Annotated in this window: 48 protein-coding genes, 1 tRNA gene and 2 pseudogenes; 23 read left to right on the plus strand and 28 right to left on the minus strand. The window is 67.1% G+C overall.

The window, feature by feature from the left end; genetic code table 11:
- Positions 1 to 458: 458 nt before the first annotated feature.
- Positions 459 to 1,430: a hypothetical protein gene (locus LDL49_RS51630; protein WP_225302316.1), complete on the plus strand. Its 972-nt coding sequence runs from the start codon at positions 459 to 461 to the stop codon at positions 1,428 to 1,430.
- A gap of 118 nt (positions 1,431 to 1,548) precedes the next feature.
- Here the strand turns inward: LDL49_RS51630 and LDL49_RS51635 are convergent, their stop codons facing one another.
- Positions 1,549 to 2,142 (minus strand): TetR/AcrR family transcriptional regulator, encoded by a 594-nt coding sequence (locus LDL49_RS51635; RefSeq protein WP_225302317.1) that lies wholly within the window; start codon positions 2,140 to 2,142, stop codon positions 1,549 to 1,551.
- 87 nt (positions 2,143 to 2,229) lie between these two features.
- Here LDL49_RS51635 and LDL49_RS51640 point away from each other — a divergent pair, with 87 nt between their 5' ends.
- A complete protein-coding gene (locus LDL49_RS51640; RefSeq protein ID WP_225302318.1) occupies positions 2,230 to 3,183 on the plus strand; it encodes a quinone oxidoreductase family protein in 954 nt (317 codons plus the stop codon).
- A 742-nt stretch (positions 3,184 to 3,925) separates the two neighbouring features.
- On the opposite strand, the gene LDL49_RS51645 is transcribed toward LDL49_RS51640, so the two are convergent.
- Positions 3,926 to 5,125 carry a serine/threonine-protein kinase gene (locus tag LDL49_RS51645; protein WP_225302319.1) on the minus strand — a complete coding sequence of 400 codons (1,200 nt, stop codon included), beginning with the start codon at positions 5,123 to 5,125 and terminating at the stop codon, positions 3,926 to 3,928.
- A gap of 208 nt (positions 5,126 to 5,333) precedes the next feature.
- Between LDL49_RS51645 and LDL49_RS51650 the strand changes: the two genes are divergently transcribed.
- The 7 genes and pseudogenes from LDL49_RS51650 to htpX all read left to right on the plus strand — a co-directional run bounded on the left by LDL49_RS51650 (position 5,334) and on the right by htpX (position 13,715).
- On the plus strand, positions 5,334 to 6,200 hold the full coding sequence (locus LDL49_RS51650; protein ID WP_225302320.1) for a NuoI/complex I 23 kDa subunit family protein: 867 nt from the start codon (positions 5,334 to 5,336) through the stop codon (positions 6,198 to 6,200).
- Positions 6,197 to 6,760 carry an NADH-quinone oxidoreductase subunit J family protein gene (locus tag LDL49_RS51655; protein WP_225302321.1) on the plus strand — a complete coding sequence of 188 codons (564 nt, stop codon included), beginning with the start codon at positions 6,197 to 6,199 and terminating at the stop codon, positions 6,758 to 6,760. Before LDL49_RS51650 ends, LDL49_RS51655 begins: the two co-directional genes overlap by 4 nt.
- Positions 6,760 to 7,041 (plus strand): annotated as a pseudogene (gene nuoK / locus LDL49_RS59560) (NADH-quinone oxidoreductase subunit NuoK); the annotation flags it as partial. The gene LDL49_RS51655 and the pseudogene nuoK, both read left to right, overlap by 1 nt.
- Before the next feature lie 248 nt (positions 7,042 to 7,289).
- The gene (locus LDL49_RS51665; protein ID WP_225302322.1) at positions 7,290 to 9,197 is read left to right on the plus strand and encodes an NADH-quinone oxidoreductase subunit 5 family protein; all 1,908 of its coding nucleotides are present in this window, start codon (positions 7,290 to 7,292) and stop codon (positions 9,195 to 9,197) included.
- A gap of 73 nt (positions 9,198 to 9,270) precedes the next feature.
- On the plus strand, positions 9,271 to 11,013 hold the full coding sequence (locus tag LDL49_RS51670) for a complex I subunit 4 family protein (protein ID WP_225302358.1): 1,743 nt from the start codon (positions 9,271 to 9,273) through the stop codon (positions 11,011 to 11,013).
- A complete protein-coding gene (locus LDL49_RS51675; protein ID WP_225302323.1) occupies positions 11,010 to 12,638 on the plus strand; it encodes an NADH-quinone oxidoreductase subunit N in 1,629 nt (542 codons plus the stop codon). Before LDL49_RS51670 ends, LDL49_RS51675 begins: the two co-directional genes overlap by 4 nt.
- Positions 12,639 to 12,863: 225 nt before the next feature.
- Positions 12,864 to 13,715 (plus strand): zinc metalloprotease HtpX, encoded by an 852-nt coding sequence (gene htpX, locus LDL49_RS51680; protein ID WP_225302324.1) that lies wholly within the window; start codon positions 12,864 to 12,866, stop codon positions 13,713 to 13,715.
- Between the two features lie 42 nt (positions 13,716 to 13,757).
- On the opposite strand, the gene LDL49_RS51685 is transcribed toward htpX, so the two are convergent.
- Both LDL49_RS51685 and LDL49_RS51690 read right to left on the minus strand, forming a co-directional pair.
- A complete protein-coding gene (locus LDL49_RS51685) occupies positions 13,758 to 14,222 on the minus strand; it encodes an NUDIX hydrolase (RefSeq protein ID WP_225302325.1) in 465 nt (154 codons plus the stop codon).
- A gap of 100 nt (positions 14,223 to 14,322) precedes the next feature.
- Positions 14,323 to 15,486 (minus strand): serine hydrolase domain-containing protein, encoded by a 1,164-nt coding sequence (locus tag LDL49_RS51690; protein ID WP_225302326.1) that lies wholly within the window; start codon positions 15,484 to 15,486, stop codon positions 14,323 to 14,325.
- 369 nt (positions 15,487 to 15,855) lie between these two features.
- On the opposite strand from LDL49_RS51690, the gene LDL49_RS51700 reads away from it, so the two are divergent.
- Together LDL49_RS51700 and LDL49_RS51705 are read left to right on the plus strand one after the other, a co-directional pair.
- Positions 15,856 to 16,350 (plus strand): MarR family winged helix-turn-helix transcriptional regulator, encoded by a 495-nt coding sequence (locus tag LDL49_RS51700; protein ID WP_225302327.1) that lies wholly within the window; start codon positions 15,856 to 15,858, stop codon positions 16,348 to 16,350.
- Between the two features lie 39 nt (positions 16,351 to 16,389).
- Entirely contained in the window at positions 16,390 to 17,169 is a 780-nt protein-coding gene (locus LDL49_RS51705; RefSeq protein ID WP_225302328.1) for an ankyrin repeat domain-containing protein, read from the plus strand.
- Positions 17,170 to 17,697: 528 nt separating this feature from the next.
- Here the strand turns inward: LDL49_RS51705 and LDL49_RS51710 are convergent.
- Positions 17,698 to 18,195, minus strand: a complete 498-nt coding sequence (locus tag LDL49_RS51710) for a YajQ family cyclic di-GMP-binding protein (protein WP_225302329.1) — start codon at positions 18,193 to 18,195, stop codon at positions 17,698 to 17,700.
- 684 nt (positions 18,196 to 18,879) lie between these two features.
- Between LDL49_RS51710 and LDL49_RS51715 the strand changes: the two genes are divergently transcribed.
- Positions 18,880 to 18,964: transfer RNA gene (locus LDL49_RS51715), tRNA-Tyr, on the plus strand.
- A gap of 218 nt (positions 18,965 to 19,182) precedes the next feature.
- On the opposite strand, the gene LDL49_RS51720 is transcribed toward LDL49_RS51715, so the two are convergent.
- From LDL49_RS51720 to LDL49_RS51765, 10 genes are all read right to left on the minus strand, one after another.
- A complete protein-coding gene (locus LDL49_RS51720) occupies positions 19,183 to 20,547 on the minus strand; it encodes a tyrosine-type recombinase/integrase (RefSeq protein WP_225302330.1) in 1,365 nt (454 codons plus the stop codon).
- Entirely contained in the window at positions 20,544 to 20,732 is a 189-nt protein-coding gene (locus LDL49_RS51725) for a helix-turn-helix transcriptional regulator (protein ID WP_225302331.1), read from the minus strand. The genes LDL49_RS51720 and LDL49_RS51725 overlap by 4 nt, the downstream gene beginning before the upstream one ends.
- Positions 20,729 to 22,330 carry a replication initiator gene (locus LDL49_RS51730; RefSeq protein WP_225302332.1) on the minus strand — a complete coding sequence of 534 codons (1,602 nt, stop codon included), beginning with the start codon at positions 22,328 to 22,330 and terminating at the stop codon, positions 20,729 to 20,731. Before LDL49_RS51730 ends, LDL49_RS51725 begins: the two co-directional genes overlap by 4 nt.
- A complete protein-coding gene (locus tag LDL49_RS51735; protein WP_225302333.1) occupies positions 22,323 to 22,523 on the minus strand; it encodes a hypothetical protein in 201 nt (66 codons plus the stop codon). The genes LDL49_RS51730 and LDL49_RS51735 overlap by 8 nt, the downstream gene beginning before the upstream one ends.
- Positions 22,523 to 23,953, minus strand: a complete 1,431-nt coding sequence (locus LDL49_RS51740) for an FtsK/SpoIIIE domain-containing protein (RefSeq protein ID WP_225302334.1) — start codon at positions 23,951 to 23,953, stop codon at positions 22,523 to 22,525. Before LDL49_RS51740 ends, LDL49_RS51735 begins: the two co-directional genes overlap by 1 nt.
- An 86-nt stretch (positions 23,954 to 24,039) precedes the next feature.
- Positions 24,040 to 24,354: a hypothetical protein gene (locus LDL49_RS51745; RefSeq protein WP_225302335.1), complete on the minus strand. Its 315-nt coding sequence runs from the start codon at positions 24,352 to 24,354 to the stop codon at positions 24,040 to 24,042.
- Positions 24,351 to 24,761, minus strand: a complete 411-nt coding sequence (locus LDL49_RS51750; RefSeq protein ID WP_225302336.1) for a plasmid replication, integration and excision activator — start codon at positions 24,759 to 24,761, stop codon at positions 24,351 to 24,353. The genes LDL49_RS51745 and LDL49_RS51750 overlap by 4 nt, the downstream gene beginning before the upstream one ends.
- Before the next feature lie 122 nt (positions 24,762 to 24,883).
- The gene (locus tag LDL49_RS51755; protein ID WP_225302337.1) at positions 24,884 to 25,600 is read right to left on the minus strand and encodes a GntR family transcriptional regulator; all 717 of its coding nucleotides are present in this window, start codon (positions 25,598 to 25,600) and stop codon (positions 24,884 to 24,886) included.
- A 302-nt stretch (positions 25,601 to 25,902) separates the two neighbouring features.
- Positions 25,903 to 26,244: a hypothetical protein gene (locus tag LDL49_RS51760; protein WP_225302338.1), complete on the minus strand. Its 342-nt coding sequence runs from the start codon at positions 26,242 to 26,244 to the stop codon at positions 25,903 to 25,905.
- On the minus strand, positions 26,241 to 26,663 hold the full coding sequence (locus tag LDL49_RS51765) for a hypothetical protein (protein WP_225302339.1): 423 nt from the start codon (positions 26,661 to 26,663) through the stop codon (positions 26,241 to 26,243). The genes LDL49_RS51760 and LDL49_RS51765 overlap by 4 nt, the downstream gene beginning before the upstream one ends.
- A 118-nt stretch (positions 26,664 to 26,781) precedes the next feature.
- On the opposite strand from LDL49_RS51765, the gene LDL49_RS51770 reads away from it, so the two are divergent.
- Positions 26,782 to 28,005 (plus strand): NsdA family TPR-like regulatory protein, encoded by a 1,224-nt coding sequence (locus tag LDL49_RS51770; RefSeq protein WP_225302340.1) that lies wholly within the window; start codon positions 26,782 to 26,784, stop codon positions 28,003 to 28,005.
- On the opposite strand, the gene LDL49_RS51775 is transcribed toward LDL49_RS51770, so the two are convergent.
- On the minus strand, positions 27,983 to 28,465 hold the full coding sequence (locus LDL49_RS51775; RefSeq protein WP_225302359.1) for an NUDIX hydrolase: 483 nt from the start codon (positions 28,463 to 28,465) through the stop codon (positions 27,983 to 27,985). The two genes, LDL49_RS51770 and LDL49_RS51775, sit on opposite strands and share 23 nt — an antisense overlap.
- A gap of 298 nt (positions 28,466 to 28,763) precedes the next feature.
- Positions 28,764 to 29,609 carry a hypothetical protein gene (locus tag LDL49_RS51780; protein WP_225302341.1) on the minus strand — a complete coding sequence of 282 codons (846 nt, stop codon included), beginning with the start codon at positions 29,607 to 29,609 and terminating at the stop codon, positions 28,764 to 28,766.
- Positions 29,610 to 30,133: 524 nt separating this feature from the next.
- Between LDL49_RS51780 and LDL49_RS51785 the strand changes: the two genes are divergently transcribed.
- Positions 30,134 to 30,790, plus strand: coding sequence for a hypothetical protein (locus tag LDL49_RS51785; RefSeq protein ID WP_225302342.1), 657 nt, complete (start codon positions 30,134 to 30,136; stop codon positions 30,788 to 30,790).
- Between the two features lie 625 nt (positions 30,791 to 31,415).
- On the opposite strand, the gene LDL49_RS51790 is transcribed toward LDL49_RS51785, so the two are convergent.
- Positions 31,416 to 31,973 (minus strand): site-specific integrase, encoded by a 558-nt coding sequence (locus LDL49_RS51790; protein WP_308016298.1) that lies wholly within the window; start codon positions 31,971 to 31,973, stop codon positions 31,416 to 31,418.
- Between the two features lie 296 nt (positions 31,974 to 32,269).
- Here LDL49_RS51790 and LDL49_RS51795 point away from each other — a divergent pair, with 296 nt between their 5' ends.
- The 3 genes from LDL49_RS51795 to LDL49_RS51805 all read left to right on the plus strand — a co-directional run bounded on the left by LDL49_RS51795 (position 32,270) and on the right by LDL49_RS51805 (position 34,480).
- The gene (locus LDL49_RS51795) at positions 32,270 to 32,533 is read left to right on the plus strand and encodes a PadR family transcriptional regulator (protein ID WP_225302360.1); all 264 of its coding nucleotides are present in this window, start codon (positions 32,270 to 32,272) and stop codon (positions 32,531 to 32,533) included.
- Positions 32,530 to 33,420 carry a hypothetical protein gene (locus LDL49_RS51800; protein ID WP_225302343.1) on the plus strand — a complete coding sequence of 297 codons (891 nt, stop codon included), beginning with the start codon at positions 32,530 to 32,532 and terminating at the stop codon, positions 33,418 to 33,420. Before LDL49_RS51795 ends, LDL49_RS51800 begins: the two co-directional genes overlap by 4 nt.
- 496 nt (positions 33,421 to 33,916) lie before the next feature.
- On the plus strand, positions 33,917 to 34,480 hold the full coding sequence (locus LDL49_RS51805; RefSeq protein WP_225302344.1) for a dihydrofolate reductase family protein: 564 nt from the start codon (positions 33,917 to 33,919) through the stop codon (positions 34,478 to 34,480).
- Positions 34,481 to 34,741: 261 nt separating this feature from the next.
- Here LDL49_RS51805 and LDL49_RS51810 read toward each other — a convergent pair whose 3' ends face one another.
- The 3 genes from LDL49_RS51810 to LDL49_RS51820 form a co-directional block, all read right to left on the minus strand.
- Positions 34,742 to 34,990: a hypothetical protein gene (locus LDL49_RS51810; RefSeq protein ID WP_225302345.1), complete on the minus strand. Its 249-nt coding sequence runs from the start codon at positions 34,988 to 34,990 to the stop codon at positions 34,742 to 34,744.
- 78 nt (positions 34,991 to 35,068) lie between these two features.
- On the minus strand, positions 35,069 to 35,737 hold the full coding sequence (locus LDL49_RS51815; RefSeq protein WP_225302346.1) for a Type 1 glutamine amidotransferase-like domain-containing protein: 669 nt from the start codon (positions 35,735 to 35,737) through the stop codon (positions 35,069 to 35,071).
- Between the two features lie 963 nt (positions 35,738 to 36,700).
- Positions 36,701 to 37,123 carry a spore-associated protein A gene (locus LDL49_RS51820; protein ID WP_225302347.1) on the minus strand — a complete coding sequence of 141 codons (423 nt, stop codon included), beginning with the start codon at positions 37,121 to 37,123 and terminating at the stop codon, positions 36,701 to 36,703.
- 233 nt (positions 37,124 to 37,356) lie between these two features.
- Between LDL49_RS51820 and LDL49_RS51825 the strand changes: the two genes are divergently transcribed.
- Both LDL49_RS51825 and LDL49_RS51830 read left to right on the plus strand, forming a co-directional pair.
- Positions 37,357 to 37,755, plus strand: coding sequence for a cupin domain-containing protein (locus tag LDL49_RS51825; protein ID WP_225302348.1), 399 nt, complete (start codon positions 37,357 to 37,359; stop codon positions 37,753 to 37,755).
- A gap of 133 nt (positions 37,756 to 37,888) precedes the next feature.
- Complete coding sequence (locus LDL49_RS51830) at positions 37,889 to 38,356, plus strand: NUDIX hydrolase (RefSeq protein ID WP_225302349.1); 468 nt, start codon at positions 37,889 to 37,891, stop codon at positions 38,354 to 38,356.
- A gap of 46 nt (positions 38,357 to 38,402) precedes the next feature.
- Here LDL49_RS51830 and LDL49_RS51835 read toward each other — a convergent pair whose 3' ends face one another.
- Together LDL49_RS51835 and LDL49_RS51840 are read right to left on the minus strand one after the other, a co-directional pair.
- Complete coding sequence (locus tag LDL49_RS51835; RefSeq protein ID WP_225302350.1) at positions 38,403 to 38,771, minus strand: UTRA domain-containing protein; 369 nt, start codon at positions 38,769 to 38,771, stop codon at positions 38,403 to 38,405.
- Positions 38,750 to 38,878, minus strand: a complete 129-nt coding sequence (locus LDL49_RS51840) for a GntR family transcriptional regulator (RefSeq protein WP_263656604.1) — start codon at positions 38,876 to 38,878, stop codon at positions 38,750 to 38,752. Before LDL49_RS51840 ends, LDL49_RS51835 begins: the two co-directional genes overlap by 22 nt.
- Before the next feature lie 221 nt (positions 38,879 to 39,099).
- Here LDL49_RS51840 and LDL49_RS51845 point away from each other — a divergent pair, with 221 nt between their 5' ends.
- Complete coding sequence (locus LDL49_RS51845) at positions 39,100 to 39,531, plus strand: hypothetical protein (RefSeq protein ID WP_225302351.1); 432 nt, start codon at positions 39,100 to 39,102, stop codon at positions 39,529 to 39,531.
- Positions 39,532 to 42,085: 2,554 nt separating this feature from the next.
- A complete protein-coding gene (locus LDL49_RS51850) occupies positions 42,086 to 42,739 on the plus strand; it encodes a hypothetical protein (protein WP_225302352.1) in 654 nt (217 codons plus the stop codon).
- 677 nt (positions 42,740 to 43,416) lie between these two features.
- On the opposite strand, the pseudogene LDL49_RS59570 reads toward LDL49_RS51850, so the two are convergent.
- From LDL49_RS59570 to LDL49_RS51875, 5 genes and pseudogenes are all read right to left on the minus strand, one after another.
- Positions 43,417 to 43,761: pseudogene (locus LDL49_RS59570) on the minus strand (hypothetical protein); the annotation flags it as partial.
- Complete coding sequence (locus LDL49_RS51860) at positions 43,758 to 44,156, minus strand: DUF6444 domain-containing protein (protein WP_225302353.1); 399 nt, start codon at positions 44,154 to 44,156, stop codon at positions 43,758 to 43,760. The gene LDL49_RS51860 and the pseudogene LDL49_RS59570, both read right to left, overlap by 4 nt.
- Positions 44,157 to 45,277: 1,121 nt before the next feature.
- Positions 45,278 to 45,631 carry a hypothetical protein gene (locus LDL49_RS51865; RefSeq protein ID WP_225302362.1) on the minus strand — a complete coding sequence of 118 codons (354 nt, stop codon included), beginning with the start codon at positions 45,629 to 45,631 and terminating at the stop codon, positions 45,278 to 45,280.
- 993 nt (positions 45,632 to 46,624) lie between these two features.
- Positions 46,625 to 48,307 (minus strand): SulP family inorganic anion transporter, encoded by a 1,683-nt coding sequence (locus LDL49_RS51870; protein ID WP_225302354.1) that lies wholly within the window; start codon positions 48,305 to 48,307, stop codon positions 46,625 to 46,627.
- 28 nt (positions 48,308 to 48,335) lie between these two features.
- Positions 48,336 to 48,890, minus strand: coding sequence for an ATP-binding cassette domain-containing protein (locus LDL49_RS51875; protein ID WP_225302355.1), 555 nt, complete (start codon positions 48,888 to 48,890; stop codon positions 48,336 to 48,338).
- Between the two features lie 27 nt (positions 48,891 to 48,917).
- Between LDL49_RS51875 and LDL49_RS51880 the strand changes: the two genes are divergently transcribed.
- Positions 48,918 to 49,205, plus strand: coding sequence for a hypothetical protein (locus LDL49_RS51880; RefSeq protein WP_225302356.1), 288 nt, complete (start codon positions 48,918 to 48,920; stop codon positions 49,203 to 49,205).
- A 20-nt stretch (positions 49,206 to 49,225) separates the two neighbouring features.
- Positions 49,226 to 49,498 (plus strand): hypothetical protein, encoded by a 273-nt coding sequence (locus LDL49_RS51885; RefSeq protein WP_225302357.1) that lies wholly within the window; start codon positions 49,226 to 49,228, stop codon positions 49,496 to 49,498.
- The last annotated feature ends 32 nt before the right edge of the window (positions 49,499 to 49,530 follow it).

Genomic DNA, 49,530 nt, shown 5'->3' on the forward strand with positions numbered 1-49,530 from the left:
ACCCTCACGGCCTTGTAGTGATCAGCAGCGACTCAGCACCGCACATGATCACTCAAGGCCGTCTCGTTGTCCGCGAAACGATCAAAGCTCCGCTCAGCGCAACAATCCGGACGATAAAGAACAAGCTTAGCGACTGTTCTCTTGCTCTCCCAGGGGTGTCCTTCCGTGGGGTCCTCTGCCACGGTGGACGATCTTCTTCCGCTCCCCCGGAGGGGGTGTCTTTCCGTGGGGTCCTCTGTCGCGACGGGCGGTCTTCTTCCGCTCCCCCCGGGGTGTCCTTCCGTAGGAACCCCGAGCCTCACGGACGGTGTCGCTCCAAGGGACCCCAGCCACCACGGACCGTCACAGGGGTTGAGACGGTCGCGGGACGAGCGATCCATGGTCATTTCCCGGCCCGAAACTTTACCTCCGACGTATCCGTCTTATGTGGATAGGGGGCTATGGGGAGGACGATCGTCATGGACGTTCAGCTTCGGCCGGTAGCGGGGGCGCATCCCGGAGCACGCTGCCCCAAGACCGCCATCTCGTGGGACGGCAACGCGCTGGCGGTCACCGACACCGCATCCGGCCAGTCCTTACGGCTGAGACCCGCGACGCTCTACTGCTACAGCTACGACCAGGCGTTCCTCGTGTCGTCGTCCAAAAAGCCCAAGACCCACGCGGTCCAGGGCTTGGCCGCGCTCGACGAAGACGGCCTGGCGCTCCTCGACCTGCCGGGCGAATGGCACTTCCCGCACTTGACCGACTTCGTGGAGAGGACCGGCCTCCCGCTGGTCGACGCCCGCCACCATGACTCGAAGCGGGTACGCACCGTGCTCGCCGCCCGGGCCCCCGGCTGGCGTCGCCTCCACGGCCGGCCTCCACCGGTGCTGCTCAGGTACCGCAAACCGCTGAGTGTCGGCGTCGGCGTCGCCGGGCTGGCCGCGATGGTGTACCTCGCGTCGACCGGCATGTGGATGGCCTGGCGCGGCATCTCGGCGGTCGGCCGGATGCTCTTGGACGTCGTGGAGGCCAAGTGGCTGGCGGTGGGCTTCAGTCCCGTACTGCTCGTCGTGCGTCCGGTGTCGGCTCGTATTCAGCGGTGGCGTGCAGATCGCGGCCTGATCCTCGGCTCCGCCACGGGCGCGCACATCAGCGTCACGCCAAGCGACGAACTGCAGATCACCCGGGGTAAGGAGCGGCTCCCGAGGATACGGATCGGTGAGGGGCGGGCGGACGCGGTGAGCCTGCTCCTCTACCACTACGACGATTTATCCGGACTTGTCATCCTTAATATGCGGGACGATGCTGTGCACCATCTCCCAGGGCCATGGCTGCCCGACGCGGCCAACCGTTTCGCGCGCCGGCAGGGGCTGAGGCTGGCCGTGCATGCGGTGTCGCGGGACGAGTACATCGCCCTGACCCTCAACTCCCGGGACGCGACACCCTGATCGTGTCGGCTAACCACGCTCGCATGCCCCCGGAGGCCGTCCACCGCGGCGTCCTCGGCCGCACCACCGGCTGCGTCGCTGCCGTCGGATCCCGGGGCTCGGGCTGCCTGGTGGGCTATCAGGGCGTGATCGAGGCGATGCCGAGCTGGTCGAACGCGGTGGCCACGCTCGGTCTGAGCCCGGCTGGGTCGTCGGCGGCCATCTCGCGTCCGGCGTTGTAACAGGCCAGCGCGATCTGCGGCGCCAGCGCGGCCGTTTCGGGCGACGCGCCCTGTTCGCGCAGGACCTCACCCAGCGTCTCGGCCAGGCGCCGCTGCTTGCGGGCCGCGCGGTCGCTGAGCTCGGGGTTGCCGGCGATCAGCCGTTCACGCCGGACATAGTGCTCAGCGTCCCGCGTCACCTCGGTGCAGATGGCCAGAGTGGTCTCACGCAGCAGAGCGAGCGCCTCGGGCAACGAGGGCGCCCCGTCGACGCGTAGCTCACGGTGCCGGCGGGCGACCTTGTCGATCCACTCCTGCTCGCTGGCGAAAACGACCTCCTGCTTGTCGCCGAAGTAGCGAAAGAACGTCGTACGCCCAGCTTCAGCCCGTTCCGCGATGTCCGCGACGGTCACGTCGGCGTAGCCGCGTTCGGCGAACAACTCGTAGGCGGCCGCGACGATCTCGTCACGAGCTCGCTGCCGCTTGCGTACGCGGAGGGGTGGTCGGGACACCAGCGCAGTCTATCGCTTTCCGAACGCGATCCATTATGGTACTCAGTACCAGTTGGTACGAAATTCCTCAAGAATGGGACGTACGAGATGCGAGCAGTGCGGATCACCGAGTTCGGCGGCCCGGAAGTAGTGGCCGTACACGAGGTGCCCGACCCCCAGCCCGCCCCCGGACAGACCCTCCTCCACGTGTCGCGATGTGGGGTGAACTTCGCCGACACCCTCCTGCGCGAGAACGCCTACCTCACCGCGGCCACGCTGCCGCTGGTGCCAGGGAGCGAAGTCGTCGGCCGGACCGAGGACGGCCGCCGGCTGGCCGCCATGATCGAGAGCGGTGGATACGCCGAGAAAGTCGTCCTACGGGAGGACGCCACCTTCCCCGTGCCCGACGGGGTCGACGACGTCGCCGCGGTCGCCCTGCTCATCCAGGGGCTGACCGCTTGGTGGCTGATCAACCACACGAGCCGTCTGCGATCCGGCGAGAGCGTGGTCGTGCACGCGGCGGCGGGCGGTGTCGGTTCGCTGGCCGTACAACTGGCCAAGCTGAGCGGCGCGGGCCGGGTCATCGCCACGGCCGGCACGCCGGAGAAGCGTGAACTGGCGCTGTCTCTCGGCGCGGACGCCGTCGTCGACCCCGCGGCCGAGGACCTCACCGCGGCCCTTTGCGCGGCGAATCACGGTGAGCAAGTCGACGTGGTCCTGGAGATGACCGGCGGCCCTGTCACCGGCCAGAGCATCGCCGCGCTGGCCCCCTTCGGCCGACTCGCCTACTACGGAATGGCCAGCCAGGTGGAACCCGAGAAGGTGGCGCCACGCGATCTCCAGCGCCGCTCCCTCACCGTCAGCGGCTTCTGGCTCATGAACGCCTTCGCCCAGCCGGTGACTCTCGCCAAGGCGTACGCGGAGTTGGCGGCACAGGTCGTCGCGGGCGAACTCCGCGTCATCAACGGTGGTGACCACCCGATGTCGGAGATCCGGCGCGTACACGAGGAACTCCGCAGCCGCCGTACGACCGGCAAACTGGTCATCGACCCCAGCCGGTAGCCCCGCGCCGGCCTGCCAAGCCGCATATGAGAGTCAGCACAGCAAGCGCTCCTCCATCCTCGGCCTCTGCCCCGGGGCGGTGGTGCATTCCGGAGGAGATCATGTTCGACACCCGGATCACTTCCCCCTGCCCGGGGAGCGGTGGGCCTGTTCAGGCCAGGAGCCCGGCGCAGACGAGGTCGTGCCGCGTCGGCAGGGCCCCTACGAACGCACGTCTGCCGGGGCGTTGGGAATGCCCAGTCTGGCCTGCGCGAACCATGCCGTTCGCACTTCGCGGTCACGATCCCCGCCTGCCGCTCCGCCGGTCGGATGACCACCCGGCCGACGACATGGGCGGCGAGCATGAGGACCGATGAGAGCTCTACCGTCCAGCCGACATCTGGGCGGCGGAAGTCACCCCCCAAGTGGCGATCAGTCGGTTAAGTGACGACCAGTCGGTTGGTGAACGGCGGGATAAGTCGGACCAGGCAGGGGCGATTCGGGTCGGTCGGCGGGGGAGCGTCAACGTCTCCGACGTAAATACGGCCCGCGCGACGAGGACAACCTGACCCGGCTGGCGTTATCCACAGCCGGGGGCGCTCGCCGCCAGCCACAAGGCGGAGGTCGTCCACCGCGACTTCAAGCCTCGACTTCAGCCGAGCAACGTGCTGATCGGACCGGTGGACGCTGAAACGTCGGGGGCCGGGTCGGGGCCGGATCGGGTCAGCGGTTGCGGGACCGTTGGCGGGCTGGGGCGATTGGGTCAGTGGACGATGGCCAGCATCACGTCGGACGCGGACGGTCGGTCGTCGGGGCTCTTGTGGAGGCAGGAGCCCGCGATGCCGCGGAGGGCGGGCGGTAACGGCGACAGGTCCGGATGGAAGGTGAGCACCCGGTTGAACACCGCGGGCACCGTGTCCTCCCCGAACGCCGGCCGCCCCGTCGCCGCGAACATCATCGTCACCGCCCAGCTGAACACGTCGGACGGCGGCCCCACCGGCGCCCCGGACAGCTGCTCAGGCGACATGTACGGCGGAGTGCCGACCATCTTGCCCGAGGTCACCGTCATCTGGTCGAGCGCCCGCGCGATCCCGAAGTCGATCACTCGCGGCCCGTCCGGTCCGATCAGCACGTTGCTCGGCTTGAAGTCGCGGTGGACGACCCCCGCCTTGTGGATGGCGGCGAGTGCCCCGGCTGTGGATAACGCCAGCCGCGTCAGGCTGTCCTCGTCGCGCGGGCCGTACTTGCGTACGAGATGCTCGAGCGACGGACCCTCGACGTATTCGCTGACGATGTAGGCGTGCTGACCCGTGATGCTGACGTCGAGCACCCGGGCCGTGGAGAACGTCGCCACCCGCCGCGCCGCGTCCACCTCCCTGGCGAACCTGGCCCGCGCCACGTCGTCCACAAGGTCGTGCAGAACCTTGACCGCGACCCGTACGCCGTTGGGCGCCATCGCCAGATAGACCGCGCCCTGCCCGCCCCGCCCGAGCGGCTGGAGCACCCGGTAGTGCCCGATCCACTCGGGCTCGTGCGGCCGGCGCTGCTGACTCGGAGCGGTGGTGCGCTGGCGCAGATCGAAGGGCGGGGGAGTGCTCCGGTGCTGGTGGGGAGGCTGGTAGGCAGGTCTGTTGAGGCGGGCCCGGACCATCCTGGGGACGAGGATGCCCGAGTGGATGACCCCGCCCAGCCAGCTGATCGCCAGCGCGACCGTGACCAACCCCGACAGTGGGTCCGGGAAATCGTCGTACTCCGCGTAGGTCACGGCCGCCAGCAAGAACGAGCCGATGCAGATGGCATAGAAACCAGCCGCGACGACCTGCCACGTGCTCCGCAACCAGTAGGCCGCGAACCCGATCGTGAACGGCGTCGCCAGCCCACACGTCAGCAGCGGCAGCACCGCCCACACGATGGCCGCCGCCCATGCTCCGCCGCTGGGACGGGGCGGCTGGCTGTACGACATGGCGGGAAGACTATCGCGCAGGACTTTCACATATCGGGTGTGGACACATCTTGTGGATAACCTCCGGTCAGCCTGTGGATAGCTGTGGAAAACTTGGGGACAATGGGCCTGGAGCGTTCACCTGCGCGGTCAAGTGCGACATGATGTTGATATGGCGCGGATACCGGGAGTCGGCCTCGCGAAGGGCCTATCGGTCACTCTTCGTCACATGCTGCGCAAATCCGTGACACAGCAGTATCCCGAGGTCAAGCCCGCCCTCCCATCGCGCAGCCGCGGCGTCATCGCCCTGGTCGAGGAGAACTGCACCTCCTGCATGCTCTGCGCGCGCGAGTGCCCCGACTGGTGCATCTACATCGACTCGCACAAGGAGACCCTCCCTGCCCCTGAGGGGGGACGTCCCCGGCAGCGGAACGTTCTCGACCGGTTCGCCATCGACTTCGCCCTGTGCATGTACTGCGGGATCTGCATCGAGGTGTGCCCGTTCGACGCGCTGTTCTGGTCGCCCGAGTTCGAGTACGCCGAGGGTGACATTCGGAACCTTCTACACGAGAAGGACCGGCTCGCGACCTGGGTCCCCACGGTGCTGCCTCCTCCTGCCCACGATCCTGGCGCGGAGCCGCCGAAGGAACTCACCGCCGCCCGCCGCCCGGCCCGCACTCCGTCCAGCGGCCGCCCCGGCGCCGCGGGATCGGCCGCGGACCGCACTGGCACAGCTTCTGACCCCGCCGCTGGCGCCGCATCCGAAGCGGCTTCTGGCTCTGCCTCCAGTGCCGACGCTTCCAGAGCCGACGCTTCCCGTACCGCCCCCGGGCCTGCCTCCAGTACTGCGTCCGAACCTGCCGCCGATACCGCCGCCGGCCCGGCTTCGAGCGCCGAATCCGGCCCGTCATCCACAGGCCGGCCATCTGCCGAAGACTTTTCCACAGGCTCGGGCCAACCGTCGTCGCCGCCCGGCCGCGGGGAGCAGACTTCTGGCACGAGCCGACGCGGGCGCAGGATGGCCGATCCTCGATCCATCCGCCCGCCCGGGCGGCTCGACCCTGAAAAGACAAGGGAGTCCGAGGAGGATTCGTGACCGAGGCGGTGCCCTCCTATCTGTCACCCACCGGGCAAGAGATCGTCTTCTTGCTGCTGGGTGCGGTGGCGGTCGGATCCGCGCTGCTCGTCGTCACGACCAGGCAACTGGTTCACGCCGCCCTCTGGCTGGTCGTCTCCTTCGGCGCCCTCGCCGGCGGCTACCTGGTGCTGACCGCCGAGTTCGTGGCCTGGGTCCAGGTGCTCATCTATGTGGGCGCGGTGGTGGTCCTGCTGCTGTTCGGCATCATGTTGACCCGTGCCCCGATCGGCCGCTCCGCCGATCTCGACAGCGGCAACCGGTGGGTGGCGGCCGTGGTGGCGGTGGCGACGGCGGCCGTCCTGGTCACGGTGGTGATCGACGGCTTCCGCACGGCGTACACACCGCTGAAACCCGGCGCCGGCGCGGCGAAGGAGCTGGGCGCCAGCGTGTTCAGCACGTGGGTGCTGCCTTTCGAGGCGCTCTCGGTGCTGCTGCTGGCCGCGCTGATCGGCGCCATCGTGCTGTCCCGCACGGACATACCCGGGGGTTCGCCACCTGAGCAGACCGGGGGTTCTTAGTGCACATCGTCTACCCGGCGGTCGTCTCCGCGCTTCTCTTCTCCGTCGGCGTCTACGGGGTGCTCGCCCGGCGCAACACGATCCTCGTGCTGATGTCGGTCGAGCTGATGCTCAACGCCGTCAACCTCAACCTGGTCGCGTTCGACGTGTGGCTGGGCGATCGGCTGCACAGCGGCCAGGTGCTCACGCTGTTCATCATCGTGATCGCCGCCGCCGAGGTCGGGCTGGGGCTCGCGATCGTACTGTCCCTCTACCGCAATCGCCGTACGGTCGACATCGACCAGCTCCGCGACCTGTCCGAACCCGGCACGCCGGACCCGGCGGACCCGGCGGGTAAGTCGGGCGATCAGGCAGACTCCGGCATGCCGGACGATCCCGCATATGCCAGCACGTCGGATGACCCGGCAGACGCGCCGACACGTCGGCTGGGCGAGCCCGCGGTGGCGGGAGACCCGGCCACGACAACAGAGTCTGCGGCGGCGGGGGACTCAGCCACGACGGCCGAGCCCGCCAAGCGAGGGGGCGCGCTGTGACTGTCTTCCCGCTCCTGGCCGTCATCCTGCCGTTCGTCGCGGCCTTCGCCGGCCTGCTGCTGTCGCGCCGGCCGCATCGGCGCCCGGAGCGCCCACCGGGTTCAGGGGGCTCAGCGGCCAACACGCGGGCGGCGTGGATCGCGGTGGTGCCCACGGCGGTCGCCGCGGTCCTGGCGCTCTGGCTGGCCTGGGCACCCGGCTTCGCCTTCCTCGAAGACGCGGCGCCGGGCCCGGCCGTCGGCCGCACCTACGGCACCATCGGCACCGGCGCCGTCCCGATCTCGCTGACCCTCCAGGCAGACGACCTGTCCGCCATCCTCGGCGTCCTGGTGACCCTCGTGGCGCTGGCCGTACAGGTCTATTCGGTCGGCTACCTCCACGACGACCCGCGCTACCCCTCCTACAGCGCCTTCATCAGCCTGTTCACCAGCGCGATGCTGCTGGTCGTCTACGCCGGCGACCTCCTCGTCCTCTACGTGGGCTGGGAGGTCATGGGCCTGTGCTCCTACCTGCTCATCGGTCACTGGTGGGAGGACAAGAGCAACTCGCGGGCGGCCATCAAGGCGTTCCTGGTCACCCGGCTCGGCGACGTCGGCTTCCTGTTCGGCATCTTCGTGCTCGGCGGCGCCGCGGGCAGCTTCCGGATATCGGAGGTGCTGGCGAAGGTGCCCGAGATGTCCACGGGCACGTTGGTGACCGCCACCATGCTGCTGCTGGCCGGGGTGGCGGGCAAGAGCGCGCAGGTTCCGCTGCACACCTGGCTGCCCGACGCGATGGCGGGCCCGACCCCCATCAGCGCGCTGATCCACGCCGCCACCATGGTGGCTGCCGGGATCTTCATCGTGGCGCGGCTCTTCCCCGCCTTCCAGGGCGCCCGTCCCACACTCGACGTGCTGGCCGTCATGGCCGCCCTCGGCATGCTGGGCGCCGCCCTGGCCGCGCTCGCCCAGGACGACCTGAAACGCGTGCTCGCCTACTCGACGATCAGCCAGCTCTCCTACATGGCCGGCGGGCTGGCGGCGGGCTCCGACAGCGCGGCGATCTTCCACCTCCTCACGCACGGCGCGTTCAAGGCGCTGCTGTTCCTGTGCGCCGGCGCGGTCATCCACCACGTCGGCTCCAACCTGATGAGCCAGATGGGCGGCCTGAGACGGGCGCTGCCGGTCACGTTCGTCACGATGACGATCGGGTTCGCCGCTCTCGCGGGGCTGCCTCCGGCCAGCGGCTTCTTCAGCAAGGACGAGCTCCTGCTGACCATGGACCGCGCGCTGTCGGGTGGCGGCCTGACGGATGCCGCCGCCCTGCTGCTGTACGGCTGCGCGCTCGCGACCGTCGCCGTCACCGGGGCGTACGCGACCAGAGCCTGGCTGCGCACCTTCTTCGGCGAGGCGAGAGTCGTGGCGCTCCCCGAGCCCGAGCCCGGCACGGCCCACGTGATCGACATCCGCGAGGCGCCACGGACGATGCTCGTGCCCATCGTGCTCCTGTCGGTGCCCGCCGCGCTCCTCGGGTTCGCCGGCGGACTCCACGTGGAGCTCGGGGTGGCGGCCATCAGCGTCGTGCTCGCACTGCTCGGTGCCGGGGTGGTGTACGCGTTCTGGCGCAGTGACCCCCTCGCCGACCCGGCCCGCCTGCTCGGCCCCCTGCGCGTGCCGTGCGAGCGGGCGTTCTACGTGGACGGCGTCTACGCCGCCCTGTTCGTCCGGCCTGTCCTGGCGCTGGCCAGGCTCGTGGTCAGGACGGACGACGTGGTCGTGGACGGGGCGGTACGCGGCTCGGGGCGGTCCGCGCAAGGGCTGTCCGGGCTGCTGCGGCTCGCCCAGAACGGCAACGTCCAGCTCTATGTGAGCGGCGTGCTCGTCGGCGTCCTCCTGATCGTGGTGGGGGCGGTGGTGTTGACGTGACCCGCTCGCGTGCCCTCGCGATGAGGGCGGCTCGCTGGCTTCCTGCGGCGGTGCTGGTGGTGGTGTTCACATGATGAGCTGGCTTCCTGTGGCGCTGCTGGCGGTGCCCCTGATCGGCGCGTTGCTGCTGCTGGTGGCGCCCACCGTGGTGCGCCCCTGGCTGCGGGTCTATGGGCTGGTCGTGTCGGGCGTCGCGCTGGTTCTGGCCGTGGTGATGGTGGCGACGTTCGACTACGGGCAGGCGGCGCGGCCGCAGTTCGCTGTCGACCGCGAGTGGATCCCCGGGCTGGGGCTCCACTTCCACCTGGCCGTCGACGGCATCTCGCTGCCGCTGATCGCGCTGACCGCCCTTCTGACGTTCCTCTGCTTCGTCTACCTGAGCTGGGGGGACGCACGCGGCCCCGGCCAGCTGCTGCGACCGAGAGCGGGGGGCGCGCGGCCGCGGGCGCTGGTGTTCACGCTGCTCGTGCTCGAAGTCGGCATGGTCGGTACGTTCCTCGCGCTCGACCTGCTGCTGTTCTTCGTGTTCTTCGAGATCGTGCTGATCCCGATGTACTTCCTGATCGCCATCTGGGGCGGCAAGGGCCGGCGGGGCGCGTCGATCAAGTTCATCCTCTACACGCTCCTCGGCTCGGTCGTGATGCTGCTCGGCCTGCTGCTCGTCTGGGCACGTACCGGCACGCTCGACATCGTCGCCCTCGGCCAGGCACACGGCGCGGGCATGCCCAGGGCCGTACAGATCCTCGCGTTCGTGGCGATCGGCGTCGGGCTGGCCGTCAAGACGCCCATGTGGCCGCTGCACACCTGGCTCCCCGACGCGCACACCGAGGCGCCCACCGTCGGCTCGGTGCTGCTGGCCGGCGTGCTCCTGAAGATGGGCACGTACGGCTTCGCCAGGATCGCCATCCCCGTCCTGCCAGAAGGGGCGGCGGCGGTGGCGCCGTGGCTGGGGGCGTTCGCCGTGGTCGGCATCGTCTACGGCGCCCTGGCCTGCCTCGCGCAGCGCGATCTCAAGCGCATGATCGCCTACTCCTCCGTGGGCCACATGGGCTTCGTCCTGCTGGGCTTCGCCACGCTGACCACCGTGGGCATCAACGGCGCCCTGTTCGCGAACGTCGCCCACGGCCTCATCACCGGCCTGCTGTTCTTCCTCGCCGGCGCGATCAAGGAGCGCTACGGCACGGCCGACATGCGTGCCCTCGGCGGCGGCATGCTGGCCACGCTGCCCCACCTGGGGTCGGTGCTGACCTTCGCGGCCATCGCCTCGCTCGGGGTGCCGGGGCTGGCCGGGTTCTGGGGGGAGATGCTGTCCCTCTTCGGCGCCTTCCAGCCGGCGGCCGGGCTGCCTCGGGGGCTGTTCCTGACGTTCATGGTGATCGGCGGGCTGGGCGCGGTGCTGACGGCGGCGTACTTCCTCGTCATGCTGTCCCGCGTGACACACGGCCGCCCCGAACGCGCCCGGGCGGTCCCGGCCATCGCCGGCTCGGGCGCTTCTGGCGTAGGCGATTGGCCGCCCGGCGGGTCCGCGTTGCCGGGCAGTGAGTGGTCTGGGTGGGCGGGCGAGTCGCCGGACATCGAGCAGGCTGGGTGGGCGGACGAGCCGCCGGACAGCGAGGGTGCCGCAGGGGCGGCGGATCCGACCGCGGGTAAGGGCGAGGGCGGTGCAGGCGGGCGGGTGCTACGGGACATCCAGGGGTACGAGTTCGCCGCCTGGGTGCCGTTGATCGTACTGATTCTGCTGTTCGGGCTCTGGCCGAAACTGCTCCTCTCGCTCACCACACCTGCCGTACAGACCCTGCTGGGGGCCCTGTCATGATCCAGCAGATCGACTACTCCGTCATCGCGGTGCCCCTGGTCCTCGCGCTGGTGGCCGGGCTCGTGCTGATGCTCGACGCGTTCCTCCCCAGCGGGGGACGTACCAGGACCGGGCTCGGTCTGGTCAGTCTCGCGGGCGTCGTCGTCGGTCTGGGGTTCGTCGTGGCGCAGGCCGTACGCGGTGACGGAGCGCGGGCGACCTTCTGCGTTCCCGAAAGCCTCGCCACCGCGGCGGGCCCCGGAGGCGAGCCGGCGTGCTCGTTCGTGGTCGACCGGTTCACGTTGATCTTCGCCGGGCTGGTGCTGGTCGCGGGCGTCGTGGTCGTGCTGATGTCGATGACCCAGCTGGCCATGGGCGGCATTCCGGCAGGTGAGTGGTATTTCCTCCTGCTCTGTACGCTGGTCGGCGCGGTCACCCTGCCTGCCTCGCGTGACCTGATCATGCTGGTGGTGGCCCTGGAGCTGGTCTCGCTGCCGGTCTTCGCCCTCACCGCGCTCAAACGCTACGACGGGCGCTCCTCCGAGGCGGCGGTCAAGCTCTTCCTGGTCTCGGTCGTGTCGACGGCCGTGATGCTGTTCGGGGTCTCGCTGCTGTACGGGATCGCGGGGACGGTCTACCTCTCACGTCTCGCCGCAGTGTTCAGTGGGAAGGCCCCCGCGCCGGGGGTTGGGGCGCCGGAGACATACTCGTCGCTGCTGGCGGCCGGTCCCGGGCTACCCGGGGTGGTGACGGTCGGGCTGGTGCTCGTCGTGGCGGGTTTCGCGTTCAAGATCGCTGTGGTGCCGTTCCACGCCTGGGCGGCGGACGTCTACCAGGGCGCGCCGATTCCGGTCGCCGCGCTGCTCTCGGTGATCTCGAAGGCGGCCGGGTTCGCGGGCCTGATCCTCGTTCTGGTCACGGCGTTGCCCGGCCAGGCGCCGACGTGGGCACCCATCATCGCGGTCGTCGCGGCGCTCACCATGACGGTCGGCAACCTCCTGGCCATGCGCCAACGCGCCGCCGTACGCCTGCTGGCCTGGTCCTCGGTCGCCCAGTCGGGCTACATCCTGGCCCCGCTCGCGGTGACGGCCCAGACCGGGGCGATGGCCGCCGCCCCCGGCATTACCGTCGGTGCGGGTGCGGCCAGTGCCGCGGGGGACGTCGCCGGCGCGGTCGGGGCCTCCGTGGCGTACCTCGTCATCTACGCGGCCATGAATCTGGGTGCCTTCGCGGTCGTCATGCTGATGTCGCGGACGACCGCGCGCAACGAGCTGGACGACTACCGCGGTCTCGCCTTCCGCAGCCCGGTGGCCGCGGTCGCGCTGGCGTTCTGCCTGATCTGCCTGGCCGGTCTGCCGCCGGGGCTGGCGGGGCTGTTCGCCAAGGTGGTGGTGTTCCGGGAGATCGTCGAGGGTGGAGCCGGGTGGCTCGCGGTGGTCATGGCCGTCAACACCGTGATCGGTCTGTACTACTACGTGGTCTGGACGGCCAGGTTGTTCACCCCGGCCGAACCCGTGCCCGCCGGTGTCCGCCGGGCGCTTCCCGCCGCCTGGGTAGCCGTCGGGATCGCTGTGGTGGTGGCGCTGCTGTTCTCGGTCGCACCGCAGCTGGTGCTGGGGATGACGTCGCTGTCCGCCTCCGGGTGAGTCGGCGAGTTGGGGGGCATTCGCCTCCGGATGGTCCAGCGGATGGGGCACAACCGCCTCCGGGCGGACGCATCCTCCTCCAGGTGGGCCAGCGGATGGGCTGCGGTTCCGACGCTCTGAGCAGGTGGTTCGGTAGCGCTGTGCCCTCGGGCGGCCACCACGGGGAACGATGAGTCGGGGGATCGTCGTTGGACGAGGTGAACCCACACCGCGAAGGGGGGAACCTTGCACCACAACGGTCTGCGCACCGCCATTCTGCTGGGCGGCCTATCTGCGTTGATACTCGCGGTGGGCGGGTGGCTGGGCGGAGGCACCGGGCTGCAGGTCGCGTTCGTGCTCGCCATGGCGAGCAGCGGTGTCGCCTACTTCTTCTCCGACCGGATCGCCCTGTCGGCGATGCGGGCGCGGCAGGTCAGCGAGGTCGAGCAGCCCATGCTCTACCGGATCGTACGGGAGCTCTCCAACGAAGCCCGGCAGCCGATGCCGCGCCTGTACATCTCGCCCACTGTGCAACCGAACGCCTTCGCGACCGGTCGGAGTCCGCGCCAGGCGGCGGTCTGCGTGACGTACGGGCTCACGCAGCTGCTCAACCCGGACGAGGTGCGCGGAGTCATCGGGCACGAGCTGTCCCATGTCTACAACCGAGACATTCTGGTCTCGTCGGTAGCCGGCGCGCTGGCCACGATGATCACTTGGCTCAGCTACGTGGCCGTGTTCTTCGGCGGGTCCGATGACGATGAGGGGCCCGGGTTCGTGGGGGCGCTGCTCATGATGGTTCTCGGACCGGTGGCGGCGGGGATGGTGCAGATGGCGATCTCCAGGACGCGGGAGTTCCAGGCGGACGAGTCCGGCGCTCGGCTCACAGGCGATCCGCTGGCGCTGGCGTCGGCGCTGCGCAAGATCGAGATGGGCGCTCGCCGGCTGCCGCTGCCGGAGAACAGCCGCCTCACCTCGGCTTCCCACATGATGATCGCCAACCCGTTCAGCGGGTACGGGTTCGGGCGGCTGTTCTCCACCCACCCGCCCACCGCCGAGCGGGTCGCCCGGTTGGAGCGCATGGCAGGCTACCGCCGCTAGTCCGTCACGTCAGGCTCGAACAGCCCGGCTCGGGCAGTGACGTCAAGCAGTCGAATGGATCTTGCGTACGATGGCGGCAAGGTCCTCGGGGAAGTAGACCTCGTCGGTGGCCTCCAGCTCCTCGGGGCTCCACCACCGGTGACCCAGCGTGGTGGCCTTCTCGATCTCCTCCATGTGCTCGTACGAGATGTCCGTGCCCTCGGCCACCCGGACCGCGAAGAACGTCTGATCCTGGGTGACGGCGTACTCGGCGAAGAAGAACTTGATCGTGCTTGTCCCGTACGGCCCGGTGAGCTGGTCAGCGTCGATCCGGATCCCGGCCTCCTCGTACAGCTCGCGCGCGGCGGCCTCCTGAAGTGTCTCCCCGTCCTCGGCGGCACCGCCGATGGTGAACCAGAACGGCTCGTCAGGCCGGGCGGGATCGAACCCGTGGAGCAGGAGCACCCTGCCCTGTTCGTCGATGGGCAGGGCACGGGCGGTGAAACGGCGCAGGGGGATTTTCGTCACGATAGTTGAGCTTATGCGCCGCACCGCTGCGGATGATCGCCGCGCACCTGCGCTCCTCCAAGACCAGCACCTCCGGCGGTGATGTCGTGGACAAGACGGTTTACCGTGGCAGATGCCCCGATGGCGTGGCCGCGCGCAGGACAGCGGCGGCCAGACGGTGGTTCTCCCGGGCGCCGCCGCCACCACCGAAGGAGAAGCGGCGACGGGTGTAGCTGTAGGCGATGCCGCTGCGGGGGTCCGCGAACGCCTGTGCGCCCACCGCGCCGCTGTGGCCGAAGGCGTCGGCACCGAGAAACGGGTACCGAATGTGCTGGGCCTCGAAACCGAGCAGGAAGTGATCGCGCTCGCCTGTCACCAGGTCGATGCCCCGGGAATGGAGCTTGGTGAACTCGGCCAGGATGTCGGCCCGCAGCAGCGGCCCTCGGCCTTCCACATCGCTGATGATTGCGGCGTACATCTTCGCCAGGCCACGTGCGTTCCCCACGCTGCCCGACGAAGTGGGACCCAAGGCCCGTACGGACCTAGTATTGGCGAACTCCACCAGGTCAGTAGGCGAAGCGGCGTTGAGGTTGAAGGCGACGCCGGTCAGACTGTCCGGCGCCGGGGCGCCGGCCTGGAGTTCGGCCTGCTGGACGGGGGTGGCCCGCACGGGCAGCACCGAGACGTAGCGAGGCTCGAGTTCTTCGGGCAGCCCGAGGTGGAAGTCCAGACCGTACGGAACTCGCACGCGCTGCCGGTACAGCTCCTGGATCGACTGGCCGGTGACGCGGCGCACCACCTCCCCAGCGAGCGCCCCGATGACGAAGGCGTGATAGCCGTACGCGGTTCCCGGCCGCCAGTACGGCCGCTGGCCGGCGAGGCGCTCGGCGAGCACGCGGTCGTCGGCCAGCTCTCCCGTGCTGAACCCGCCGTCCACTCCGATCAGACCGGCGCTGTGCGCCAGCAGTTCCCGCAGGGTGAGCGCGTGCTTGCCTTCTGCGGCGAACTCCGGCCAGTAGTCGGCGACGGCGCGGTCGAGATCCAGGACGCCGTCCTGCACCAGCAGCGCCACCACCAGGTATGCCGCGCCCTTTCCCGATGAGTACAGCCCGTGTAGCGAGTCGCCGGTGACGCCGTCGCCCGCCCACAGATCCACCACCTGCCGCCCGTCCGCGAACACGGCGAGCTGGGCGCCAGGCTCGGCCTCCTCGGCGGTGATCGCCGCGAACTCCTCCCGTACTTTCTCGAACCCGTGGGCGACAGCGCCCTGAATATCGGTGATCATGTGCGATACGTCCTCTTTTGCTGATCGATCAAGCCGCCGTCTTCGCGGGGCGCATAGCTCATGCCGCGGTGTCCAGGCTTACGGCGCGGAGGTGCGGGCGAATGCCAGCAGAGTGGACTCGTGCCCGCCGTGCAGGGTGCCGGTGGAGGTGAAGCCGCTGTAGACCTTGTCGGCGAGCAGGCCCATGGCTACATACCGGCGTCGGCCAGCATCGCCTCCGCATGGTCAGGGCGCACCTTGAAGCGGGTCAGTTCGACGGTTGTGCTCATGGGTTCCTCCTCGATCGCAGTACGGTGAAGACGATATAGTCACCCAGATATATAGTCAATATAGGTGACTATAAGATCAGGTTACTAAGGGAGGTCCGTCATGAGGCGTAGCGAGCGAAAGCGGTCGAATCCTGATTTGGGGGTGCTCGCCAGCCGCCTCCTGTTCGCCGTGCAGGAGGAACTGTTCGAAACCCTCGCCGAGCAGGGACATCCCGGCCTGCGACCGCAGCATGGGGCGGTCCTGGCCTACCTGGATGCCGAGGGCAGCCGTGCCACCGATCTGGCCCGCTCGTCGGGGCAACACAAGCAGGTCGTCGGCAAGCTGATCGACGAGCTGGAGGCCCTTGGCTACCTCGAACGCCGCCCCGACCCCAGCGACCGCCGCGCCAAGCTCATCGTGCCCACAGCGCACGGGCTGGACCAGATGAGCCGCTCGGACGCCATCCTGGCCGCGATCGAGCACCGGCACAGCCACGCCCTAGGCGCCGACGTGTACGCCGAGTTCGAGCGCGTCCTGCGCGAGATAACGAGACGGCAGCGCGCCTGGCGGGCGAGCCCGCCGTCCGAGCCGGCGGGCGAGGGCACCGATGTGTGAGCCCCATCAACCAGGGCGATCGGCGATTCCTCGCATTTGGTGACCTTGCCCATCCCGATTTTGTCGGCCCCGTCCGCCATGATCGGCACACACTTTCAGTACGTCCTTCCAAGGGGTGCCATGTCTGTCAATGGGCGTGACGGCTGGTCCGGCCTCGGCTGGGATGACTGGACCGACCTCGATCTGATCCGTGCACGGCTCGACGCAGGCGCGGACCCTAACTCGGGTGTGCTCTTCCACGTACGACCGTTACACGCCGCAGCCGAGATCGGCTCACCAGAAGTCGTCACGGAGCTGGCCCGGCGAGTGGACGATGTCGACGCTCAGGGTGAGGGCCGTACCGCGCTCTGGCAAGCCGTCTTCGCCAACCGCCCCGACAACGCCCGCGCACTGGTCGACGCAGGAGCCGACCCGTGGCGGCCAATGATGGGTGGCTGGTCACCCGGACGGCTCAGCCTGGCCGGACTCACCCCAAATCTGTTTCCTGTGCCGCCCGGTCAGGCGGGTCTGTTCACAGCGGAGATCGAGGCGGGGGCGGAGGCCAGGCGGTTGATCGCAGCATTGGGCACGCTGTACGTGGAGGGCCCCGGGCTGGCCTGCGTGGCCGGCATCGCCGCGGCTGAAGCGGCAAGGCGGCTGTCGGCCACACCGGTCGAGGAGTCAGAACTCGATGAGCTTGGATACGACGACGATGACGAAAGCATCCTCACGGTCGGCATCACGGATGTGCCCGGCGGATGTGTCGTCAGCCAGCCCTGGGGCTACGGGCCGCAGATGCCCCGGGTCATGGAGCTGCTGTCAGCGGGCACCGTCTGCTAGGGGCTCTACGCCAACCCGAAGAGCGGCAACCAGGGAAGCATCGTACGTGACGGTGTCGTCGAAGGCGGAGACCTGCACCCAGGCGGCGGGGACCCGTCGCCCGACGACTCGGCCGGCGACATCCTGGCCTCGTTCCTCTACCGGTACAACGCCGTGGCCTACTGCTGTGCCTATGCAGGACTCAGGCTGACCAACGCCGCAGCCGTCAACGGCTCGCCCGACATGTGGGTACGGCTGCCGGACGGCGACTATTGGCACTGACGGCCCGCGCGGCCGGCGTTCTTGCCCCGGGTCGGTCGGCATCGCCTGCGGCACTATTTCGCCACGCTCCCGATCCACAAGGCGCCTGGGTGGCTCTCGGCGCTCCATGCCGATGGTCACGCTCAACGCGCATGTAGGGGAGTGGCCCGAGGCACAGGAGAAAACGTTGTCCTCGTGGACAGCGCGCTCGGCCGTGTGCCCCGGATATGCCCTCCGCGATCTTCCCAGCGATGAAACACCAACTCAGAGCGGGGGTTCCTGCCGCTGCTAGCGGTAGTTCACGAACTGCAGGGCGATGTCCAGGTCCTTGCCCTTGAGCAGGGACATGACCTCCTGGAGGTCGTCCTTCTTCTTCGAGCTGACCCGCAGTTCTTCACCCTGAATCTGGGCCTTGACGCCCTTGGGTCCCTCGTCGCGGATCAGCTTGGAGATCTTCTTGGCGTTCTCCTGGTCGATGCCCTCCTTGAGCGAGACCAGCATGCGATATTCCTTGCCGGACAGCTTGGGCTCGTCCGCGTCGATGATCTTCAGGGAGAGGCCTCGCTTGACCACCTTCTCCTTGAACACGTCGAGCGCGGCCCCGGCCCGCTCCTCGCTGTTGGCCTTGATCTCGATACTCTGCCCGGTCCAGCTGATGCTGGCCCCGGTGCCCTTGAAGTCGAAGCGGTGTCCGATCTCCTTGACCGTCTGGTTCAGCGCGTTGTCGACCTCCTGGCGGTCGATCTTGCTGACGATGTCGAAAGATGAATCGGCCAAAACGCACATCCTCTCGCTGCGTAAGCATTAGGCGGTATCCGGTTCCAGTTCTTGCGGACCTCGAAACGCGCCCCTGCGAACGCGGACCCCAGCGTACGAGCCTAGCCAGCATCGGCGCGTCGTGCAGGGCGCCGGGCCTTGATCCCCGCGCCACACCGAAGGATCGCTGGCGCCACCTCCCCGTTAAGGCACTTTTCGATTGAGTTGGTGGAGATCATGCGGATGGCCGAGACCACCTCCAACCAGATGAGCCGCAGCGCAACCCGGGTCAGGCCGGGGCCCTCCACCTCTTGTCCATCGTGCCGGATACCGGCTGCGTGGCCCTGATGCTCAGCTTGATCGTCAGTCAACGGTCTTGGACGGTTCCCTGGGGGACGCGGAGCACGCATCGCGCACCTTCTCGGCGCATGTTTTCCCAGTTAAAGACCATCATCTCGGGCCGAACGCCTGCTCGTCTTCGAAGTAGGCCAGAGCAGGACCTCGCTCGGCGACTTCCTCGGCGTCCCCGTGCCAGGCAAGCCGTCCCCGCAGGCCAAGGACACGGGCCTGCTAAAGGGGACGGTCCGGTCGATGGTGGGGCGAATGCTGTTTCGGCGGAGCAGGTAGGCGGGATCCGGCGTGGGACAAACCGGTGTCACGTGTACCGCGGAAGTCCGCTATTCTTCTGTCTGTCGCCGCGAGAGCGGATGGCGCGGCAGGTTGCCCGAGTGGCCAAAGGGAGCGGTCTGTAAAACCGTCGGCTCAGCCTACGCAAGTTCGAACCTTGCACCTGCCACCAGCAGTAACAGCAGATCAGAGGCCCTTCGGGGCCTCTTCTGCGTTTCAGGGGTGTGCAGCCGGATGCCGCCGTGAGCGGGCGGTTGTCGCTGGTCCACCAATATGCGTGCAATGATCTTGAGTGCGTCCCCGCAGGTCGGCGGCCCGATTCGGCCAATACGCGGCCAAGAGAAAGAGCCCCGGTGGTGGGCCGGGGCTCTGGGTGTGGTGAGTACTCGGTCATGCGGCGAGGGCGTCGCCGATCCGCTTGTTGGCGATCTCCTGCTGGCCGTCGATGCACTTGGCGTAGACACGCAGGAGGACGTCCACGCCATGCCCCGCACGCTCGGCCACATCCGGTGCCGGGACGCCCGCATTGAGCCACAGGGACACGGCCGCGTGCCGCAGGTCGTACGGCCGCTTGGCGAGCGGTGAGGCCACCTGAGCCGGGGTGAAGGCCAGGAGCCGAGCCTGTTGCCATACCTCGGTGTAGGCCGTCGAGGCGACCACGCCGTCACGCTCGCTCCGGAAGAGCCGGCCGTCCTTGGCTGTGCCGAACTCTTCGATGTGCTGGCGGAGGATCTTCACCAGGTCCGGCGGGATGGGCACCACTCGGACGTCGGCGCGGCCCCGGTGCTTGAGACCGCGTTCCTCGTGGGCGTCTCCGCTGTCGGTCCAGTGGGTGTTGACCTCGGGACGGGACACGTCGATCGTGAGCCGTCCCCAGCCGGACGCGGATAGATGGCAGTCCTGGACACGGAGACCGACAGCTTCGGCCGGACGTAGCGCGGCGTAGTACATGCAGGCGAACAGGGCCATGAGTCGCCGGCCACGTCCGCGCCGACCGACGTAGGTCACCGCGGTCAGCAGCTCTTGCGCCTGCCGAGGGTTCACCGCGACGCGCGGGTCCACAGTGTCCGTCGTCTTGGGCGGCTTCCATCTCACCTTGTGCAGAGGGTTGGACGGAAGCTCGTCCAGCTCCACGGCGTACTCCGGTAAGGCATGGAAGACGGCCCGCTTGCGGGCGATCGTGGTGGGCGCGGCAGCCTTGCCGTCCAGGCACAGGGCCAAGGCGTCCAGCGCCAGCCGGATTGTCTTGGTCTCTTCCAGACTGCTCAGGCCGAGCGAGGCCGCCTCCAGCCATGCGACCGTGCTGACGTGCTCTGGCGGCGTCTTCGGCCTCTTGCCCTCAGGGAGGAGGACGTACTTGCGCAGGGCCGTGCGAAGAGCGCGACCATCGGGACGGCCCGCCCGTTCCTTGGTCAGCGCCGGTAGGACCGTCGCCAGGGCGTCGGAGATGCTGTCTCGGCTCTTCGCCGCCGCGTGCGGCCACTTCATCTCTATGAACGCCCTGGCGAACTCCAGGACGGTCCTGGAGTCCTTGGCCTTCAGCATGGACGCCGGCAGCCCCGTTTCCACGTCGAATGCCTCACCGCGTTTGGCGGCCTGTCGAAGGTCGGACAGGAAGCTCTCGGCCAGGGCTTTGGTGCGGTATGTCTTGGACGAGCGCTTACGGGCGACCGACCAGCGGACGACGTAGGAGGGCGTCTTGCTGGACTTGTTGCGGCTGATCTCGAAGAACTTCACGTCGTACGAGGTCGTCATGCGGCGCTCCTGAGAGATTTGAGCCAGGCGTCGAGGTCGCTGCGGTAGATGCGGAGTTCGCCGTTGGGCAGGCGGATGCCAGGCGGGGCCTTGCCGGTCTCGCGCCAGCGGTAGAAGGTGCGGCGGGAGACGCCGCCGAGCTCGTCGAGGACTTGGGCGACGGTGAGGAGTTCGTCTCTCTTCACGCCGCCACCTCCTCAGTTGCCGGAAGAGCTTGTCCGACAGCTTGGGCTTGGAGACGTGCCATGTGGGTTCGCCAGCGTTGGCGTTCGGCCACCGAGCGCAGGAGGCGTGTGGCGAGCGGCGATACGTTGGCGTCGCCGGCCGGGACAGGTTTCCAGATGTAGCGGTGCGGGTCGGGTGTCTCGTTGGGCTGGCCGAGGGCTTCCAGGACCCACGTGCGACGGTCATGCTTGTGTTCGGCGAGGGTCTTGTTGGACCACTTGCGGGAGACCAGGACGCGACGGCCCGCGTAGCCGAGGTGGTCGGGCTTGTGGGCCTTGCTCCGGCACGCTCCCGGGGTCATCCCCGGCTTGGCGTCCTTGGGCTGTACTCCGTAGCGCAGCCAGTTCGGGCACCTCGGAGAGCAGGGTTCGTACCGCAGGGCTTCGATCATGCGGGCGGCGTGCTCCCGCCGGGCCGGGTTGTCGGTGTCGAGGCTGTCGCCGAGGCTCTTGGTGGGGTACTTGGACAGGTAACGGATGCACTGGTCGGCGTCCGGGGTGCCGGCGAGGACGCCTTTGACGTCGATCTGGTCGCCGAAGCGGATCACGTGCTGGGGTTCGGCGTCCTGGTCGGTGTCGAGCTGGTCGAGTGCTTCGTCCCAGGTGGGCAGGACCTCGCCCGTGTCAGGGTCGAGGTAGCCGGCCCCGTCCTGCCAGACCGGCTGATGCTCGCCGTCGAAGCGCACCACGTCGGCCGTTGGCCACCACACCTGGTGATAGGTCGCGGCGGCGATCTGCTTGACCTCCGCTCGGGGCAGGGTGCCGCGGATGGCCATGTGCAGGTGCGGCGCGAGCCGCTTCTGTGGCTCCACGGTGGCGAAGTACTGCACGTCATAGCCCGCCACTCGGCGAAGGTTCTGCACGAACCGGTCCACGAGCTTGGAGAAATGCAGCGCGTCCCGAGCAGCCCGCGCGTAGTCGTAACTCTCCGGATCCACCGGTACGCCGTCGCGGACCTTGCCGTAGGACGGGAGGGTGAGCGTGACGAACAGCGAGGGCCGGTAGACCTTGCCGTCCGAGCTGGTGAACGTCCGCCCGAGCGTGGTCGGCGCCATTCTGCGCTTGGGCAGGTTCGGGGCGTCCTGCCGCCGCCTGGTCGAACGGGTGCGCTTGGGGACGGTTCGGCCGAGGACGTTGCCGCGCATGCCCGCCTCGTTGATCTCGGCGTCAACGCCCTCGATGGCAGCGTCCCAGTCGGAGGTGTCCTCACCTGACGCGGCGGCCTGGTCGCGGCGGGCCTGGAGGTCAGCGCGGAACTCGACCAGCCACCGCTGATCGTCGGTCGGCTCGTCCGGGGTGATGGCCGGCTCCTGGTCGAGGTGCCAGCCCTCGCGGCACTGTGCCCGCCGCAGCTGCCGGTTCCGCTTGGCACACGGCGGACACTTGGCCTCCAGCGTCGCCCCGCAGGGGACGTCCACGATCTCCCAGCGACCGGTGTGGACATCGAGCCGCTTGAGCGGGACGGGCCGGATGCAGACGCCGTACTGCTTGGCGACCTCCACCGCCACCTCACGGGCCAGCGGCATCGCCTGTCGAACAGCGCGAGGCAGTTCAGCCATGGACACCTCCCTCGTCCTCGGCCCGGTCTGCGCAGAGCCGAAACAGGCCGTTGTACGGGTGCTTGAGCGTGCGGGGATGAAGCAGCGCGAAGACGCGCAGCCGGGGCACGTCGCGGAAGGTGAGCAGGACCATGAGGCGTCGGCCCGCGACGAGTTCAAGTTCTTCAGCCGTGCCGTGGAAACAGACCTTCATCAGGCAGCGTCCCTTCCGGCGGTGGTGAAGGTGGCGGCCATGTCGCGGATGTCGGTATCGGAGACGTAGGCCGCGCGGACCCGGACCGGGTCGGGCGAGGTCTCCAGCCGGACGTAACCGACGCCGGCGCCCCGCTCCGGGACAGGTGAGATGTGGTCTGCTAGAGCGCCACGGTCGCGGGCGCCGTCGCCGAGGACCATGTCCACCTGCTCGGACTCGTCCAGTCGGAGGGCGATCTTGTCGGGGAACAGGTTGCGGATGTTCATGACCTCCTTGCGCGGGTCCTGGAGGGCGGCCATGACCCCCATGCCGACCGCGCGGCCCTGGGTGGTGAGCGTGGCCAGGGCAGCGGAGATGCGCTGCTTGAGCTGCCGGTCAGCCTGGTAGGCGGTCAGGAAGGCCACCTCGTCGACGACCACCAGGACGAACGGATCGTCCGCGGTCGGCGTGTGGGAGCGCAGAACGCCGGCGAACCGGGCGGCGCGCTCCTGCATGACCGTGACGGCCTGGTCGAGCAGGTCGGCGCACGCTTCCGGAGTGGCGGCGTACCGGTCACCGAACAGGGCCCGTCCGTACGACAGCTCCATCAGCTTGGGGTCGAGCGCCCAAATCTCGACCAGTCCCGCCCGGACGGCAGGGAGGAGCCCGCGGATGGTGGACCAGATGATCGAGCCTTTGCCGGCACCGGTGGCGCCCGCGACCAGGACGTGAGTGCCGTGCACCTTGAGCCACCACGGCCGCCCGTCCTCCTGCTTGCCGATCTCGACCGGCCCCACGGTCGGGGCGTCGGGCAGTGGCAGAGCATCGAGCGGCACGGCCAGCGGGTCGGTACGCGGGAAGGTGAGCTGGAGCCGCCCACCCCGGGTGACCGCCACGCGGCAGGAGGCCGCGCCGAAGCCCTGCGCGAGATGGTCGAGGCGGTCGGCCCAGTCCTTGACCGACTGGCCCTTGAGCATGCGCACGGTGACGAGGTCGGCCCACGCGGTGCAGGTGACCTTGCCGAGCTGGGGCAGGTAGTCACGGCCCCACAAGTGCCGGCCGAGCCCCGAGACGACCATGACCGATTGCCAGTGCCGCCGGTACACCCAGACGAGCCGCCACCAGGCCAGCATCCGCAGCCCGACCAGGCGAACGAAGCCGTGCCGGTCGGTGAGGGCCCAGGTAAGCATCCCCGTAGGGAAGGGGACGAGGAGAAGCAGCGCAGTTCGCCACCCGTACGCCAGCGTGAGAGCGACGGGCGTCAGGGCGATGAGCAGGGCGACGGGGTGCCGCCAGAGCAGCCGTACGCATCCGGCGAGGATGCGCCAGGCGAAGATGATCAGGGTCAGGATGGCGGGAGTCTGGACGACGGCCGGGCGGAAGACGATGGCCGTGTCGGGCGTGGTGGTGACGAGGTTGCGCGCCTCGTCGCCAGGCAGCCGCTTGAACATAAGCTTGGAGCCTCTCGTGATGTGGAGTCAGGGGAGAACCGAGGGGCCGCCGGAAGTTGGCGCTTCTGGCGGCCCCGCCTTACGTGTCAGGCCGCCGTCTGGTCGGTGGCCTTGCCGGTGGCCGACTGCCGGGTGTGCAGGCGCTCGCAGTCGGCCAGGTACTGAGCGGCGGCGGCGTAGATGTCGCGCGCCAGGGCCAGGTCAGCGACGGTCACCGACCCGCCGCCCGTGGTGGAGATGGAGACGTTCGCCTCCGAGGTGCTGACGGCCAGGTACGGGCGGCGCTCGTCGATCACACCGGCGCGAGTACGCACCTCGTGGGTGTAGAAGGAAACCGCGACGTGCGGCCTGTCCGCCGATGGCATCGACAACGTGACGTAGGTGTACGGTTCGAGGCTCACGCCGCTGCCTCCTTGCCGGCGGGAGCCTGCTTGGCGCGCGGCGGGCGCATTCCCGTGGCGCGGATGGAGTAGGCCAGCCGCCCGCTCTGGGACACGTACGGCGTGACGGTCATCCCGACGAACTCCACGGGCGTGATCGGGAGGCCGGGCGCGGCGGGCGGGAGGGGCGGTTCGGTCGAGGACAGGATCTTGACCGCGATCGTCTTCTGGGACGCCTTCACGGTCGGGTCACCGTCCATGACCGGGACCTGCCAGACCGGTTCTCCGGTCGTCTTGTCCTTGGCGTAGACGGTTCGGCCGTTGGTGGAGGCGTCGAAGTCCTTGACCTGCTCGACGTTGCCGACGAGGTAGCAGCCGTGCGGGAAGACCTGCTCGAAGCTGATCGGGATGGGTCCCTGGATTGCCATGTGGTTCCTCTCTGCTGCGGCGGAGAGCCCTTCATTCGCTCGTCCACTTGTCCGCATGAGTTGAGAGTAGGTAACGGCCACTCGTCCGCACAAGTGGCCGAGCCGGAATGGCTTGGTAAGAGTTAGCTCACCTTGTAGACATCCTCAAGCTCGTGCAGGGTGCCAGGCAGGGCCAGGCTCATGGCGAGCAGCACCGTCCCCGCCGGATCGTGCACGGTGGCCAGCACGCCGAGCACCGGGTTGGACGAACCGAGCAGCTCGACCTCTTCCTTGGTCGGCTTACGAGCGGTGACGCGCTCGGTGATGTGGTCGAACCGCAGATGCTTGACCGCCTGGAGATGCCGGCGGATGCCGCTCCGCAGCGGTTCCGGCTTGTCCAGGTCGGAACCCACCGCGATCTCCAGCGGAACCCACACCGTCTCCACCGCCGACGGGAGACCTCCCTCACGAGCCACCCGCCTACGCATGATCACTGGCGTACGCTCGGCGACCCCGAGGAGCTTCGCCACGTACCGAGGCGCCGACACGCGCGCCACCTCCACAAGGCTCTCCGCACTCTCGCCCTGTTCGGTCGCGGTCAAGCTCGGCCGGACGCGATCGGCCCCACTCTCGGGACGCCCCTTCACGAACGAGCCCCGCCCGTGCTCACGCTCGATCCAGCCCTGCATGGCCAAGGTCTGAAGAGCCCGCACCACCGTCGTACGGCCCACGCCCAGCTCACGAACCAACTGCGTCTCGGAAGGCAGCATGTCGCCGGGCGCGTACTCGCCCGACTCGATACGCTCCTGAATCGCCCGCATGACCTGGGCGTACTTCGGAGGGGCGAAGTCCATGCTCATCTTGGCCGTCCGTTCACTCTTGCGCTCGTCCGCACAAGTACAGTACTGGCTAAGAAGTGACCTGTCAGGGCTCTTGAAAGGCAAACTTCCGTCTCCACCTGAAGGCTTGCCTGTACCGCCGCGCACATTCCTTGCAGGATGTCGAGCCGTCCGGGACGAACGGCACATGCCAATCGTCGATCAACACCGGCTGCACCGTCACCCCGCACCATGCCGTCATACCGTCCGTACGCACCGCATGCTGTACCAGGACGGAGTTCCGCCGGATGCTCTCCACCCCGCATCCCCAGAAGGCGACCTCGTCATCGCTCATGCTCGGTCTCGCGCAGAAGCTCAGCCAGCGGCCCTGTCGCGGAATGCGTGGATCGCAAATCCGCATAACGCATGGCGACGCGGTGAGCGGCCCGCACCGGGTCAATGGCGGGATGCCACGCATAGATGACACGGCGCCGCCCGGCATTCCACCCGGTTCGCCACCAGAAATGGTTGCCGTCGCACCACACCACGAGACCGACCCAGACAGAGACGAGCGCGAGCCCGTATCCATCGTGAACGTCGGCGGCGACCCCTTTGACAGCCAGCGCTTGCCGAAGAAGCTCAGCCGAATGTCCCGGATGAATCGAGACGAATTTCGCCGCGCTCATTCGGCCACCCGCTCGAACCTGACCGAGCCGGCCGTGTCCAGGTACGCACGGAAGATCTCGTGACGGCTCTCGCCGTCAGTCACGCCGCCGAGCCCGTAGACGCTGTGGATGATGCGCCCGCACACCGCAGCGTCCCCAGCCACGCCGCGCATCGCCTTGCGCAGCTCGTCCATCGCCGTCGCCTGGAACGGGCTCGACCCGCACGACCCGAGCGCCTCACCCCCGCCGGACTGGACCCGAACTTCCCACTCGAACACCTCGCCGCCGGCGGGGGCGCCGCACTCAGCTCCATCGCAGAAGAGGCACTCAACGGTGGAGGACGAGGTGACCCCCATCCTCGACGCCGCCACGTGCCCGCGCCGCGTGACGATCTTCCATCCGCGCCCGTCGCATTCTTCGCACCTGACCGGAGTTGTCATGCGGCCGAGCATGAATGGACCAACCGTTTATACATATCCAGCGGCGATATACCACCGAGGCATATAGAGTCCCCGGCACGGCAATGCACCATCACGGAGCCGAGTTCCGGAGGACCGCATGCGCGCGAGTGCTTTCGAGCCGATCAAGCTACCGCCATCGGTTTGGGAACGCGACGACGTGCGAGAAAGCCTGAAAAACCGCGACATCGCGAGCCTATTCCGGCTTGTTGCAAAATACGGCGGTATCAGTCAGGTTCGCATCGCAAGTGCGACCGAAATAGCCCAGCCCCGCGTCAACAAGATCTTCAAAGGAACCGCCGGCCCCATAGAAGAACTCGCCGTCTTCGAGCGCATCGCCACCGGACTCGGCCTGCCCGACCACGCCCGCATGCTCCTCGGCCTGGCCCCACTCGACATAGCATCCCCAACAGGCGACCTCGACGACGAGCACCAGGAGCAGACCGACGAACTCGCAGCCCGCCTGGAGGCCGCCGCAGCCGTCGACGACACCATGGTCATGATCCTGCGGACGGACACCAACAACCTCCGCCTCCAGGACCGCCGACTCGGCAGCGTCGCCATCGCCGACAAGATGCGCGCCCAGATGGCCCAGATCGAACGAGCCCACCGCCACGCGATACGCCCACGCATCCGCGCCCAGCTCGCCCACCTACTTGCCGAAACAGCTTCATTGGCCGGCTGGCAGGCCATCAACACCGTGGCCCTCAACGACGCATGGAACCACTACGAAGCCGCCAAAGCCGCCGCCCGCGAAGCCGAGGACGCCGCCGTGCTGGCCTACGTCTCCGGCGAACAGGCGTACGTCCTCATGGACATGGGCCGCCCAGCCGAAGCCGCCGAACTCCTCCAGCACATCCACACCACGCACCGAGACCACGTCCCCGCCCGCCTGCGCACATGGCTCGCCGCCGCTGAGGGCGAGGCCGCGGCCGTCCTCGGAGACGAGACCGCATGTCGTCGCGCCCTCGACCAGGCAGCCGCCGTATTGCCGGAAGGCGACGGCGACCCGGACATGCCCTACCTGTCCATCAACGTCCACCACTTCGCCCGCTGGCGCGGAAGCTGCCTACTCCGCTTCGGCGACCCCGGCACCGTCGAGGACCTCCGCTCATCACTTGCCGGAATGGACGGCACCTACAACCGCGCCGAAGCAGGCGTCCGCTGCGACCTCGGACACGCCCTCCTCGCGGCCGGCGACCCTGAAGCCGCCCAACCCCACATCCACCGCGCCAAGCAACTGGCCACCATGACCGGCTCACGCCGTCAACGGCGCCGCATCGACGAGCTAACGCAAGCGGTCAACCGCGCCCTTGGCCGTTGAGTCGCTGCTGAGCCTGAAGCAACCCGATCAACGTCCCCGACGTCCAGATGTCCCCGCGAGCGATCATGTCCGGGATCTCCGCCATCGGAACCCACTCGATCCGATCGGCCTCCACCTCGCCCTCCGGCTTGCCGACCAGCTCGGCCCCGCGCATCAGGAACAGGATGTGCTCGGAATCCACCATGCCGGCCATCGGCTGATAGCTCACCAGATGCTCAACCTGCTTCGGCCGATACCCGGTCTCTTCCTCGACTTCCCGGGCGGCCGTGGTCATCGGGTCCTCGCCGGCCTCGACCAGCCCGCCGGGGAGTTCCCACCCCCACCGGTCGAACACGAACCGATGCCGCCACATCAACAGGACCCGGTCCTGCTCATCGACGACGACAGCGATGGCAGCCCGGTCCAGGTGCACCACATGATGCTCGAACCGCTCCCCGCCCGGGATCTCCACATCGGCCATCCCGAGCCGGATCCACCGGTTGTCGTAGATCAGCCGTTCCCCGTGAACCACCCAGCGCGTCAGCGCAGCGTCATCAGCCACACCGTGAAGCTACCGGCCTACGACGACGTCGTACACGCACTTCCAGGTGACAGCCGAGATCGTTGCCGAATAGTCCCTATGAAGATCAAGGGCGGCGCTCCGCGCCGCCGGCGCGGCCCTGCGCTCGGCCGCACGCTGCGCGTGCGGCCTGGGGGCCGTTCTCGCGCGCGGCCGTGCTCGGGCCGCGGATCTACTCCTCACCGCGCCTCACCGCGCCTCACCGCGCCTCACCGAGCCGCTTCAAGAAGCGCCTAAGACACATGCCGAGCTCGGAAGCATCGCTCAGCACCTCCACCGGAATCCGGTCGATCACTGCAACGCCAGCATCGCGATACAAATGGTCGCGTGTCGCGTCGAGAGCGCGACGCCCCTTGTGGTGTGGGCCGTCGATTTCTATGACGCCCGCGCGGCCCTTGTAAGTCACGAGAATGTCGGGCTCCCAGGTATGACCGAGCACCCGAGCGCCGGGGAGGGGGAAGACACCAATCGTGTCGTCCCTTGGAAAATCCTGCTCCTGGATCTTCTTCAACATTTTGAAGACGATGAGTTCTCCACGATTCGTGAAGGTAAGGTTGTCCTCCACGAGTCGCGGAGATTCCATCCGGGCTCGTCGACCTTGGTTCGTCACTCCTTTACCGGAGAGATAAGCCTGTACTTGATCGCGCCAATCCGGTCCGACGAGGGGGAGTGTCTCACGGACGTCTACCCAGTAAGCGTGATACTGCCGACGCCTCATGACGTCCATGAAGACTGGCCTCAGCACGTCATTCATGACCTGATCCGTGAACTGTGCCCGATGTCCTGAATCGACTTCGAGCCAGGGCCAGTTCTCTCCGTGCTCGTCATTCCATTCCTTGACCGCGCGCACAACATCGAGAAGAAGGCGTGCCGACTTATGGTCGCCTCTCTTAAGGAGTAGGACTGCGGTAGTCCCCACCACCGCCTCGGCGTTAAGCCATTCGCCATCTTCCCCAGAGTGATCATTGATCAGGTCGTCGAAAGATTGCGGCTTGCTCGGCGCTTTAGGTGCCGGCGTTGGCCAGCCGTCGGTCTCATAGCCCATGATCTTCCTCCGTGTGAGGCTTCACCATGAGAGCCTACGCACCGACACCGACACTATGGCCGTACTTGAGGCAATCCAGCCGGATGCCTCCGGCGGGGGCACTCTGGCTCCGGGATGATCGCCGCGCCGGGTGTTCTCAACATAAGTGGCCGAGGTGGAGGCCTGATCATCCCGCCCACCATCGACCCGGGACAAGCCGAGCGGGCCAGGGCCACGGGGCCAAGGTCGTTCCTCCAGTTGGGGGCTCCACCTTGTCCCCGTGGCCCTGGCCCGCTTCCCTTCGGGCGGGTCGACGGCAGACGGGATGATCAGGACGAGAGGTATGCGCAGTGCGCAAGAGCCGGGTCACCAGCTGATCGTCGTGCAACAAGACAAGGTGAAGAGGGAGCAGCCACGGTCACTCATAACGCACCGCAAGCCCGGTCAACGCCTTGACCGTTCCCGGGCGCCCTATCAGCCCAGACACCTTGCCACCGTGCGCGACCCCGCTTGCAGTGTCAGTGCCGTGCGGTACACATCTCCGCATGAAGAATGTGCACGAGGTGGCCGCCGCCCTCCCCCCCGTCGAAGTCCTGCGCGACCACTGTCGCGCCCTCGCCATGGTGGATGCCATACGTATCCCGGAGTGGGAGTACCGCGAGTACTCTTTTGACTCCCGCTGGGCACCAGGGGAGGAGATGGCCTCGTGGCGCAGCGGTGCGGGCGACGACTATTCCATCGTGTTCTGCCTTGCTGGCGTTTACATCCGCGGTTTTGACCACGAGTCGCCCGTTTCGCCGTTCGCCAGCGATGACCTTCGCCCCTGGCCGGGCGTGGTCGACGACGTTCCCGAGGTGTTCAGACCGCAGCTCGACGAGGTGGCGTTCACGCTCGAGGACGTCCCGCTCATCACTTGCTGCCTGTGGCGCACTACATCGGACGATCGCTGGCGCACTGGGCGCGCCACCTACGAGAGGGACGGCTCGGACCAGATGTTCGATCTGCTCATTGATCGTTCACCCGCTGCTTACGTGGCATGGGCGGCCACTGACGAGGACGAGCCGCCCGTGCCGGTGGAGCCGGTCGCGCACATCTTCGCGCTCCGGCCGCTAACAGAAGAGGTCGTCAGAGCGCTAAACCCGGAGATCGGGCTGCGCAACGTCCGTGCCGACCTCCAAGAGATCGGCTACCCGCTCGGGTAACACGAGCGTGGGGTGGGGCACGCCACGCATAGGTAGATGCAGCCCTGGGATCATCTCCGCCAGTCGCCGTGCCATATACGTGCAATGATCATGGACTGCATTGTGGCGAGACGCGCTTGCGCCGCTGGTGGGAAGCCATTTCCCGGTCCAATAGGTCACGAGCTGTAAAACCGTCGGCTCAGCCTACGCAAGTTCGAACCTTGCACCTGTCACCAGTGTAAGCGCAGCTCAGACGCCCTACGGGGCCTCTTCTGCATTTTAGGGGTTGTGCAGCCGGATGCCGCCGTGAGCGGCTCATTGTCGCAGGTTCCGGAATATGCCCGGAATGGATCATGAGGCGTTTCCCCTGGTCGGGGGGCCTTGATCCGGAAGATCTGCGGATCGTGTGGGCGTGGGAAAGTATGTGGAACGGCGAAGGGCCCCGGTGGCGTTCCGGGACCTCTCGGGGCGGTGCTGGGTGATCAAGCGGCGAGGGCATCCTCAATCCGCTTGTTGGTGATCTCCTGTTGGCCGTCGAGGCACTTGGCGTAGACCCTGAGCAGCACGTCCACACCGTGCCCGGCTCTCTCAGCTACGTCGGCGGCGGGTACGCCCGCGTTGAGCCAGAGGGAGACGGCCGCGTGCCTCAGGTCGTACGGCCTGCGAGCCAGGGGAGAGGCAACCTGGGCGGGCGTGCCAGGGCGCGGGCGTCCTGCCAGACCTCTGTGTAGGCGGTCGAGGCCACGACTTTGCCGCGCTCGCTGCGGAACAGCCGGCCATCCCCGGCGATACCGAACTCTTCGATGTGTTGTTGACCTCTGGGCGCGAGACATCGACGAGGATGCGGCCCCAGCCGATTGCCGGAAGATGGCAGTCCTGCTTTCTGGACGCGACGGTCTCGCCGGGACGGAGGGCGGCGTAGCCACATGCAGGCGAATATGGCTTGGAGCCGACGCCCGCGGCCCCGCCCGCCTACGGAGGCCACTGCGGTCAGCAGCGCATCGGCCTGGCAGGGATTTACCACGACCCGCGGATCCACCGTCTCCGTGGTTGTAGGCGGCTTCCACTTGACCTTGTGCACCGGATTGGCGGGCAGTTCCTCCAGCTCTACCGCGTACTCCAGGACGGCATGCAGGGCGGCGCGCTTGCGGCGGATCGTGTTGGCGCTCGCGGCCTTGCCGTCGAGTCGGAGCGCGAGGTCCATGTCCTGATCGGTTGGCGTAGACGTCCGACGATCATGGAGGCGTGTTGGTCGTTCACACTTCGGCGATGCCTCAACCGCCTGGCCTTGTCGAGCCCGCACGTGTCCACGAGCGGAGAACACTTCGACCCTGCGAGGTTCATGGGGTGGATCATGATCGAAGCAGCATCCGCCGCTGATGCCACGAAATCGCGGACATTCGCCATAGCCCTAAGTAGAGTTCCAGCATGGGTACACCACGGATGACCCTTCAGACCCAACTCGTACTCCGAGCCCTTCTTGTAGACGCGACCCGCGAAATGTACGGCCTGGAGATCTGCGCCGCAGCCGGTCTCCAGGCCGGCACCATCCATCCGATCCTCGCCCGCTTCGAGGGAATCGGATGGCTCGAGTCCCGATGGGAGGACCTCGATCCACACGAGGCCAAACGCCCGCGGCGCCGCTACTACAGGTTGACACCAGACGGGTTGGAGCGAGCACGTGGAGCGCTTGCAGAGGCCGCTGCGAAAGCGCCGCAACTGTCTCTCCTGCCTCAGCGTCCGTTAACAGGCGGTGCCACATGAGCAGTCAGAATGCTCAGGCGATTACCGAGCGTGATGCAGCAATTGAACTCGCCAGTGTCGCTGAACGCGCCCATAGTGATGCACTCGATCTCGCCCACGAATTCGACACAGCCCTAGATCAAGCGCATGTGTGCGACCTGGCCGTCTATATGGACGTTGTCGCTTACCTCAGTCGCCTTGATGAACGTATCCACCTCTTCGAACAAAGGTTGGACCTTGTACATACACTTGCCTACAACCTAGAACTCGATCACAACGTCTATCAGGCGCAAGATCTCGTCCGTCGTTTTATCAACCAGATCGCTTGGCATCTTCCTCTTGACCGTCCTCACTTCTTGGCTACTCGCGGGCGTGAGGTCGGCGGCGAACTGAGTCGCGCGCTGCGTGAGCTTGCCTGGGCTCTGAGTAACGTCTCTCGAGTTGCTCTTAATTCTGCGCACAGCGCAGAGAAGACTATCGCAATGCGCCCAGGAGGCGTATCACGGTCGGCGGCGGGTCTGCTGAAAGTCGGTTTGCAAATTGTGCCCAGCGCTGATCGTGAGCGTTATCGGGAGGAGCTGCTGGCAGATCTGCATGACATTGCGTCGGGAAGGGCTCCCAAGCTGGCGCAATTACGCTACGCGATCAATCAGGTGCTCCACGCTTTGCCCCTCCGGCTGAGCCTTCGACACCCCACGCGTTACGTACGAGATATAGCGTTTCGCCTTACGTATTGGATTCTGTCATCTGATTTCCGAACGTGGGGATTACTCGGGCCGTTCTTGGGCTGGGGTATCGTCAACATCCATCTTCAACAGGGATGGGGGTCCGCACTCTTCACCCTCCCCGGCGTAGTCGCTTTCTATGCAGGAATTGAGTGGTTACGTAAGCGCTGGCGTGTCAAGTGAACGTCCGAACGTCTTTATCAGGAACAGAGCAGGAGTGAGGTCGGCGGGCGTGGTGACCGAGAGCGTAGAGCCACCGACCCAATGCCGTTTAGTTAACCATCAAGCTCTGGTTCGAGGTTGCCGGGGCAAGAGCGCGACGGTGGGCGGTTCTGGGTGCCGGATGCCGTTGTCGGAGGGGCGGCATTCTCTATAGCTGCTTCGTCGGGTTGGCACATGGCGCGGTAATACTCTCGTGGTGCTCCTGGCACCGGGTTTGGGGATTTGGTAGCGCACTTGACTGGGATCAGATTGGTGCGCGCGACCTGCCCGGCTGTCCCACCTGTCTGGGCCGAGGGTCGGTTATCCACCTCGGGGACTGCAGGCCCGCGCGTACGCTCGTCCGCGCCCTGTCCCACCTGCTCCGGTACTTCGGCATAGATCGGTGTGGCCTGATCGGTGATTTTTCCGCGCCGTGCTGGTCTGTACGCCGAATACCGACTCACAGGAGGCTGACGCCATGCGGAAACTGACCTTCGGCATGAACCTGAGCCTGGACGGCTACATCGCCGTGCCCGGCGACGACCTCGGCTGGAGCGTGCCGAGCGACGAGCTGTTCCAGTGGTGGTCCGACCGGGTGGGCGCGACCGGCCTGGCGCTGTACGGGCGCAAACTGTGGGAGACGATGAGCTCCCACTGGCCGACCGCCGACCAGCAGCCTGGCGCCACACCAGCGCAGATCGAGTACGCCCGCCGCTGGCGGCACATGCCGAAGGTGGTGTTCTCCTCGACGACCAGCACGGTCGACTGGAACACCCGCCTGGTCACCGGCGACGCGGTCACCGAGATCACCCGGCTCAAGGCCGAGGACGGCGGCCCCATGGACATCTGCGGTGCCACACTCGCCGGGGCGGCCATCCGGGCCGGGCTGATCGACGAGTACGCGATCGTCACTCATCCGGTCCTGGTGGGCGGCGGCACGCCATTCTTCACCGCCCTGGACCACTGGGTGAACCTGACCCTGATGGAGACCCGGACGTTCCCCGGCGGCGTACTTCTGACCAGGTATGAGACCAGGCGCTGAGTACCCAACCTCGGATCGGCCCGTGCTTCGGGCCACACAAGGAAGGGGCGCACGGTGCAGCCGAGAATTACAGCAACCGGCGGGATCGTCAGCGAACTCCGGAACGCTGACGATCCCGCAACCTTGAGCCGTACGAATGATCGCTCGATTGCCGAGGTCTGGGGGTCACGGGGCTGCTGGTCCAAACCCGGCCAGTGCGAGCGAGTCATGGAACGGCGACGGGCCCGGCTGCTGTCCGGAGCCCTGCGGGTTGGCTGCGTATCACGCCGCCAGTGCCTCGCCGATCCGCTTGTTAGCGATCTCCTGTTGGCCGTCGATGCACTTGGCGTAGACCCTCAGGAGGACGTCAACGCTGTGGCCTGCTCGTTCCGCTACGTCGCGCTCGCCGAGGCCGTCGATCCCTTGTGTCGTGCCTATCCAGTGGTGAGAAGTGAACGCACTTGCCACCCTTTGGAGCTGGTGCAGTGCCGCTTGCAGCGTGACCAGGCGCCGGGTTCTGGCTTGGAACATGGCATGACCGGATGGCCGCAGCGCACGCAATCTGCGGTATGAGAGGGCGCCTCGCTCACTCGCGGTTGGCGTCGGTGCCTAGGAGGAAAAGGACCTCCAGTGCCCCTCGGAGACGACCTCGACGGTGCCGTCGGTCACCTTGATGGCCGTCTGGTCGTCGATGGCGTACGCCGGACCCGCGATGCCGGCGGCCCATCTCTCGGCGTCGGCCATGGTGTTTCCCGGCATGAGCTCGTGTCCCAGGTGCGGGAAGATCGAGAAGTCGACGACCCCTAGGGTGCGGTCGCTTCCGGTGGGCGGCGTCCATTCGACGAAGTAGTCACCGATCCGGGGGGTCATCACCATGCTTCCTGCGCTCACCCCCGCCCAGACCGTCTCGGACAGCGACGGCAGGAGATCCGCCAGCCCGGACTGCCGCATCCAGTGGCACAGGTACGTCGCATCGCCGCCGTCCACCAGCAGGACGTCAGCCTCCCGGACCCATGGGCCCCAGCGGTTCTTGCCGATGCTGGCCAGTGCGGTGAGCTCGAGGACGCCCACCGACTTCCAGCCCAGGTCGCACATGGGTCCCGGGGTCTGTCCGGCGATGAAGCGCCAGGCTGAGGCCGGCGTACACATGGGGTGGCCATACTGCGCCGTGGGGATGCATAGGGCACTGGAGTCGGCGATCGGCTTGCCCAGCAGGTCGACCAGCGCATCGCGGATGCTCGTGTTCGTGACGCCTCCGGACGTGAGAAGAAGCTTCAAGATGTCTCCCGGCTCGAGTGCGATGGAGTGGTGTGACGGGTAGACCTTGAACCACCGCGAGACTCATCGCTGCGGTAAGCCGACAACTCGCCCTGAATGTCGGCAAAGACGCACGACACCGACAGCTTCCGCTGCAATCGACACACCGTGATAACCACACCGCAAGCGCCGGCACCATCAGCACGGGAACGCCCCGGGCATCCATCATGAACGCCTAAGGCGCCAGGCCGCCTGTGTGCGGGGAGTGGTCGCAAGCAGAGGTGCGCGGCGGCAACCTGGCGGCCGCGTGATCATCCTTGTCCAGCGGGGGTAACCGTACGGTGCAGCACTAGGGAGCAGGTCGGAGACCCATCGATGCGCTACGTCGAACCCGGTGCCGAAGCCGTGGCGGCCGTCACTGCGCCACCTCGCCCACCACGCGGGCTCCAGTGAGAACCGTCGCTCCCGCTCCCGCGGCCACCGTAGGGGAACCAGCGTCGCCGCGCAGGTGAAGGGGGCCCGGTGGTGGGCTGCTCGTCCGCTGTCGGGATGGCGCTGCAGCAACTCCTCCAGCCCAGTCTGGGAGGCGAGCTGTCACCAGGTACATGGGATCGCGTTGGCCCTGGTCAATGTGCCGGAGTATTGCCTGGCGGGAGTTCAGATGCGGGCAGGATCGATCAGCGGCTAATCCGGTCGCGGTGTCGGCGGGCGGCGCGCACTTCGGCGTCGGCGACCTTGTCGTCCAGCAGCGCGTACGGCTGCGTCGTCTCGGTCGAGGCATGGCCGAGGTGGCGGCACACGGCCTCGATGGACTCCGCGCCCGCGCCTACCTCAGCGGACGACGCCCTGCTCGCGCGACGTCTCGGGCCGGCACTCCCGAACTTACGGCGAGCGGCGAGCGGCGAAGTAGCTCAGTGGCCGGTGAAGAGAGGTAGATGGGACCTTCGCAGGTAAGCGATCAGCCACTTGGCGTTCGGAAGTGGTTCAGTTGCAGTGCACGTTGTTGAGTTTGAGGGTCACCCAATCCGGCACCGTCGCTTCAACGTCAATGCACTGACCGGGCGCGGAGACGTACACGGGGCCGGCGTGGTAGGTGTACCGTCCGGAGTCGGGGTCGCTCCCGGTGCCGTCGCCTCTCGATATCACGACGCTTTTCCAGCTCGGGGTGTTGGCGTAGGCGCCGTAGCCGTAGGTCAGCGCGCAATTCTTTCTGGTGGTGGAGCTGTAGTAAACCTCCAGCGTGCCCGTGCGGGTCCCGTCTCCTCTCTTGACGGCGTAGACGCCGACGCGGGTGTAGCTGCTGCCACAGGGTCCGGTCGCGCTGGCGGGAGCGGCGCCCGCCACCAGTGTGGTGGTGGCAGCCAGGGCCGCACCGGTCAGGAGGGTTGCCAGTTTGCGTGTGCGCACGAAAATCCTTTCGACTCAAGCGGTGTGATCATGGATATCACTGGCATCCGGCCAACGCCTGCGAGTTGTGCGCGATGTGACGGTTCGCACAAAGATCCAGGCGTGTCCACCGTGCTCTCATTCGCTCGTCCATTTGCCGCATGGTTTGCGAGCAGGCTGTTCCCACTCGTCCGCACAGTGGTTGAGCTGGTGTGGAACGGTAAGGGTCAGCTATCCGTAGTTATGCTTCCGCCATGCGGATCATCGAAGGTGCAGGGGTGTGGACGCCGCTTGTCGACGGAGCGGCCAACGACTGGGTGGAGCATCTGAGGGTGTCGGCCCTGTCGGTGGGAACGCACTGCATCCCAGCCGGCGGGCTCGACACTCAGAGCCCACACACCGAGGACGAGATCTACGTGGTCACTGCGGGGCGGGCCAAGATCGTGACGCCGGACGGTACGGCCGAGGTGGGCCCAGGCTCGGTGATTTTCGTGCCGGCGGGCGAGGAGCACCGGTTCGACGAGGTGACTGAGACCTGGCACTGCTCGTGGTGTTCGGCCCGGCATACGGCTCGCGCACGCCGGGTCGGTGAGTCGTTACTGAGGCCAGACCGGCTCAAACTCCGCGTGAAAGTCCGCGCTTTGGTGCCGTGATCGGAATCCTTTGCCGGGTGGGCGACACACTGCGCGACGTGTCCCGGCGGGTGAGACTCGTTGGTCCATGCGGTGAACCCCTCGGCCGCAGCACGAGCGGCAGGAACGCCTCCTCACCGATACCGTCGGGCAAATGATCACTAACCGCCCCACCGCGCGAGTCATCCTCGCCGATCCCGCCGACCGCGTGCTGATGTTCCGCTTCGTTCCGCCCGACCCCTGGCCCCGCGAGCCCGCATGGCACCTCCCCGGCGGCGGGATCGAACCAGGCGAATCGGCAGTGGAAGCGGCTTCCCGGGAGGTTCGCGAAGAGGTCGGCTTGATCCTCGCGCCCCGAGACCTGGGCGAGCCAGTGGCCGTCAACGCGGGGGAGTGGTCCATCCAGGAGAGCCACTACTACACCGTGCACACGTACTTCTTCGCCCGAGTCTCAACGGTGGAGGTTTCCGGATCTGGAGATGACGGGCTCGGGCATCGATGGTGGACCGTGGCCGACCTCGACGCGACCACGGAGCGGGTCTTTCCGCCCGGGCTGGCCGTATTGCTGAAGGACCTGCTCCAAGGAGTACGGCACGAGCGGCCGGTCACCCTCGACTGGTGAAGTCGCGCAGCGTGTCGCCAACCCGGCAAAGATTCCGGTCACGGCATTAGCTGACCTTGTAGACATCCTCCAGCTCGTGCAGGCTTCCGGGCAGCGCCAGGCTCATGGCCAGCAGCACGGACCCGGCAGGGTCGTGCACGGTCGCCGTCACAGCGAGCACCGGACTGGACGAGCCGAGCAACTCCGCCTTGTCCTTGGCAGGCTTGCGGGCGGTCAGTCGCTCGGTGATGTGATCGAACCGCAGGTGCTTGACCGCCTGGAGATGCCGCCGGATCCCGCCCCGCAGCGGCTCGGCCTGCTCCAAGTCAGTGCCGACCGCGATCTCCACCGGGATCCACCCGGTCTCCGCCGCCGATACGACATCCGCCTGCCGGGCCACCCGCTTCCGGACGATCACCGGCGTCCGCTCGGCCACCCCAGCAGCCGAGCCACGCTCAGCTCGCGGACCAACTGCGTCTCGGACGGCAGCATGTCGCCAAGCGCGTACTCGCCCGACTCGATCCGCTCCCGAATCGCCCTCATGACCTGGGCATACTTCGGCGGAGCGAAGCCCATACTCATACGCCCTCGATTGCGGCGTCCCAGTCGGCCAGTCTCTCCAACCCTTCGCCCTCCAGGTCCCCGCAGCCTGGCCGACGCTGGCGACAATCTTCTTGACGAGCCGACAACCTCGATTTCACAGATTATTGGGATGGCCGATACGGTTGATTCGGTCAAGATCTTTGCTGTTATGAGGTTGAAGCATGCATCGCAAGAAGCTCACATCCGTTCTGCTTGGCTCCGCTGCCGCGACGGCCCTGCTGCTGGCACCGGCAACCGCAGCCTCCGCACAGGCAGGCACCGCACGGACGAGCGCGGAGGCCGCCGGGACGAAGGCCACCACCGCGTCAGCTCAAGCCGGGGTCGAGCGCGACAGCATCAGGTGCTCCAAGCCCAGAGGCAAGTGGGCCAACTACTCGTGGGGTGAGGGCAACACGAGCGTGACCATCTACTTCAACAACCACTGCAGCCACAGGGTCAGCACCAAGATCATGTTCGTGAGGAAGGGCTCGGTCGGCGACAAGGCCGCCAAGTACCGTTGCATGACGGTCAACGCCAACACCAAGGGCAAGAAGAAGTTCTACGCCGCTGTCTACAAGCCGTATTCCGTGACCCGCGTCGCGCGCTGCAGCTGAGCCGGCCGCCGAATCGTCGCACCATTACTGTGCAGATGGCGTGGAACCCTCGAACTGCCCAGGATGAAGACGGCCATCAGCGGCATCACACCGCCCGCACAGGTCACCTACAGCCAGGTAGCAGGCGCTCTGACAGCCACCGACTGCCCGTGGGAGCCGCTTCCGGTGATACTGGGGCAGCACGGCCTACGAACCCCAGCCACAACGCCAGCGCATCAACTTCACCTTTACGCCAGACGCCGACCCTGAACCCCTCCTTGACAGCGCCAGATGTTCACACAGGGGGAGACATGGAAGCGCGGGCGGGTTGGTCGATCTCACGTCGCCGTAGGAGTACGGGTACGGTCACCTGTGATGCTTGTCGATCCGCCCGATGTCCCATGGCATCCCGTAGACGGCGACCAGCTCTTGAAGGTCGGCACCGAGATGAAGCGACCGGACCGTCTTTATGCGAGCTGCCCTTACCCGACCTCCGCCATCAAGATCGCAAAGTGTCGCTCATGTCGGCCGGGATCCCGCACGATGTGCGGGATTCCGGCCGGGTTGCTGACCAGTGAGCGGCCAAGCCCGAGGGCAGTGGTTCGAGCTCGTCCTGCGGATGCACGCCATGCTCGGCGAGGTGGCGGGTGGCCAGCTCCACGTCGTCGGTAAAAAGCTCCAGCCACACCTGCGCCTGGGCGGCCGGCCGACGAGCCGACGGCGCGCTGGACAGCCGCTCGATCTAGACATCCACGACGTGACCAAGGGACAAGGCCGCAGGCTAACGAGCTCCGGTTCAGGTAGCCGTGGACTTGTTCAAGGTCGGCTGGCCAGGTGCCTGCTGGGTCGGCTGCTGTAGATCACGCACGGTCGGCGCGTTCGGCCCTGTCTGCGTGGCCGGCCATGGCCATGGCCGGGGATGGGGAACAGGGACCGGCCATGGAAGAGGGGGGTAGGCCGGGGGGTGCCAGCCCGGCCGGGGGTACGGGTGCGGGTAGACGTACGGGGGGCCCACGGGGTAGCCGCCCCCGACACGGACGCATTCATACTGCGGGCAGGGCAGAGTGAAGCACTGCTTGGGCCGGTACACGCAGACGTAGCCGGGTGGACACAGTACTTCGCTGCAGCCGGTCGGCGAGCACGCGGCTCGGAGAGCCGAAGCCGTGGCCGTCGGTGCTGACGCTATCGCCGATTCGTTTGGTGTAAGACGGGTCGCGTCAGCCGAGGCGGCCAACGCAGAGAATGGCAGCCCCGCCAAAGCCGCCGTGATGACGAACGTGATTCGGATCATGATGAATCCCTGAACCCTTCCTGGTTCCCCGATGAACCCCTGCACTGAATCCGCTGGCCATGCCGTGGATTCGCGGATATCTCGTGATAGGCCGGTCGACCTACCGAGATCGTCGCATTCGACGACCCCCAGTCCATCGGTGGCGATGGCATTATCGAGGCCAGGAAACAGTAAAGATGGTGGCTACCCGAAGAGGGCCCTACGGTCATCGAGTGTCCGCCCACTACTCTGCGCCAGTCATCAGAAGTGTGGATATTCCTGGCGGAATTTCACCTTAGTTAGTGCGGCGGCTAGGTTCTCTTGCCCAAAGCAGAGGGGACGCCCGACGACACTGGACACATATTCGGTGCCGGGTGACTCGATGAGCAAGCCGAAGGGGCCGGGCACCTTTGCAGCGCCCGGGACACCATCGTCCTGCAAGCCTTCGACTGCTTGGCGGCCTGCCTTATAGGTGGGTCGCCTGTACTTGCTCCTCGGCACGCTGGACCGCGCCGTGCTCCAAGCGGCGTGGGTCACGCGCCATCGTCCGGAGGGCGGCACCAGGAAGCTTCGCTTCGGTGGCTGTACCGGCGTGGAAGCCATGCCATTCCGAGACTACCTTTAATTCGCGCAATTAGGGCGACTTGCCGCGAATATCGATATGACAAGCCTTCGGCCGCAATTTTCAGGGGGGTTGGATCAAGAGCTCCGCGACGCCGGGTAGAGAATTGGGCCAGGCGAAAAGAGCTTACCAAATGGCATCTTCATTCTGGCAAAGTGGCGTGTACTCGAGTCCTTTCTTCCAGCCCTTGAGAACAGAATGAAGAGTGACTACATTGATGAAACGAACCCTGCTGGGCGGCGCGCTCGCCGGGGTCGTTCTCGTTTACTCACCTGCTGCGGCAGGTGCCGAGGCAAAGACCCCCTGGCCGCCAGGCCAGACGGTCACCGACTATACGGCGAGCGGTACATATTCTCGAGCAGCGGTGCGGACCCCATCCGCGGCTGCTCGTGAATGCATTCCCGTTTACTGCCTGCCGCCGAGCATTCAATTGATTGCGCCGCCGGTCCACGTCGAGCCCGGCACGATCCCGCTGTGCGCATGGCTTCACGTCCCCCAATCGCTCTGCAAGGTGCCGCGGGGTCCTGCGGGCCCGCCGGGACCCGCGGGTCCGCCCGGCCCAGCAGGACCCGCGGGTCCCCAGGGACAACCTGGGCTAGACGGCCTCCCCGGTCCTGCCGGTCCTGCCGGTCCTGCCGGTCCTGAGGGTCCTGCCGGTCCTGCCGGTCCTGCCGGTCCTGAGGGTGCTCCGGGTCTTCCGGGTCCTGAGGGTCCTGCCGGTCCTGCCGGTCCTGAGGGTGCTCCGGGTCTTCCGGGTCCTGAGGGTCCTGCTGGCCCTGCCGGTCCTGAGGGTGCTCCGGGTCTTCCGGGTCCTGAGGGACCTGAGGGTCCTGCTGGCCCTGCCGGTCCTACCGGTCCTACCGGTCCTACCGGTCCTGAGGGTCCTGCCGGTCCTGCCGGTCCTGAGGGTGCTCCGGGTCTTCCGGGTCCTGAGGGACCTGAGGGTCCTGCCGGTCCTGCCGGTCCTGCCGGTCCTGAGGGTGCTCCGGGTCTTCCGGGTCCTGAGGGACCTGAGGGACCTGCCGGCCCTGCCGGTCCTGAGGGTGCTCCGGGTCTTCCGGGTCCTGAGGGACCTGAGGGACCTGCCGGCCCTGCCGGTCCTGAGGGTGCTCCGGGTCTTCCGGGTCCTGAGGGACCTGAGGGACCTGAGGGTCCTGCTGGCCCTGCCGGTCCTCCCGGTCCTCAGGGTCCTCCCGGTTCGTCGGGGGTCCCCACCGTCACCAGTCAGATCCCCGTTCTCGCGGCGTATCCGTGTACTGGAGCGATGGGGTTCGGGTGGGTCTACCCCGTTTGCAGCGATTGATCGCTCTCTGGGGCCTGACAAGGTAGATGACTGAAGAGGTGTGTGCCGCAGGCGGCACACACCTCTTCCGTTTCCGTATTGGGACGCATTCCGACTCGTGACCAGCGGGAGCGGCGGCCTCGGACACCAGGTGCTCAATCTGCTCGGCAGTCCGGCCCGCACGGGTAACGCTGTTGTTCTCGGCCATCACTGCTTTCGACCCTCGACCCTGGACTCCTGATCACGAAGGATCACGTGGTGGCCACTCCCCATCCATGATGCCACCCGGCTGCGGGCTGAGCCTCTTTCGCTCCCATGACGGCGGACCGCTGGTCACAGCGTGATCGTGAGTGGGGCGTTCGCCTGACAGCGCGGGAAACCCCTGGTAGGAGAGTTGATCCCCACAATCATGGCCCTCGCACCCAGAGGCTTCGGATGCTGTTCTATGGTAAGTATTCAGCCGCTGCGCGGCCCGGAGTCTCTTGATCGCGTAGTGTGATCGTATTGGGGTGTGCGTGAGTGCGGCAGTCGCTGCGGTGTCAGGCGATCGCCGGGTCGGGCGGCATCCAGAGCTTGCCGAGGAGCGCGTCACGCAGGACGGTCATCACATCGACCCCGTGCTTGATCGCGGTGGACAGGTAGCCGCGCACGGCGTACCGGTGCCGGGTGTTGGGCCTCTGAACGGAGCCGGCCCGAGATCTTCTGGTGGGTCTTGGCCGGCCGAAGATCCCTCTCCGCTTGGTTGTTCGTCGGGGGAATCTGCAGGTCATGGGCGAAACACAGGACATCGTCGGCGCGGTCACGCAAGACTTCCAACAAGACGCGGCCGATCGGCTGAGTGACGGTCTTGGCCGGGCCTGGCAGGCGCCTGACCTGTGATAGGCCGACGGCGACCCCGCCGCGGAACATCTTCGTGAACATCGCCAACGTGCCCGCCGGGATCGCTGTACGCCCCTGCTCACGGGCGAGGTTGGCGGCGTGGATCAGGCCGCGCAGCACCATCTGAAGCTGCCGGGGCCAGCGCGCGGTGGGATAGGTTTCTGCACAATCTTCAAGATCGCGGATCAAGTGCGTCACCCCCAGATCGGCCGCCTCGCCCAGGTCGGACCCGCACGCACACGGCCCTTGCGGGAAGTGCTCGGTGATGTCTTCGGGGCGATCTGATCCGACCAGGCCAACGCCGTCCCCTCGGCACCGGGCTGCTTGCCGGGCCTGCGCTTACCCGCCTGCCTGTTCTTCGCCGCACGTTTCTTGAGCACAGTACGGCCCAGCAGATCATCGACCGACGGTGGCATCCCGGAGTTACCGCTGTTGCGCGAGATGAGCCGTTCCAGGCTGGCCATCCGCTCGCGCAGCTGCGCGTTCTCCTTCTCCAGGATCGCCACGCGCTCGCGCAGTGCGGCGTTCTCGGCCAGGAGGGCGCGCGTCAGAGCGATCAACTCCTCGCGGGACATCTCCTCCAGGCCGGACACCAGACGATCACATCACCATCGACCCAATTGATCAAAGTGACGGACGGTCACACACCCAACCGGAAGATCACACCCTGCACACGGCCTGAATATTTACGTTCTATGGTGCTGTCGTCGATTTCCGCGCCAACGCTGAACGGCATGGCCGACCTGATCCGAAGGCATGCCAAGTGATCGGGCGCCCGCGGGGTCGTCCGCCTAGAAGCTCGATCACCCGGTCCCATTGGCCGGCGCCGCGTGTGGCGAATAGCTGAGACTCATAGGCGGTGCCCATCAGACGGGAGAAACACCCTCAGACCGAGGCGGCAGTATCTGTCGATCCGCTCCAACGAGCGCCTGGTCAATGCCGGCGCAGTCACCTCGGTGGGCAGCCGGGACGAACCCAATGAGATGAGTCGGCGGCGGGAATCTCACCCGCCGCCGCTCTCGGAACCGTGCGTAACAGTCTCACGTTACACGGCTACCATTGTTGAACCAGCAGGCAATGCTCCATGCCGCCACCGGACGCAGGTGCCAGGATAGGCCGAGGCGATCTCGGCGAGATTCTGGCGGACCTCACGAGGAGCCCGACGGCATCCTTTGAACTTCCTCTGGCCCACTTCGCCAGAAATGGGTTGATCCACTGCTCCAAGAAACATATCAACCTGGACTTGTAGTACGCCCGTAGTAGTTGATCCATCCCGCCACGAAGAGGTTTCCTTGTGGCGATTTCCTGGAAACTCACCGGGGAGACCCGACTTGAGTCTCCCGCCCCATGGTCGAGCGGGTCTGCTTGTCCGGACGCAGGTTCAGGCCGAACTGCCGCACTGGGCCTTCACCCGCCGTGCCCGCGACTCCGGTCCGTTTCTCTCCATGGGGTCGATCGGCGATTGCTTCGACAACGCGATCACCGAGTCGCTCTGGGGCCGGATGCAGACCGAGCTGCTCCACCGCCCTGCAGCTGCGCACCCCGATCGAGTACGAGATGCTCTACCCGCACACCCGTCTGGCGTAAGAGTCAAACAAGCCGACTCCATGGAACTCGGGGCACGTCAGAGTCTCCACCGGCCCCGGTCCGGTGGAAGGCGGCGCTGCCACGAGTTGGGCCCGCGAGAGCGCCGCCTATCTTCCTGCTAGGCAGGTCAGAGGCCGAGACCAAGCCCCACACCGACGCCGACGCCCAGGCCCAGGCCGTGGCCGCTGCCGGCCCCGTAGCCGGCCCCGTAGCCGACGCCGCTGCCGGCCCCGTAGCCCGCACCAGCTCCGTAACCGGCTCCGTAGCCCGCGGTGGCTCCGTAGCCGTAGACGGTGGGGCAGACGGGGCGGACGACGGGGACCAGCGTTGGGACGACCGCCACGCCACAGGTGCAGCAGTCGGCCTGAACGGAGGCCGTGGCGCGGCTTGCGTGCCCCGACGCCTCGGCGGAGGCCGCGGCGGCAGGGGATAGGACGGCAATGCCGATGCATGCCGTAGTGACCAGAAGGCGGCGAATCATGTCTGAATTCTCCCTGTAGTAAATCGCCGCAACAGCCCGTCCGTGCGCGGACTGCGTTGAACAGCGATTACCGAATGTGACCGCTCAGAGAGTACCCAACGGTTGAACAGGTATAAGGGTCGATGGCGGTCAGATAACGGCAATGGTTGAGGCGTTAGGGCCAAATAAAGCTCGGTACAATGCAAAGCCTGTCCGATGGCATACATTTGGTTTCTATCGGCTATTTCCATAAAGTTTGCAGGTCAGTGCCATCGCTGCGGCTCTGTGCGATCCGGGGATGCCTCGCCGAACAATCTCGTATCCCTGAGAGTCGGCCAGTCCTTTGTTTCCCGACATGGTCAGTTAGGTCTGAATTGCCGGTAATGTCGTGAATTGCCGCCTATCATGCTCGCTTGGCCTCGCCGAGGGGATCGCTCGACTCCTTTGAGGGGGTCGAGTTATGGAGAGAGCCGCGATGAAGGCCACCGCCGAGTACCGGCTCGGGTGGCCCGTCAGCGGTTGACGGGGTTTCTGTCTCCCACAGAACTAGCCAGTCCGATCTCAGGTCCGTGACTCGGATCGACCGGGGTGCAGGCCCGGTCAGTGGTGTCCGGATGCTGCCCAAATAGACCGCCAGAGACGGTATGGCAAAGCGCGAACTGCCCGGTTGATTGTGCTCGCAGTTGCTTCCCGGCGCGGCGTAAGCATTCACGCCGAGCGCATTCCGGTGCTGGGTGATCGCGAGCTGTGATCGTCTTCGGGCGTGGGGCGCTGCGGATTGTGGCGGGATTCAGGCCGGCGTCGGGTCGGGTGGCATCCAGGCGTGGCCGAGAAGGGACCTACACCGGCACGTACGGCTACTACCGCTACCGGGTGAACGCCTCCAGTGGTTCCGGCCCCTACCTTCTGGGTTACAAGGCGCCGTAGCGTTCCACGCTGCTCGCTCGCCTTCTCATCGAAGGGCGTCTAAAATAGCGCTATAAGGACTGCTAAAATAGCCGACCGCGGCTGAGCTCATTCCTCGCCCCTGACCGCAGGAGGCCCGTCCCCTGGACGAGTTGATTGCTCAAAGGCGGCCACCGCGGTCGGCAGCGTCGGAAACAGGTACTCAGGACCGATCGCGGCAGCAAGCCCGTAGGCATCGAGTGAGGTGCGCAGGTCCTGCTTGACCCGGGCCATCGCGAACACGATGCCCCGGCGGACCAGCTCGGCGCGCAACGCCTCGACGGCGTCCAAGGCGGTGACATCCACCTCGACGTTGGCCTCGACATTGAGCACGAACCAGGAGACCTCGCCCTCATGCTGGTCGACGGCGCCCAGAGCGCGGCGCCGGAAATCCTGGGCGTTGGCGAAGAAGAGCGGGGAATCGTAGCGGTAGACGACCAAGCCGGGTACCGTACGCGCCTCGGGATAGTCGTCGACGTCGTGCATGCCGGCCAGCCCCGGCACGAGGCCCAGGATCGCGTCGTGGGGGCGGGCCACGCGGGCCAGCATCTCGGCCACGGACAGAGCGACCGCGAGCAGCACCCCGTACAGGATGTCGAAGACCAGTACCCCGGCGAACGCACCGAGAGCGAGCAGCAGTTCGCTGCGCCTGAAGGCGGCCAGCCTGCGGAACTCGGCCAGGTCGATCAGTCGGAAAGCCGCGTAGACGACGATGGCGCCGAGCGCGGCGGCGGGGAAGTGGGTGAGCAACGGCCCGGCGAACAACAGCACCGCGACCACTCCCGCCAGGGCCACCAGGGAGTACAGCTGGGTGCGGCTGCCCGCCGCGTCGCCGAGTGCGGTACGGCTGCCGCTGCTGCTGACCGGGAACCCGCGCAGCAGCCCGGCGCCCACGTTGGCCACGCCGAAGGCGAGCAGCTCCTGGTTGGCGTTGATCTCCTGGTTGTGCCTGGCGGAGAAGGAGCGCGCGGTGAGCATGTTGTCGCTGTAGCCCACCAGGAGCACGCCGAGGGCAGGCAGCACCAGTTCGCTGAACTCGCTCAGGGCCGGCATGGCTGGAGTCGGCACCCCGGAGGGGATCGTGCCGACCACCTTGATCCCATAGCGTTCCAGCCCGAAGACCGTGACGCAGCCGGTGGCCAGCAGCACGGCGAGGAGTGGCGCGGGTGCCCGTGGCCAGCGCCACTGCAACAGGAACAGGAAGGCCAGGACGGTCACGGCCAGCAGCAGCGTCCACGGATGCAACTGTGGCAACCCACCGGCGAAGGAGGCCAGTTGGTCACGGAAGGTGTCGCCGGACACCGAGGTCCTGGTGAGCTTGCCCAGCTGGCTGACGATCATGATGACCGCCACGCCGGCCAGGTAGCCGACCAGGATGGGCTTGGACAGCAGATCGGCGACGAACCCCAGCCGCAGCAGCCAGCAGACCAGCGCGAGCAGCCCGACGATGACGGCCAGACCGGCCGCGAGCGCTGCGTACCTGCCCGGATCGGCCCCGGCCAGCGGGCCGATGGCGGCGGCTGTCATGAGCGCGGTCGTCGACTCGGGACCGATCGACAGCTGCCGGGAGGAACCGAGGAACGCGTACAGCGCCAGCGGGGCCAGACTGGCCCACAGCCCGGCCACGGGAGGCAACCCGGCGACCGTGGCGTACGCCATGACCTGGGGGACCAGGTAGGCAGCCACGGTGAGCCCGGCCAGCAGATCACCGCGCAGCCATGCGCGCTGATACCCGGTCAGAAATGAGGTCACATTCTGCTTTGTATCGCACACCGAGCCCCTAAAGGCTCAGAGCGGTCGTATGCCACCCGGCTACGCCTGCTCGGCCTGCTGGGCGAGCAGGCGATGGCGGTTGGCCCGGTTGACCTCCTGCCGACGCGGATCCGGGATGGGGCGCCGCGAGCAGGAGGCGCTGGGTGTACGGATGCTCCGGGTTCGAGGTCACGACATCCCCGTCCTCGACGAGTTCCCCTCGGTATATCACCGCCATCCGATGGCTGATGTAGCGCACGACGCCCAGGTCGTGCGACACGAACAGGTAGGCCACACCCAGCGACTCCTGCAGCTCGATCAGCAGATCGAGCACGGTCGCCTGGGCCGACAGATCAAGTGCCGACACAGGCTCGTCGCAGACGACGAGCTTCGGCCGCAGCGCCAGTGCCCGGGCAATCGCGACCCGTTGGCGCTGGCCGCCGCTGAACTCCCGCGCATAGCGGTCCACGGCGTCTTTCGGCAGTTGCACCTTGTCGAGGAGTTCGCGTACCTGCGCCTGGGCGGCATGACGCTTGACGCCCGTGATCCAGAGTGGCTCGCCTGGACCGACTCCCTCGATCAAGACGGGCACCCCTGCCCGGGCTATCACGTGGCCGAGCTGATCGGCCTCAACCAGCGCAAGGGCTGGCCGGACGGGATGCGACTGCTGGTGCGCCGGGTCCGGCCGTCGGCCGGTCATCGCAAGAACCTCACCGCGTTCGAGACCCGCAGCGGCTGGAAGTACTCGATCATCGCGACCAACATCGGCCGCATGTGGGGCATCGCCGGTTCTCACCATCCGCAGTGGCTGGATGCCCTGGCTCGCGCGCACGCGGTGGTCGAGGACCGCGTTCGCGTCGGCATGCGAAGGCCCGCCCCAACCGCCCGGGGGACATAACGGGCAAGACCGCGAACTCGATGAACGTCAACAAGCCCCTGACGAATCGAGGCGAGGAGGAAAAGGACCTCCAGTGCCCCTCGGAGACGACCTCGACGGTGCCGTCGGTCACCTTGATGGCCGTCTGGTCGTCGATGGCGTACGCCGGACCCGCGATGCCGGCGGCCCATCTCTCGGCGTCGGCCATGGTGTTTCCCGGCATGAGCTCGTGTCCCAGGTGCGGGAAGATCGAGAAGTCGACGACCCCTAGGGTGCGGTCGCTTCCGGTGGGCGGCGTCCATTCGACGAAGTAGTCACCGATCCGGGGGGTCATCACCATGCTTCC

The sequence above is a fragment of the Nonomuraea aurantiaca genome, assembly GCF_020215705.1.
GTDB lineage: Bacteria > Actinomycetota > Actinomycetes > Streptosporangiales > Streptosporangiaceae > Nonomuraea > Nonomuraea aurantiaca.

Excerpts from the sequence above, each read along its gene's own strand:
- LDL49_RS51630 (WP_225302316.1), top strand. The coding sequence starts at position 459 with ATGGACGTTCAGCTTCGGCCGGTAGCGGGGGCGCATCCCGGAGCACGC.
- LDL49_RS51640 (WP_225302318.1), top strand. The coding sequence starts at position 2,230 with ATGCGAGCAGTGCGGATCACCGAGTTCGGCGGCCCGGAAGTAGTGGCC.
- LDL49_RS51645 (WP_225302319.1), bottom strand. The coding sequence starts at position 5,125 with ATGTCGTACAGCCAGCCGCCCCGTCCCAGCGGCGGAGCATGGGCGGCG.
- LDL49_RS51650 (WP_225302320.1), top strand. The coding sequence starts at position 5,334 with ATGCTGCGCAAATCCGTGACACAGCAGTATCCCGAGGTCAAGCCCGCC.
- LDL49_RS51670 (WP_225302358.1), top strand. The coding sequence starts at position 9,271 with ATGAGCTGGCTTCCTGTGGCGCTGCTGGCGGTGCCCCTGATCGGCGCG.
- LDL49_RS51675 (WP_225302323.1), top strand. The coding sequence starts at position 11,010 with ATGATCCAGCAGATCGACTACTCCGTCATCGCGGTGCCCCTGGTCCTC.
- LDL49_RS51690 (WP_225302326.1), bottom strand. The coding sequence starts at position 15,486 with ATGATCACCGATATTCAGGGCGCTGTCGCCCACGGGTTCGAGAAAGTA.
- LDL49_RS51700 (WP_225302327.1), top strand. The coding sequence starts at position 15,856 with ATGAGGCGTAGCGAGCGAAAGCGGTCGAATCCTGATTTGGGGGTGCTC.
- LDL49_RS51710 (WP_225302329.1), bottom strand. The coding sequence starts at position 18,195 with ATGTGCGTTTTGGCCGATTCATCTTTCGACATCGTCAGCAAGATCGAC.
- LDL49_RS51720 (WP_225302330.1), bottom strand. The coding sequence starts at position 20,547 with ATGACGACCTCGTACGACGTGAAGTTCTTCGAGATCAGCCGCAACAAG.
- LDL49_RS51730 (WP_225302332.1), bottom strand. The coding sequence starts at position 22,330 with ATGGCTGAACTGCCTCGCGCTGTTCGACAGGCGATGCCGCTGGCCCGT.
- LDL49_RS51735 (WP_225302333.1), bottom strand. The coding sequence starts at position 22,523 with ATGAAGGTCTGTTTCCACGGCACGGCTGAAGAACTTGAACTCGTCGCG.
- LDL49_RS51740 (WP_225302334.1), bottom strand. The coding sequence starts at position 23,953 with ATGTTCAAGCGGCTGCCTGGCGACGAGGCGCGCAACCTCGTCACCACC.
- LDL49_RS51750 (WP_225302336.1), bottom strand. The coding sequence starts at position 24,761 with ATGGCAATCCAGGGACCCATCCCGATCAGCTTCGAGCAGGTCTTCCCG.
- LDL49_RS51755 (WP_225302337.1), bottom strand. The coding sequence starts at position 25,600 with ATGAGCATGGACTTCGCCCCTCCGAAGTACGCCCAGGTCATGCGGGCG.
- LDL49_RS51760 (WP_225302338.1), bottom strand. The coding sequence starts at position 26,244 with ATGAGCGCGGCGAAATTCGTCTCGATTCATCCGGGACATTCGGCTGAG.
- LDL49_RS51765 (WP_225302339.1), bottom strand. The coding sequence starts at position 26,663 with ATGACAACTCCGGTCAGGTGCGAAGAATGCGACGGGCGCGGATGGAAG.
- LDL49_RS51770 (WP_225302340.1), top strand. The coding sequence starts at position 26,782 with ATGCGCGCGAGTGCTTTCGAGCCGATCAAGCTACCGCCATCGGTTTGG.
- LDL49_RS51775 (WP_225302359.1), bottom strand. The coding sequence starts at position 28,465 with ATGGCCGATGTGGAGATCCCGGGCGGGGAGCGGTTCGAGCATCATGTG.
- LDL49_RS51780 (WP_225302341.1), bottom strand. The coding sequence starts at position 29,609 with ATGGGCTATGAGACCGACGGCTGGCCAACGCCGGCACCTAAAGCGCCG.
- LDL49_RS51785 (WP_225302342.1), top strand. The coding sequence starts at position 30,134 with ATGAAGAATGTGCACGAGGTGGCCGCCGCCCTCCCCCCCGTCGAAGTC.
- LDL49_RS51790 (WP_308016298.1), bottom strand. The coding sequence starts at position 31,973 with ATGGACCTCGCGCTCCGACTCGACGGCAAGGCCGCGAGCGCCAACACG.
- LDL49_RS51795 (WP_225302360.1), top strand. The coding sequence starts at position 32,270 with ATGTACGGCCTGGAGATCTGCGCCGCAGCCGGTCTCCAGGCCGGCACC.
- LDL49_RS51800 (WP_225302343.1), top strand. The coding sequence starts at position 32,530 with ATGAGCAGTCAGAATGCTCAGGCGATTACCGAGCGTGATGCAGCAATT.
- LDL49_RS51805 (WP_225302344.1), top strand. The coding sequence starts at position 33,917 with ATGCGGAAACTGACCTTCGGCATGAACCTGAGCCTGGACGGCTACATC.
- LDL49_RS51810 (WP_225302345.1), bottom strand. The coding sequence starts at position 34,990 with ATGTTCCAAGCCAGAACCCGGCGCCTGGTCACGCTGCAAGCGGCACTG.
- LDL49_RS51825 (WP_225302348.1), top strand. The coding sequence starts at position 37,357 with ATGCGGATCATCGAAGGTGCAGGGGTGTGGACGCCGCTTGTCGACGGA.
- LDL49_RS51830 (WP_225302349.1), top strand. The coding sequence starts at position 37,889 with ATGATCACTAACCGCCCCACCGCGCGAGTCATCCTCGCCGATCCCGCC.
- LDL49_RS51840 (WP_263656604.1), bottom strand. The coding sequence starts at position 38,878 with ATGAGGGCGATTCGGGAGCGGATCGAGTCGGGCGAGTACGCGCTTGGC.
- LDL49_RS51845 (WP_225302351.1), top strand. The coding sequence starts at position 39,100 with ATGCATCGCAAGAAGCTCACATCCGTTCTGCTTGGCTCCGCTGCCGCG.
- LDL49_RS51865 (WP_225302362.1), bottom strand. The coding sequence starts at position 45,631 with ATGATTCGCCGCCTTCTGGTCACTACGGCATGCATCGGCATTGCCGTC.
- LDL49_RS51885 (WP_225302357.1), top strand. The coding sequence starts at position 49,226 with ATGAACGTCAACAAGCCCCTGACGAATCGAGGCGAGGAGGAAAAGGAC.